Raw genomic sequence first — 57,671 nt, 5'->3', positions numbered from 1 at the left:
TTATATTTATCGGAACTTGAATGCGCTCATACTAGAGCACGCTGCACCGACATTTAGTGCTAATAGTGATAATGCGCTTGAGATTGCTTCTGCTCACCATGAAGTATTAAAAAGACTTGAGGGAATGAGCGCTGAGTTAATTGAAAAGCAAGTTAAGCAAGTTCAAGACTTAGAGCGAGATAAGCAGAAATTCCTTGATGACCGCGGAGCAGATTTTGCTGAGAAGGTTAATGCTCAAGATGATGCGTATTCTAAGAAAGTTTCTGAGTTAGAAGCAGAATACAACCAGCGTAGACAAGAGTTGGATGAACGTCAGAAGAAAATTGATGATGCAGATAACACTTCTACTCGTCGTAAAACTACTACTCGAACACTGGATGAAGCACAGATAAAAGCGAGAGGCTTTAATTTCTCAGCTAATGTTACTGAGCGTTCAAACAAAGCAGTTAAATTTGCGATGGCTTTAGTTGCTATTGGAGTTGTTGGTTTAGTCCTTTCTCTTTATGAACTGTGGTCAATGCACAACATAGAATTAAGTAACCAAGCTACTCTCATAAGTGCGATGATAGAGGGTAAGATAAAGGAAAATGCAACAATAGCGACGCCTACATCTCAGTTCACTTATTTCTTATACTTCAGAATCCTAGCAAGCTCTGCTTTGGCTATTTCATCAATTGTGTATTTGATTCGTTGGCATAACAGTTGGGCTGACCGTATTGCCCAACAAGAGCTTGATAACCAGATTTTTATACGTGACTTGAATCGAGCACAGCTTGCAGTCGAGATGTCTCTGGAATGGAACGAAAAGAAAGACGGAGATATCCCACCTCGATTGCTTGAAGCACTGACCGAAGGTCTGTTTAAGCCGAAAGATACTCCGAGTAAAGAGTTACTACACCCAGCCGAGCAGATTGCCGCAGCTTTGGTTAAGACCGCTGATAAAGTGACTTTACCTCTTGGTGGAAGCACTCTTGAAACAACAGGTAAGAAGCTGCGAAAAGCCAATCCGATATCTTCTGTTCCTGAGCAAAAGGTTGGCTAAGACACTTATGCTAGATAACCCCAAAACCCAACGTAAGTTGAAGTTCTTTAATACTGCACGTAAGCGTATGTGTAAGGAGCTGAAATATGGAGTAGTGTATTCACTGCTTCTCTATTTTGTTTCAATTTCTGTTAATCCAAGCTTAGCTGTTCCCAAAATGATAGAGGCAGGTAACTCCCTACATTTAGTCATCTATAGCCTTTATGTTGCATTCCTTTCACTGATACTAATGGGGGCTTACCCTTTCAGGAAGTTCGCGCGGGCTGTCACTAAGTTTTCTGCTGTTGGCTTTGGTATCAATCTGGCTTACCTCTTCTATGCGTGGGAGACCGGAGAGTTAGGAAACCAGTTTGGTTATCTGTCTATTGGGACTGTATTTATCTACTACTCCATATTTTTAGCTTATGAAGGTGTTATTGAACTAAACAAAGATAAGACCTATAAGGAGGGGTTTAAGATACTTTCCAAGGTGTGCTCTCTAGCTATAGTGGTGTTTGTTCTTACCCATTTCGGATTGATATCAATATGGTGGACATATCTTTTAGTAGGGGCTGCATTATTGGTAATTTCCATAGCACTTGTTAAGTACAACAAATCAGGTAAAGACCCACTGGAAAACAAACATATAGAACTGTTCATAGTAACAAGCATTCTAGTTTTGTGTCTTGCTTTCTTCATTTCTTACGTTCTTGGAAATCTGGGTAGTCTCGTACTGTCAATAAACTAAACTATTTGGAAATGGTGAGTGTGTTTGTACTGGTTTAGTATGAGCACTCTCGCCATATCATCACTGCAAGATTCTAATACTCTCTCTATATACCCTTCATATCTGGCACTCATGGCGCAAGTCACACTGCTTTGAGTGAGCTCGTCAGAATGGATTTCTCTAATATCAAGTCGTTTAGTTAGCTGTTGAGCAGCGTGTAAAGGACTGTTGGCTTCGACTAGCTGATAGTTGTACCAGTCTGTTACGCAATAAAGCATACATATTCTCCTTAATACTAAGGCTTTTATAGCCGCCTTGAATAAAGAAAGCCTGTATGGTTTTAATATTTGCGAGTTGCAGTTTAGGTCTTACTACTTAAGCAACATTCCTTACGTATTCGAATGTTATTAAGAACCTATTTTTTGCATTAGTGACATCAAGTTTAGATTTGAGGTTTTAGGGTATGTGCCCAATGCACTTTTTCTTTTTACCCAAAAGGGGGAAGAGGGGTAGCTAACCCTAAGAAGCTAATAAAAACACAAAGTTAAAAGGGTGGTGAGTAAATGAAAAGGTTGTATCTATTATTGGTACTGGTTCTAGTTGGCTGTCAATCAACAAGTGGTGATTCTCGTTTCAGCCCAACGGCTACTAACGTTCGTGTTGAAAAAGTCGGTGTTCTTGTTCCGAATGATACTCGCACTGAAAAGAATATTGTGGACGAGATAAATACCAAAGGAACACAAGCTATAGCTCTGAATCGAGTTCTTGAGTTTATTAAGGATGAATCCGAAATACCTAATGCACTTAGGGCGAATGGTGTCACTCATGTACTTGTAGTGTCTGGTCGAATTGGACAAGAAAACATTAGATACTCTGGTTCTATCACCAACAGCAATACTAATGTGAATGCTTGGAGCACTGGCTATGCGACAGCAAGTACGAGCACGTACAGCACTCCCGTATATTCCTCAAATAACTATGCCACTGTTAACGGTAAGCTTTATCAATCAGATGGTGAGTTGATTTGGGTCACTGATGTGGAACTTGAGGCTCAAGGTACTTTTTATACTGGAGCTAAAGCAATGTCAGAGGGTGTAGCCAAAGGCTTGGTTGCTGAAATGAAAAAGAGTGGTTTGCTAGCCAGCAAGTAAAAATCCAAGTTGTTTGATGCAGAAGCCTGTCAGGAAACTGATGGGCTTTTTTATGCGTGTAATTTGGGTAGTTAATCAAGATGCCATTTTGTTTTAAAACAGCCTGATTTAGCGCTGTCAGACCTTAAAACCTAGAACTTACATATCAATAGCTTACAGATGAATTTGGTGCTGATTATTTGAGCTTAGAGGCGGATTATATCTATTATGTTAAATTGTCATTACTCTGCTTTTATGGAAGCACACTAATTACAGCAAGTTCATTCAGATTTCACACAGAAGCGCCTAAAACCTACCTAATCGCTCAGCTATAGAGCACGTCTCGATATTCACCATTTATGCAGTTTCACTCAACGCCAGCTAGTTGAGAAGTCATTCCTAGTTGTTTACTTAGGAGTGACGTTTTCTGCTGCCTATCAAGCCTACTTCGCCTATTTGACCTACCCAATAGATACGTAATCCATTCATAGATTCTTACATCTAGGGGTTTTCGGCTTTGGTAATCATGCGTATATATCAGCCCTAACGGAGTGGCACAGGAAATTAGGAGGACTCATTTATCACAAAAACGTGCCTATCCCGTTATATATAAGTATGGATTTGATGTTCCTTGATGTCACAAAAAGAGTAGTTTTCCGTAATCTAAATACAGTAACACTGAAAAGTTACGTAGCTTGCCGAAGTGTAGCGAGGTGAACGAAGTGAGCGAGTAACAAGGATAGTAAGAGATATACCTCAGGTGCTTCCTGAGGAGTACTTCTTGAGAATTACGCATTTCAGCACTGTTAAACAGCAGTTCGGTTTCTTTGCTGAATGTACGTAAATGCGAGGTGACAACGACTTGAATATTAAGCAATGGCAGGAGGTTGGTTATCTAGTACTGACCAAACACTGCAAGAAGGAGAAGAAAGAGATGGCTAAAAAACATGGTGAAGACCGCAAAGCAGGCGGGGTCACCGATTTCATTAACGAACTATTGGAGAAGGAAAATGACAAGTAACGACAACATGCGCATACAGCTCAGGCACGGAATGGTTGCCAAAGCTAAGTGTGTCGCATCACACAACAACGTAAGCCCAACGAGGGCTGTATTAGATTTGATTGACCGTGCTTATGAGGAGCTACCAGACAATGCCAAACGAGACAGCAACACCCGATAATGCTCTGAAAAAAGCTAGAGCAATTAATAAATTTTCCCCTCTTCCACCAGCTTGGTGGCTTACCCAAGAAATCCCCCATACACCACTGATAGAAGGACTTTTGACTGAAGGTGAAAGCCTGATGGTTTATGGCAAGTCAGGAAGTGGTAAGAGTCTTTTTACTTACTCTCTCATTGAGGCTTTGAGTAGTCATCGAGGTGAGTTTATTGGGCGTGAGTGCGCAGTAGGTAAGAAGGTTTTATATCTAGACGGAGAGATGAGTAATCGGTCTATTCAAGCTCGAATGATGCAGCTTGGGGCTAACGAGAACATTACTTACTGTGCCGTTGTTAATAGCCCAGAACCTTGGAACCTATGCATTGAAGCAGATGTAGGGGAAGTTTTGAGAATGGCGAAAGATTATGACTTGGTTGTGCTCGATTCAGTGCGAACACTGTTCATGATGAGTGATGAAAACAGTATGGACTCTTGGCAGCCAGTGAATAGCTTAGTTACTTCGCTGAGAGGTGTTGGTTGCACTGTGATAGTGATTCACCATGCCAACAAAGGAGAGGATACGGTTTACGCAGGTAGCAGTAACGCAATTACTGTTTTTGATAGAACTCTTGGGGTTACTCAAAACCAACGAGGTGTTTGGCAGCTACAACCAGAGAAATGCCGAGATGGTGAGGGTTGGGGGCGCTGGGTAACTGAGCAAAGCTTGGTGGTTGGCGCTGATGGTTTTGAAGTTGAAGATGTGCACACCGTGAAAGAGGCTCAATTGAGAAGCGTGAAAGATGCTCTTGATGCTTTATCTGAGGGAGCTGGCTCACGAGAGCGAGTGAGTGCTGTGAATGGCATTTTAGACTTCGGTGTAGGGAATAAACCAACTTTCGCTGAGTTATGGAAGTCAGGGAAGGAGTGGTTCTTGTACTGGGAGGATGACCTAGGCATAGCTACACAGAAAGACATGGCAGCATGGATAAATAACCCAACATCGCCAGAAGAGAGCGTGACAACGGATGTAACGCCTTTAGACCTAGGCACTTCTGACCACCAAAGACCATTTTAAGGAGAGCACTGAATGAAAGAGCAAGAGTTCATGGATTGTACCGGCTTGATTAAACAAAACATCAAACTACCTTCGACCGATAACCTAGGGATAGAACACTTCACCATACCTGATGCGGTGATGATGGGGAGGAAGGCTACTCAAGAAGATGAGGAAGAAAGCCAAGTAGAGCTAATCCTTTTGGAATATAAGAATGGGGTTATGTTGAACACGAATGGTGCTAGAGGTGGTAGAGAAGCCGCTGAGAACCAGAAAGGTCGAGAGATTATCAAGCGATTACCACCAGCGATGCGAGATTCCTTTGACCCCAAAGTGGACGCTGATAGACGCAGAGCTTGGGGTTTTCTGACTGGTAGGCAACAACAGTACATTGCTTCTCGCTATGGCTGGAATCACTCGATATACAAAATGATAACCATGCTCCACCACAACCGAGAGCGAGCTATTAGTGAGACCCCAGAAGGGGAGGAGCCAATCCAAGTAAGAGTGATTGTGGTAGACCCGAAACTCAACCATCACCTAGCGGATGGGGATTACGTCAAGAAGACGCTCACCAAACTGTGGAAGAGTGGCGTTGAGACTATGACCCCAACTGAGTTAGAGCAGGAGCTTGAGGGTAGTTACTGGCAGGTATCGCCAGCGATGTTTGGGAAGGTTTAACCTCAGAAATTACGCAATTACGCACTGTTACACAGCAGCTTGGTATTTCTTGCTGAGTTTGCTGATATGACACGGTAAAAAACAACAAGGGAGTCGCTATTTGGCGGCTCTTTGGCGCATGGAGGCGCACTATTTATGGAAATGAAACAAGTAAAAGAACACTGGATTGAAGAGGATGTTTGGTTAAAGCAAGCAGACACAATGTTCAAGTTGAGTGTTATTGAAAGAGCAACAGATGATGAGTTGCTGATTATGTATGCCAACCCTGACCACATAGAGTTCAGAAAGCAGATGTGCTACACGGTGTGCAAGTATGGGGAAAGTGATAGCTGGACGAGGTTGTTTGAGCGCTACTGTGCTGGTGGTCGAAAGCCTACCGCTGATGAATACAATGCCATTGCAGATGACGCTGAAAGAGAGACCAATAGCCACTTAGTAGTTGAGTTTTTCAGGAAACAGGCAAGAGCAACAGCGGCTGAAGAAGCCCGCAATACGGAACAACAGGGAGGTTAATGCCAATGGAAGGTAGAGATAGCAAAGGGCGTTTTACTAAAGGTAACGACGCTGGAAAGAACAGTCCACGCAACAAGTTAGCAGCGAAGACTTACCAAGCACTTAATAAGGCGCTGGATAAAACAAACCACGACTGGGTTGAGAGTTTGGTGGGGATGGCTACGGGCAGTCACCCTGATTTTGAGCAGTTGGAGTATGTGAAAGACAAGCTAACGTTACAGCAAAAAGCGATGGATATGCTGGTCAAGATGGTGCTGAAAAACACACCAACAATGATAGAACTTGATGATGTGGCTGCGGAAGACAAGCCAGCAACATTAACACCAGAACAACGAAAGAAAGTTATCGCGCAGCTTGAAGCAGCATAGGGGGATATATGACAGAGCAAACTATTAGGGTTGATTATTTAGCACTGGCTAAGGGTATAGAAAACCTAGAAAAAGAACACGGATTACCAGAAGGTTATCTTTCAAAAGGCACTAAGCTTTTTGCCGCTGAAGAGTGGGAAGACCTCGAAGATGATGAAGGTACAATGTATCCTAACTATGAGCGCAGTAAGGTTTCAGGATTGATTCGAAATAAGAACAGTCGTCGTGTGTTGAAGCCTAACGCCAAAGGCAAGGTGAATGTTACCAACTACCACGGAGAGAGAACTCAGATGCGTGTTGTTTGGAAGCGCTAGGGTTTCAGTTGTCGGTGAAGCTAATTGGTAGACTTGTTTGTTGGTTAGCACCGTTAACAAGCGAATAAACCGAGTGCTTACGTGTCTCTGCATGCGATGGGATTCTCTGTTCTATTATGTGCCATGTGCGCTATGAAACCATGTTGAATCTGGTAATCTATCACCAATATCATGTAGTTGGATTCAGGGATAACAAATGAGAAAACCAAGAATATTCATTGCTTCTGCCGCTGAAAGTTTAGATGTAGCGAATGCCATTAATTCAAACTTAGACCACGAGGCAGAAGTCACTGTATGGAAAGATGGGTTTAATCTATCCCAGAATACAATTGATGACTTGGTTAAAAAGGCGGAGTCAGTGGATTTCGCTATTTTTGTATTTACACCAGATGACGTAAGTACCATTAGAGACCAAACAAAGCGTATTGTTAGGGATAACGTTGTGTTTGAGTTGGGGTTGTTTACAGGTACGCTGGGTAAAGAACGCTGCTTTATGGTGAAGCCAAGGGGCGAGAAGTTGCATCTTCCTTCTGACTTACTTGGATTGAACCCAGCCGAATATGAAGGCAATAGGTCTGACGGTAACTTAGAGGCAGCGGTAAACCATCCTTGCACTCAGATAAGAAACGAAGTTAAACGACTTGGGTTGTTGACTCCGAATATAGACACGCCAGCCCAAGAGAGAAGGCAAGTGAACTATAAGTACAAGATGGGAGAACCAGAGCACGCGTTGTTAGCGGAGCTTATGAAAAGCTACAACACTTCGACTGAGGGTGTTGGATTGTGGGGCGTGTTTAATGAGTTAAAGTACATAGACGATAGCTTACTAAACATTGCGACAGTCAAGCTTGAAAGAATGGGGCTAATCGACAAGCGTATTGCCATAGATGAACAGTACAACAACGAGGAGTATTTTGCTTTCTCGGTGACTGCTGATGGTGTTGACTATCTATTGGACAATGAGCATTTGCTACACCCGAAACCCCAACAAAAGCCGCAACAAAACCTAATGCCGCCTGTTCAACAATGGCAGTCACCAACACAAGAGTCTGTAAACACAGATGATGACATTCCCTTTTGAGGATAATTAGGAGCCGCGAGGGCTCCTTTTTTATGCCTGTAATCTTTCCAGAGGCAGCGCTTGTATTACGGCACAGCTTCTTAGCGATAGAGCTCGTTACACGAGAAATTCAGCATTTACGCACTGTAATACAGCATCTTGTAAGTCATGCTGAATGTGCTGAGTTTCTAAAACCAACTGTTAATCTCATCCTTGTCGTAGGTGTCGCTGTCAATTGCATGCTCACTCACTGGCGCGGTTGGTATGTGGTAAACGTGTACTTTCCCATTCTTGATTATGATGTTGTATGGCTCAGGGGTATCTCCAACGAACACGGCTATTGTGAGTTCACCTCGATTAACTTTGTATAGTTCTATTTTGCTGAAGGATGAGCGTATTAACTCCCGAAGTTGTAGGCGTTTATCGTCCTCGTGTACATCGAGAAAACTAATGTCTATCTTTGACCAATCTTCGCTGGTGGCTTGAGGGAGTGCTACTGCTTCCAATTTGGCTGCTGAGAGCTCATTGTTGAGTTGTTGGATGTCTCGTTCAAGTTGTTGTGTTTGAAGCAATGCAGCTTTACTGACGCCGTATTCAGCCATCAAATCAGAGGCTTCTTGGTGCTGAGTTTCTTTTTCGTATATGGCTTGCTCCAATTCGCTGAAATCAGGTGTTTGAGCTTTGGTGGCACTGTCCCAGATTATCCATTGAGCTAGCTGAATAAGCCCTTTTTCGAGATAGGTTGATTTAAGGTTCCAGCCTTCACAATCAGTGGTTTGTCGTTTTTTACCATTGCAGAAGTAAGTCATCGAACCACGGGATATAGCGTAGTTTGCGCCTACGGTTGCACCACAGTTAGAACAATAGGCAATGTCCATTCCTGTAACTACAGATATTCGTTGGCTTGCAGAGCGTGGTGTATGGCGTTTCTGTCTTAGTGCTCGTAACTGGTGAAGCTCATCCAAGGTTAGTAGCGCTGGAAAGTAGTTTGTTAATCTGTACTCAACACCTTCTAGGTTTACGGTTTTGATGCCAGCCAGCATATCAGTGCTTGTTATCTTTGATGGGATTTCAGTAGACCAAGTACGTTGGGGGTATGTTTCTCGGAGGTATACGAGAATGCGTCTAGTGCCTTTGCCTTGTTTGATTTGGGCAATGATGTCCTTCGCTGCCTGATAGAGTTTAGGGTGAGGCTTAACAACACCATTCTCAACCTTAACCCAGAATGGTTCGCTGCCAACTGATTTGATGGAGTAGGCGTATCCTTCAGAGGAGCGTTTACCTTCGTTGTGCTCTTTTATCATTTGCAGTGCATGCCCAGTTGTACGCTTTGATTTCTTTAAACTTTCCTCATGGGCTTGAGCCAATATGATGATGGATACAATCAAATCACCAGTTAGGTTGGGGCTATCAGGCTCGTATAGCTTTTCATCAATCGCAGTATAGATTTGGATGCCGCTGTTCAGGACGGAGAGGAAAAGCTCAAGGGCGTGATTGGTTCGTTGTCTGCTGATACGGTCAAGGCTAGTGATTGCAAGGATAGAGCCTTTAGCTATGTCTCCTGACTTGATGAGGCTTTGGAGCTTACCAAAGTCGTGGTCTAGGTGATCGCCCTTGTAGCCACTTCGACCTTCATCACTGAAAGAACGTTCATCAATAGGTAAGTTATACTTCTGGCTCAGGTGCTCTAATAGCTTGTTATCACGCTGCTGAGCGATGCCTGTACCTGCTAACTGCTTAGCGCTGGAAACTCTGCTGTAGCTGATTATTGATGGGTGTTTTTTCACATCTACTACCTCTAGGCTGCTGTCTACTTACAGTGGTAATCAAAAGCGTAATGGTCGTAATTTGTATCTACATACTTATATGAGATATGAAGATGGTTGATATTTTCTGCAGTCAAGAGGTTTTCTTTAAACCCATTGCATTGGTATTTGGCATGACTATTAAAGTAATCAATGAATTCAGGCTCTGTTTTGAAATCTGCTACGCTAAATTCGGGATTATCTACGATAAAGTTATATTTAACTAGAACAGCATCGTCATACATAGTGGCTAATATGTTTGCTAGGACAGTATGCTCATCAACTCTATTTCCAGACATAGAAGAGAAAGCACGGTTCATCTTATCCAAGTCAGACTGAGTGAATTGATTGGCTGACGCTGATGTTGATACAGCTATAGCAGCAAAAAGTAGAGCAGTAGTTTCAGCTTTCATTATCTCTACCTCGCAATCTCGTTCATACAGTGTTTGTAAGCATGTACGGCTTTTCTAGAGAAAACATTGCGACTGTATACCACGTCATGTATTTGAGCACCCTGATAGATGGACATCTTAAGACCATTATCTGAATCGATTAAATCAAGCCACTCTTCAATGGTTTTCATACTTCTGCTAGACAGTCCCTTAACATTTTTTGGAAGTGTTTTGCTGTAGCTGCGGAAGAAATTAAGTTCAACTTTTGTCTTCATTCCAAGTAGTGCTTTTGCACCTCTTGACCTACCTACCTCTGCGTATCCATTTGAATTGGAGAATTGATGGTTGTGAGCGCCAATCATCAGCCACCCACTGCCGTTTTGTGTGCCTCTTATACCGATAGTATTAAGGTCACCGAAGGTAAAATTCCTACCACCAATCCTTTCACGCATTCTGATTTTGTTGTGTCTCTCTATGTCACACCCTTGAGTACCGTCGGTGAACTCGATTTTCTTGACGACAGTAGAATCATTTTTGTTGTTCTCTGCGTAAATGGTCTGAGCTTGTAGGTTTGTAGCAAGAAGTGCTGATGCAAATGATATTGCCAAGGATATTTTTTTCATGTTGGTTTCCAATTTTAAGCCTAGTCCTTGGCAACCGATGAACGATCTCGTGCAAGATTTTACTTGATGTTCGAACTGGTTAAAAAGTAGCTTCTATTCGACTGCCAGATAGTAAGTATTTTTGTATTACTCATTGTGTTTTCAGTCCTCCTGGAACCGGAAAAACCATGTTGGCCTCACGGCTTTGCGACCTATTACCTGAAATGAGCGAACAAGAAGCGATGGAAACTGCCTCGGTCGCGTCGTTGACGCAGCAAGAAATCAATGAAGACAATTGGAAAACGCGGCCTTTTCGTGCCCCTCATCATTCGAGTTCTATGGCTGCATTAGTTGGCGGAGGTTCGATACCAAGACCAGGAGAAATTTCTCTGGCACATAATGGATTACTATTCCTCGACGAAATCCAGTTTATCCCAATGACTTTAATTTATCAAAGTAATAGTAATTCATTGAATTTAATTGGAATTAACACTCACTAATGTCCTTTATTTATTTTGACAACTATCACTCTGACTACTAACGTTATAGTTTGTTGTCAATGTATGAGGTTTGGTTGTGAATGTAAAAACACTAAATGAGCTTTCTTTATTAAAAACTGCATTGTCAGTCGAATACTCTAACTACCTAGCGCTTGCTGCTGAACCCTCAAGCCAAATACAGTCAATGTTGAATCTTTATGCAGCATACTGCTACTTGGTTAAACAAGGTAACTACAGTGCATTGGAAATACTGAATGATTCAAGCTCACTTAATGCACACTTCCAGTCGCTCATTGGCTTTTTATATAGCAATGATGATATCACTATCAAGCGCAGATATGACTTAGGCAATGAACTCAAAAGACTTTTCCGCTACATTGCGCAAGATAAACATTTAACTCTTGATGAAGTAAAGCTTACGAATCTAAAAATCACAGAAGACGTTTCGAGCTGTCTAGCTCAGTTCCGAAAGCTCAATATAGATAAAACAAAAGCCGACTACCTTGATGGTTGGCAGGTGATGTCAAAAGAAGGCAAAGAACATGAGGCTCATCTGGATACGCTTTATGTTAATTTTGGTGAAGCGTTTACCAACAAGGTTCATCTAGCTCTTAAAAACTATGCTTTTACACAAAAATCATCATCTTTGAGTTCTACATTAAAAGAACTCAAAACACTCTTTGTGGGCATCTCCACGGTTTATAACGACCGAGACGGACTAACAATAGAAACCCTTTTAAGCCGTAATCATGTGCAGCTACTTTTCCATAAGGTGTTTAAAGTGCTATTTGTGCGCTCTCAAGCAGCCCATAACTGCCCAAAAGGTTTTCATACTAAGTGGCGAAATACCATTACCTATTATACCGAGTGCTTTATCAGCACAGGTGTTTTTGCTGAACCTCACAAACCATTCATCGCTCCAGTCTGGAAAGACCCAAAAGATGCAGCACCCACCTTTTCAATTGGTGGCAATGCGACGCAGCCAGAAAACCTTCGATGGTTTGCTAACATTCCACTCAAAATTAAAGATGAAGAGGCTGTTTCAATTATTCAGCAACGTGTAGATCGAGACATGGCGCATGTCAGGCATGTGTGTCTCTTGAAATTTGAGGAGCTTTTAGAGCGAGAGGATAGAAATATAGCCTTTCAGAGCACTGGCTCTGTCAAGCCACTGAGTAGTAATAATAGCAACAACCCTCAATATAAAAACTTTGTCGGTGAAGATAAGTTAGATAATACAGTAGCAACCTTTTATGCGCACGGCATCGCTGCAAAAGATACTAACTATGCATCATTTTTGGGGTTTCACGGAAATGCTGACCAACTCAACACAGAGTTAAATTTACCAACCAAATCAACACTGAATGTTCTTTTGACGCTTCTTGTGCTGGAGCATCCTCTGATAACACCTTCTTGGTTAGCAAAATGGGACTTATTTGATGTAAATGGCAATATGGTGGGCTATAAGCAAGTTGGTAATCAGCACATTGCGGTCAGTTACAAATCACGCAAAGGGCCTACCAATGCGCAGCAAGAAGTAGTGCTCAATGAGTTTTCTAAACCTATAGTTGAGTTCTTGATTCGCCATACTCGCATGAGCCGTGAACACCTGCAGCAGAAAGGGGATGTGAATTGGCGAAAGATGATTTTGACCGCAACCGCTACCGTTGCGATACGCCCAAGCGCTCTCAATTCAACTCTTCTCTCAGCAAATGATTTTTATGATTGGCTTCAAGATGAAACACTCTTTGATAAGAGCAGCGACATAACCTTGGAAGATATCCAAGCCATCTCCTGTATCCATTCGTTACGTTCCATTAGACGACACAAAGGCTTTCAAATTTACTTGAAAACACGCTCAATGGATGCTGTTGCCGAGGCGCTTGGTCATGAAAAGAAGGATGCAAAACTACTGACATCTTACCTTCCTAAACCACTTATGGACTTTTTTAACGCACGTTGGATACGTCAATTCCAGAACGCTATTTTACTTGAAGCCATGAAAGATTCAGTGTATCGACTTGATGCGGTGAGCATGAGCGCCCAAGACATTGAAGAGTTCTTAAATAACCACGGCATAAGCAACATTCCAGAGCATCTCGATCATGGTTTTACTCAGCAGACGACTACTGACAGTGAAGTTTCAGAATCATTAGGGTTTGACCAGTTAACATACACTATATCGACATCACTTTTGCAGTTGTTGATGGCGATACGCTTTGTTGTTGAGAGTAGTGATGATGAGGAATCTTTTTTAGATATTGTTGCTCACTGGTATCAATCAGCAGTGTTTGTTTTAGATACCCTGAGTTCAGGCAAGCATAGTGCGGATGATGATTTAATGGGAATGCTTGATATTGCAACCAATAACATGCTAGATACTGACTCGATTAAGGGAGCGCTGCTATGTTAAGTGTTGCTATCGACAATTCCTCTATTGCTAACCTCATTGAAAACATCGTGGAAGACCATTCGCTTTTGAATGGCTTAAGTGCCGAGACTCTTGAAGATATTATCAATTTCTCAGTAGCTAATGATGACTATCGAGCATTAGATATCATCACGAATTTTCACACAGGCATCTACGGTTACGATGACAGACAACCAGAATGGTTAGAGTCCAGCTTTCCTGAAAACAAGTGGGTACTAACATTTGGCAAAACTCCAAAAACGATACATTGGGATACAGTGTACTTGGATGATGGTAAGAAGCTCACGGATAAAAAACACCAAAAGCTGTTAAACAGCTTTAAATACTGGATCACAGCAACAGATAATCCACTTGAAAACGGTGGAAAGATTATCAGTCCAACAGTGGCTTCTATAAAAGTTAACAAAGTTATCGCTCTCATCAATGCGGTCTTGCTGCACTCGAAAGAATTGAAGCTATCAAAATACCACCTTCTGAATGTAAATGACGACTTTTGGCTGAACATCTTGACGAAGTACGCCGAGCTCGGAAATTATCAAGGTGTGTATGAGATTGATAAACATACCAAGGCATTACTGAATAACGCTTCTCAGAGTGTTTCTGATACAGACGCACAAGCGTTTAAAGAGAAGTTCCCCTACGTTGCACAAGACATTGCGGAAGATGAAAGTTTCTTATTTCTAGCAGAGAGAGAGAAGGCGTGTGCTTGGCTTTTTGAGCAAGGCTATTATCACGCTGGAGAATCCACAAATTACACTGGCAGCAGTGCTGTACTAGGTAAACTGTTGTTTGATAGCAAGATGCTTTATCACGACATTAATCTCCCCAGATATCCAGAGCTTCATCTCAAAGCGCCAAAGCGAAACTTAGAGTATCGAGCGGTTGAGAATCAAGACACCTCAACAGGCACGAATCAACTGACTATCTCGCAATACATTGAAGCCATTCGATTGATTCAAACCAATTTTGAGCGTGAAGATGCGGCAAGTCCTTCAATCTTGTCCGAGCGTGTCAGTTCGGGGCATATTAGTCAGTTAGTTAGCTTAAAAAAAGTAGGACGTACCCGCACCTTACCGCCTACTTTTGTGTTTAATTTAATTCGTCAGTGCTATGAGTTTGCTAAAGAGCATCTACCAACAGAGGAAGGCTCTACTACTTTACTCGATGAAACATTAAGTCTGCTGTCTACAGCAAGAAGCAAATCTACTGCAACAAACTCCAATATACTCCGCCCAAATGAAAACGTTCTAGCTTGGAATGAAGAGTTGCATCGAGAGATGTCTGGTTCGGAGCAAGGGTACTGGTTTCAAACGGAGGCAATCAACTGTCTGAGTAGTGAATATCTGAAAAAAGGAGTAAAGCAGGTTCAAGCCTTTGCTGATAGCGTTGAAAATCGCTTTGAGCGGATTCGAGCTAATGAGAGCTTGTTTGATTTGTTCTCTGTACTGCAAGGCGCAATACAAGTCTTAGTGGGTGCAATCATGGCTCGAAGACAAGATGAATTAATCAAGTTGAAGTCACATGGCAACCTTTCACCTGATGTAAGCCCTTTTTCAGAAGCGGGTGCAAAAACAGAGTACAACCTGATATTTAAGGTAAAAAAAACTGGCTCAAAAGGGTTGAACGCAACAATAGAAAGACCAATTCCCTTATCTATCGCAAGGTTCATTTGGCAACTGGAGCAATTTAACATCAAAGCGTGTGAGTTGAGGCTATGCAAAGGAAAGTTATCTTTGTTTAACAAACTCAATTCAAAGCGCTCGCAGTTAAGCCAGGTTTCTAGCTCAACATATAATGCGCACCTTGATGCTTTATGCGATTACGTAGAAACGGATTTGGTAGATTACGGCAACGGTGAGTACCGCCGTAATTATGTCCGTCAGCATCAACTGAGACGTTTCTTTGCTATGGCGTTCTTTTGGTCTAAAGGTACTGATGGGATGGACGCCCTGCGTTGGATGTTAGTTCACTCAGATTTGGAGCATCTATACCACTATATCTCTGAGTCGGAAACTGGGGCGGTACTAAACGGAGCTAAAGCTAGTGTAATTGTTCGTGGTGTGGTCGATTCCACTTCTGAACTTGCGAAGCTAGAAGGAATCGAAGAGGTTCGCAAAATCATTGCAGAACGCCTGACAGGTGATAGTTCAACACCCATCACGATAGAGTCAGTGAGTGAAGCCGCAGAAGATTACGATGATGAGTCTTATCTAACCGTCCCTCATATAAGCCAACTTCAAAAAGAGCAGGATATTGAAACAGAGGTTATTCAGCTTTTAGAAGAAGGTCGAATCACGCTTGAACCAGAGTTCTTCACCACCGAAGATGGTGATGGAAATACAACTCATACCTTTAATCTAATTTTAAAAATCAAAGACCTTGATTGAGGATTGGGATAATGAAAGTTTTAGAGAAAAACCAAACGAAAATACTTGAGACAGAAAAGCTGTTGAGGGAAATCATCACAGCCCCAGCTGAGTTTAAAAATGATGAAGAACTATTAAAGGCGCTCAAGTCTCAATCGGGTATCGCTAAATATCAGAATCAAGAGCGTAATATCACGCCGTGCTCGCTAAACACAGTAAAAAGCATTTCAGAAGCACTTCTAGAGAGAGGCTTCTTATCATTAGATGAGCTTCGTATTAATGCAAAGCTGGCGGTAGAGGCTGTACATCACAATGAGAAAGCTTCTAAAGGCAACAAACAAACTGTAGTAGGTTTAAATCACAAAGTCTCTGAGCTTGAATTAGAGTTAGATGCAACACAGCGCTCTAATTCTTTACTGACCGTTATGGTTTCAGAGCTGCGTTCTAGGCTAAAGCAACTAGCGAATCACGAAGGAACAGTAGAAGAACGACAGGAACTTTATCGAGAGCACAATAGGAAGATTGAAGCGCAGATGAACTTCACTTTGAATGGAGAGTTATGATGGCGGTTCGTAAGCTTAAAAACTTTGAGCAATGGAGTCATCTTGGGTTTGATGGCAAGCTTGTCTTTCGTAAGCCACTGGATATTCCTTTCGTAACCTACAGTAATCATACCCCTTGCTATGAAGCCAATGCCTACATCCATAGTTTGATTGTGAGAAACTTAAAAAGTGACACTATTCGAGGGTATGCCCACGATATCATCCACTTGGTTCACTTTATTGAAAAACAGCCGCTATTGAGCCGATTTAGCCAACTTACAGACGCAACATTCACCCTTTTCATTCAGTCACTACAGGCAGAGAGAACGCCACTTGGCGAACTAAAACGCAAGAATAACTCCGTTATAAAGATTGCGCATACCTGTCTGGACTTTTTGCAGTTTATCCAAGCGTTTCATGATTTGAGTGCTTTTATTGGTAAAGATAAAGGCAACTCAATTCAGATACTTGAAAAACATTACAAACGCAAACAGGAAGGTAACAAGGGGTTTATTGAAGGCACTAAAATTACGCATTCTGCTGTGCCAACTAAAGATGAGATCAAGAAACGTCACCCTGTTTCAGAAGAAGATGCCTTGCGTGTATGGGAGTTTATTAAGACTCAGAAAAACAAAGACAAACGCAGAAGGGACATGGCGTTATATACTGCAATGGAGCAACTAGGCGCTCGTGTATCTGAGCTTCATTTAATTAACATGACCGATTATGAGGAAGCTAGGCGCACAGGTATGCTTACTCTTACCACTTTAAAACGCAAAGACGATAACACCACTCGAAAGATACCTGTCCCACACATTTTATTATCAGTGATTGCGGATTACATCAAAGTTCGCAAGAAAGTAACAAGAAAGAAGAAAGTTCAGCATGACTACCTCTTTATCAGCTTAAAAACAGGTCTACGCCTATCCGCCGATTCATGGACAACGTACATGAACGCATGGAAAAAAGAGCTTGGTATCGAAGGAGAACTGCACCCGCACTTGTGGAGACACGCTTTCATTACAGACAAGCTTAAAGAGCTTATTCTTGCAACTAAAGAAGTGAATGATAAAGATGATTTTCGAAAACATTTGCTTCATACACAAACGTTTAAGATGCAGCTTCAGCAGTGGACGGGCCATAAAATGCTTAGCTCTTTAGATACTTACATTGACCTAGCATTTGCAGATATTCACGGTTACACAGAGGTTTATAATGCAGTATCTCTAAAGTCGAGTGTTGGCCTAGCAAAGCGTCAGATTGAGTTGTTAGAAGAACAGATAGCAAGGAAGGAGTTAACGTCTATCGCAGCACTCGGTGAGATGAAGAAACTATTGGCAGCTTTTCAATCTGATATAGATAAAAGCATTGTATCTTCGTCAGAGTAAAAGCCATCACCAAGCGGTCATGTAACTCGTTTTTGGACAGAAACGAGTTATAGAGGCTGGAAGTAACTCCGCGCTCTGCGGAAAATTTGTAGCGCAGCTGAAAATTTATCCGACAGCAGCGCTTTGTTAGGCATGTTGCTCATTGTCGCTGTCTAAGTCCAATTTCATAATTTCTTCGAAAAGAAAGTGCATTCCCAATAAAAGTTGATCAAACTCAGAAGCGTAATCCCCTTCATCAATATTTAGCTTTGACATAGTCTTTTCGTATTCCGTACCTTTTCTATGTGCTACACCAGTTGATCTAACGGACTGAACCCCTTTCAATAGTCTGGATAGAGCCGAAAAGTGCGCGGACTCTAACTTTTCAAGAAGAGCTTCCATCAATGATATTGATTTAGTCGATTTGTCAGTTACTCCGAGGTGATTTCTAAGCGACTTTACGTTTATTGAGTCTATCGTGATTTTTGTAAGAGCAAGCACTTGAGCGTCAAATTCCGACTGTTCATTACTTAGCATTGACCGCAACGATTCATAGAAATGCTCATCCTTAGTAGAAAGAGGCAAGAAAAGATACCAGCCGTATTTTTCGTACCAATATTCTTGTATGTCTCTAAACTTCTGTTTAAATCTGTGCTCTGGATTTTCAGCATCGTAGAAATTGCCCAAAAAGCTCCGTTCAAAGTTTGTTCTACTAATTTTTCTTCCGTCGGGTATCAAATTAAAGCTTTTCCAATAAACCTGTTCTTTACTTGGCAAGTCCCTGCCTAAATCCCCCAAAAATACTGACACATGATTTGGTGAATTATTGTCAAACCTCAAACTCCACGAACCAGTCCTGTATAAATGCCCATCTGTGATTTCATAATCAGAGGAACTATAGTATTTCTGCATAACTTCTTTACGAAAAAATACTGGAGTTAGGTAATGAGGAGCATCAGGATTAGCGCCGAAATAATTAGCCAACAGATCAGGGTTACACGAAAACATTTCGGGGTCATCAATATCGCCATCAATAATGAAATCCTGATACACCTTCTCTTGCTCAAATGGCCATACACCACACTTTTCCACGGATTCACATCGAATCAGCTTTTTTCCTAAGATCCTCGAAAAAGATGTGTACCCATCTGAATATGAATCTCCGGAATAGATTGAGTAGGTAAGCAATTCACCATTTACGTCGTCAGAAAAACCTGTTCTCTGCTCGTAATGCCGAGTCAGTTCAAAATATAGAAGCAGGTTCATCTGGCGTGCGGCCATAAAGGAACGTAAGTATCGCTTTCGGATTTTTACTTCATTTCGTTCCACTTTTATCACTTCAACTTCATCACCAGCTTCATCGAAGCTGAGAAAAGAGCCAGTTTTGTTGTCATGATATAGGTTGTGAAACAGGCGAAACTCTTCAAGAATCTCTATGTAGTCTTCCTTTCTTCCATGAAAATCTCGAACTAGAATTGGTCTCAAAAAATCATCATCTGAACTGGTGTAGTAAGTCGTAATTTCTTCACCATCTTGATATGACGTACAAAAACCTGGCCCCCCACTGCCTATCATCAAGTCCCAGCCAGATCGCTTCATTGCATGTTCCGTTTTTTCTTGACTAACAAGGGCGCAATACATTCCACCATCATGATCAGTATTGTTAATTGGCTCGCGTTTATAGACTGTAACCCAAAGCTCTTCGCCGTGCTTGTTGGATAAAAAGTCGATAAAGTCTTCAAAAGGACTATTTGACATACTTAAAAATTATTTCCTTTTTCGCCGACAGCGGCGCTGTTGTTAGGAGTTTTCTGGTTTCTTTGCCCAGGATGCGTTTTCGAAGTAACCGAGTTCTTTTTGTATTCCAATTACTTGTTCTTCGAAATCATCATTCCATTCTGGGATATCTACATAAACAATATCGTGAGAGTACCCAACCTCTGACGGCCCCAACTTATCTCTTGATATTCCAACTACAATTTGGACATCGGGAAGGCGACCTCTTACAACCAAGCACCTTAAACCTAGCTCTTGAACCCTGGCTTCTCGATCACTGCTTGGCCCTAGATGGAATACAAATGCCGTGTTTTTGTGTGCCAAAACTACTCTTGCAGCAATGTTTAACTCAGGCTTCTGTAAAAACTCAGAAAAGGCATCGACTAGATTTGCTCTGTGACCACGCGGCTGGAGGGCCATTTGAACAAGAGCCTGCTGATTATCAGTGACTTGATTTGTGCCATATTCAAACATTCCATCAGTAAGGAGATCACCCACAAAATGCTCGATCAACTTGTCCCAAAAATATGAATCCTTATAAGACTCTTGGATCGCTTTGTAGTCATCAGAGTCTATGAACCCTCCAAAAACCGTATCATCAATTATTAGTAAATCAGCTTCTTCGTAAGGGAACGAATGATTGTTTAATAAATAGATAGCCAATAAGTCTTCAATGCCACCGCCGCTGAAAACTATATTGGCCCTGTTTATTAGAGCCTCAACTTCGGAAAGAAAACCAACGAAGTCCGTGATCGTATCTAGAAGGCCAAAAATTGCTCCAAGGCTAAACTCATCGCAAACATGTACGATTCCATAACCTAGGTCTCCCGACTTTGTGGGTATTCTTCGTTGAGCCCCAAGTGATACAGATACACGATGTACGATTCGCTCCTCTTTTGGTGGCAATTCTACCTTTCGGCAATCGTGCCTGGTGAACTCAACAGAAGAATCTAGCCATCGTTCTGCGCCCCATATTTGAGAAGCCGACTTATCTATTGCTGCTTTAGTCCACCTCTTCCAGCCAGCTTCATCACCTGTATCTTTGTACTTAATATCCTTTACAGAAATAATAACGATATGGTTTCCGCAGACAATTAAGCAATCACAAAGCTCTTTTCCTTTCTTCCCAATTGGATTTGGATGAGTCCAAAGATTAAGAAAAGCTCTCTCACTAATAGAGTTCACAAATTTTTCTGATTCAGTCAATCCCTCGGACATGCAATCCTCTCTGTGTGATGCCTAACCCATATATCCTTGAATGACTCTAAAGTTAACATCGACAATAGTGACGTTCAATCAGACAGTTAACAGATCCAGCACTTCGACTGTCTGCGTGAAAGATGGAAAGGTCATGCGAATACATGGAAACGGCAAGGTTTGAGTATCTACACAGGAGTATAGTAAGCCTCTCCAACTCGCTTTGGGGCAAAAATAAGCTAGCCTCGTCACTTAGTTTGCGGAGTGGACCATATGATTCAGCGGGGGCTGTCAGTAGATTCCTGCCTTCGCAGGAATGACCGGATTTGGATTTAGGTTATTGACACGGAAAGGGGCAAAGGTGATTTAGGCAACCGAGAAGGATTTCTTCCTAGTTGCCAGCACGGAATGGGGCAACGATTGGTTAGAAATCATTGACGGTGAAGGCTCTGAGTCAAACCTTTCCTTGTTTTCGGAACAACCAACTCGGTTTGTCTCGCTTCTGTGCAGGGTTAGTCACTAGTATGTATGTGAAGTGGCATCGTAGATTGATAAAAGCGAGCTCTCTGGTCACAAAAAACCTCCCGATAAACCTCTTGAGAATCAGCAACAAAAACCACTCTCAGGTTTTTGGTGGCTCTCACGGCTAACTTAGAACGTAACCAACTTGAAAAACGGGAGTTTCTTAAGGCATCCACACCGTAAATCCATAAGAACTTAGGATATTCATTTTCCTCAATCAATTTATTGAGAGTCTCTGATGTCGTAAAGTCATGTTTGTAGTCATCTAAATCAATGCTCTGTACTGTGACTCCCAAAGTCTCATTTACTCTGTTGATCTTTTGAACAAGTGAATCTGAAAGCTTTGCACGAAATACATGTTGCATATACATATGTAGGGCCCATGTGCACCTAACAGAACGTTCTATGCCAGGATCAAAGCTATTATAATCCGCCCCCAACTTATCGAGCTTTTTCAAATTCACTGAAGTTTGAATCCTTATCATTTGATTTAGAAAGTGCTTCTGCATGTTAATGATCACATACCATGGTGGATTAATAAATTTATGGCGCACTGAGTTACTAGCCATAACGTAAGGTTTGCTCTAGAAACCGAGTCAACAATGAGAAAACCTGTTCTACACCGGACATCTTATATCAACCTAACCACATTGTTCTTTCCGTCAAAATCAGCATTGTTATCAAGAAAGTGCTTTGGCTGACCATCAAAAAGCAAGACATAAAGCTTGCGTTCAAGAAAAACTCCAACCAAGTAATGATTTTTCGGTATCTGATAACTTGGTATTAGTGCCTGTTCGTCGTCGCAGAGGTAGCGGATATGGAGTAGCTTTACCCTTTTCAGACCAACTAAATTACTACCTTCAATAAAGCCACCAAAGGGTACGGCAAACGTTTTGCCGTTCTTGAGCAAAGCTTCTACCGTTCCGTCATTATGTCGACTGTGCCCAATCGGTCCATATTCGTTTATCCTGTCGACGCGATAGGATCTAACTATGTGAATTGACTTATACACATACTTGGTACTGGTTGTATATACAGTTAAATTATAATCCAATAGTCACGAAAGAGCCATGCTGAGCGGAGCAGTTTACTAATCTTGGCCGACGTCAAACAAGGTCATACTTTTTCCAAACTAATTTTGTTAGATAGTCTGATAGATTGGTTCTCATGTATACGAAACTATTACTACTGTCGCTGGTTAATATGGCGGAGTTGGTCACGAACCAGCAACTCCCCCAGCTTTTTACCCTTTTGCGAAAAGCTATCAAAAAGTACGAATCGGATGAAATAGATTGGCACTTGGTCAATGGGCTCTCTGATCTCGATATTCTGTTTTTGATTGCAATGGCTGACACGGATCTGTCGGTGAACTTTGATACTACAGTCTTGGAGGAAGCTGTGCGTTTCATCGGGTGGGTGCATAAGATGGAGCAGGTTTATCATTAGAGTTGGTGTGCTGACTGTTGGTTGAGGTATATTGTGTACAACTGCGAATCAGCAACACTTTAACTACGCCCAAAGGTGGAAGAAAACTACTATCACGTGATGTGATATCTTTTCGGACACTGTATTAACAAGACGATTAACGGGTTGCATTTGAGTCTCAACGATAAAACGCAAACTAAATAGCTCACATTTATCCATTATTAAGCTGTTTGAAACGCTGAAATGATGCGCTGTTTGAACCCACTAAACTGAACCTCATAAGCAAGACTAGTAACACCATTTACCATACTACCGAGGTCAGCAGCACCATTCCATCTCAAGTCAGCATTGCCGCTTACGAGACCAATATTGAGGTCTTTAGCAACTTCCTTTCGTCCTGATTCACTTGCTGCGAAAGTTCCAGGAGTGCCTGCCTTAGTGAGCATACAAGATTCTGGAATATCTTGTTCTATCCTCTCGGCAAACTCTATCAAGCTTTGCTCTGCGAACGTGAATAACCAAGCCTGTTGGTGCGAGGCATGACTCACTCGTAGAATCCGCCCCAGCACTTGCCTAAAGTAGAGCTCTGTCTTAACCGAGCTGATATGGCAACAAACTTGAAGCCTTGGTATATCCGTACCCTCACTAATCATCCCAACACTGACTATCCACTGAGTACTATTCTTCCGAAAACGTTCAATCTCAGCTAAAGGGGCTTCATGACGATAGGTCGCGATAGAAACAGTTTGCTGATACTTATGCAAAAGTATCTTTTTAATCTCTTGGGCATGTTGAACAGAAGAAGCAACGACTAACCCTCCAGCATTCTGATTTTGAGTACGTATCTCCGCTAGCTTTCTACAACCAAGTCCAAGCAGATATTCCATAGCTTCTTCATTTTGAATTACGCTCCGATAAGAAGCTTTAGTCTGCTTTAACATCTCTAGAATCGATGAAAACGATTCTGCTTTTCCGTCGCTAGTTATCGACAAGTGTTCATTGTCTACGAGTACAATTCGTGGTGCTCTACATACATGGTCAGCGACGGCTTGTTTGAGAGTGTATTGATAGTCGACCAAGATTTGCCCATCGGGGTCGCTATACCGCGCTATCACTATCGGTAATGCATCTGAACGCCAAGGTGTACCTGAAAGCGCTAATGTATAGGTAGCCAGTCCCTGAATCTTGGCAAGGATCTGTTGTCCCCAAACGTTCGCTTTCTCATACTCGGAGCCAGAGCAATGGTGTATCTCATCAAACACAACAAATACTCGATAGTTACGTAGTGTCTGCCAAAACTCTTCGCTGAGAAATTGAATAGATTGGTAAGTAAGCGACTGCCCAATCGAACCCAACCCACCATTAAAAGTGCAATTGAGGACTGCTGAAAAGGTTCTTTTTATCCCATCTGATACCGTTAGCGAAGGTGAGAAACACAAAACAAGATCAACCATGTCACCCTTCAACAACCTGGAAGCAATATGTGCCGCCAATACTGTTTTCCCTGCTCCTGGAGTGGCTTGGCAAAAAAAGTGGGGGTGCATGTTTTTGTAGTTTTGTAACGCTCTTTCAGAGCATTCTTGCTGCCATTTCCTCAACATTCGGCAACATCCGAAAAGATGGTGTTAATCACGTTGGTTAGTACGTTAACTCTACCAAATAGATGTGCTGAGCGCTCTCTCGCTTGTTGCAACATTGGATTGAGCCTCTGTTCCAGTTCAGGGAAACGACGATTGAGCGATTGGTACTCGTCGATCTCACCCAGAACAATCTCTAACTCAGCTTTGTACTGGTTTCGCTCATGGCGCAATACCGAATAATCTGAAGTGGGTTTAGCTGGAGAGTGGGCATTCTTCCGTTCGACTTTGGGTTTCACATTAAGAGAGCGAAACAAATCCGTTTGAAAGTATCTTTTATCTCGTCCTTCTCCCTCACTTTCAAGCCAACCGTTACTCACAAAACGAAGGATCTGTCTGTAGAGTATTTTTCTTGCCTCATCAGGCACTTTTCTAAGATCACAAACAGAAAGAGAGGCGTCGCGTAGTTCAATAACCGAAAAACCATCCATACCTTTTTCAATCAATAACTTGTGCATAATCGCACTGATTTTCGTCGAACGTTTCATTTACAACTCTTGTAGAATCAAAAAACTAAGGATTGCTTAGTATACAGAAATCGATAAAACTAAGAAAATCTTAGTTACTGTAGGTTTTTACACATGAACCGAAAATGTCATTTACTAACCCAATCCCAGCGCGACTCAAAGAAGCGCGTAAAAAAGCCAAACTCTCCCAGAAATCCTTGGGAGTGCGAATAGGTATGGATGAGGGTTCGGCAAGTGCCAGAATGAATCAGTATGAGAAAGGCAAACACGCTCCTGACATACAGACTCTAAAGCTCATTGCTGACGAGCTTGGCGTCCCTTTGAATTATTTCTTTTGTGAAGAAGAAAGCTCTGCCAAGTTAGCTTGCTTGATTGCAAAATTGAGTGAAGAGGAGAGGCAAGAGCTTATCAATAAGTTGAGCGGTTCCGAAGAAAATTAGGTCGGCAGCTCATATTCGATCTTATGCCCGCTGGTCGGTCGCGACTAGAATGTGCCAAGCGACCAGTGATCAACACGACCAGTGATTAAATTAACTCGCTATTGGACAATAATGAGGTGGTGAATTTACTAATTTAGCAACTAATGAATTAAGACTGGTATCGCAAAGATGCATTCATAGAAGGACATCTGGATAACGTCGCCTACAATATCGTTGCTAATTTCACCCTGCCACCATGCTGGTCGACAGGCGTTGTTTTTCAAGGTAGCTGTCATCATTCGCTTATTTACTACCTAAGCGGCGTCTCTTTCTGGATTTACGTGCACGTCACCAACAGGCTCACAGTTGGTCGTTTCACGAGAACAACATTCAGGGTTCTTAATCTTTGCTGCTCGCAATACTTCTGCTTAATACGCCAAGATCTCTCCATCTTTTCCATTGTGACGCTGCGAAGGCATGACGTAATTGAGTTGCTCTCGAAACTAGGGCGGCAGGTAGGTGATATCCCATGAGTACAACCACGAAAAAATAACGCGTTGATTTACATTTTCCTGTTAGTTTGTAACTCACCTTTAGCATAAGTCAATAAGGTGTGATGGGTATAGCTGCTCAGATCGTAGGTCTCTGGTTTAGTTCGCTAGAACTACGCAACGCAAGCCCTATTTCTTCTCATATTAAATAAAAATACGCATCTATATGCTGATCTATAGAACTGCGCGGGGTAAGATTGTCGAAATAAAGATAGATTAGATGTCAGAAAGGACTAGGTTGTTATGGCAAAGCATACAAGATTCTCAGGAGTTATTAAAGAAGCCTTGAGGTCAGGTAATGGCAAGAAAACAAAGAAGTATCACCTTGAAAAGTTGCGACATAAGATTTTCGGTTTACCTAGTAAGTCAATAGTAAACATTGCACTAGCATCGGGAAATGTTCCTCAGTTTGATAAGCTCATCACACCAGAGAACAAGAAAGTCTTTACCAATGGGTCCAATAACTTCGTTAACCTTGGTGCAGAGTTTGTTTTGTTTTCATTGGTGGCATATTTTGAAAAAAATAAAGACATTATTTATGGATTTGAAGCAAAAAAATCAGAAATAGAAAACTGTCTCATCAGAGGTGACCATGATAAGTGCATAGAACTTATCGATATAGTTAATGCTAAATATGGGATTACATTTTGGTCGGTAGACGCAAGAATTTCATTAAAATATGACTTAAAAAACCCAGAAGACATACTTAATTATATAAACTCTATCAGCATATCAGAAAATGAAATAAAACTACTAACTTACCTGTTCTATAAACATTCTTCATCTAGTATCGATGCATTTTTAAAAAACTATTTCTCAGATATCCAAAGGGAATATAGAAACAATAACATGTCTGGATATGTTGACATGTTATCAACACTTATTATGCCTAGAATATACGATGTTGATAGAGAAATAGATGAAGCGATAGAAATCGCTGAGATTCTAAATCCATTAGACAAGTATATTCTATTCAAAAAGATATTTTTTGATTATGCAATCAAAAGAGAAAAATCAGAAAAGCATGACCTTTATTTAAGATTCATCAATGATATTTATACTGCAACTAATGATGACTATTGGTTAAGAGTTGAAGATATCATTAATAAAAAAATAAATAGTGAAGTGGAATCTAATGGAGATAAATTTCACCTGATAGATTTGTATAGCCAAGGTAAATATCAACAAGTAATTGAAGAGACATCAAGTAGTATTGGCAGAGATCTAAGCTATCTTGATATAAAGGCTAAATCTATTTTGCACTTATATGGTGATGATGTTGATATTGACCCAAATATATTCTCCGGTAAGCTGGAAGAGAATATAGTGACTCAAATATGTGTATTACATAGTACTCCTTCTCGATATGATTCAATTTTGAAGTTTATTGAAGAAATTAATTTTAGGTATTATACACTAGATCTATTTAAATCGTTAAGACCATCTATATACTCTTCATACCCATTTATTAATAAAGAATCGTATATAGAATCATGCAGTGAAGCATATGCTCTAGGTTTTTCTGTTACTCCTAGACACAAAGATGTGATTTTTGAATCTGATGCTAGGTTTAATTTCTCAATTAATGATAAGTCTGATGTTTTATCTGATAGCAGAAAAGCAAGGTGTAAGGCACAATCATTAATTGAGAGAGGTGACATAAAGGAAGATGAAATAGAGAAAATATTAAAAAGCCTAGATAGGTTTGATGATATAACTTCTTCAGAAGTTAATTTCTTGAAATGTGAAATGTATCTTGAGTCTGGAATGGCAGAAAAGGTTATAGATTTAATATCTAGAGAGTGTATAAAAGATACATATAATGTAATTCTTTACCCATTAAAAGAAGTTGTTAATAGAATTGAATCTTCTCCCAGATTAGCCAGCTCAATTTCCTCCTTAATATGTGTGTATTTATACTCAATTGTTAGAAACTCTAACTATAAAGTTAATGTCTCAGAGATGCTCGAAGACTATCTTGTTGATAACTGCTCAAGTAAACCAAGTGAGTTATTTTCTTCAGTTAGCCTTGATGATGAGAGGTATTTTTACTTCTTTTCTGAAGTTTGCAGCACTGAAATAATGAGTAATTTATTGAGCTTTACTAGTGGTAAAGAGTTAATTTTAGAAAGGTTGAAGATAGTAAGAAACCTAATTAATGCTAAAGGTGAAAATTATTTACTACTAGAAGAAGAGAAGCGTATCTTAGCAGAAATCCTCTCTAGCTCATTAACGCTTCAGCATGACAAGAACAAAATTTATATAGATGTCGATGGAATCATTAAAAGTAATTTAAACGAATACCGAGTTAAGTTTGAAAACATTGTTATGATCAAAGATATCGATGAGTCAATTGTTGAGTCTTTGTTTGATGATATTACTAATGAAGAAGACTCTAAAAACAAGCAGAAGAACTTAAGAACATACATTTATGAAAATCTTTATGAAAAGGTAGTCAAGGATTTTATAACAGATAGTAACTTTGGGTTAGCGCGCTCACTTAGCTCTGAAATCCGCCATGGTGTACTACCAAACAAACTTAGGAGTGTATTCGAAGGACTTAACTTAGTAACAATAGTAGGTTTAGAAGGGGAATACGAACCAAATGTATATTGGCGTAATTACCTAGAAAACATCGCTAATGATGACTTTGTTAATTATGTCGATGACTGTCTGAAGTCATTCTCAAAAGATATTGATAATTTAATAGAAGAAGCGAACTCTTGGCCTACGGTTTCAGAGGTTAGAGGTAATGAAAATGCTATATTTAATTTTGCACTTAGCCAAGATAATCTAGATAGGTTTGCTGACTTTATTGGCTCTAAATTAGATGAAATTAGTTTTTCAGATCCTGATAACATTACTGACTTAGAGACCAGAGATTTGATTCTGGTTTTAGAAGAGTATATTTGGTCAGAGCTTGATAAGAACTTTTCTGATATTTGCAATAAGTTTAATGAAGTTCTCAAAATTAAATTTGTAGCTATTATAGATGAGCTTAAGAAAAAATTGAACTCTACTGGTTTGGTGTTAACCAAATTGACTGAGCAACTATCTAATGCGAAGGTTCATATAGTAGAAGAAATATCACAAGTAGAATCTTGGTTCGTTAGACCAAATGTTTTGATTGAAGGTGAGTTTCTTATGACTGATATTTTATCCTCATCTATTGAATCAATATCAGCGATTTACAACCCTCAAGTTCTTAACATCGATAGAAGTCAGATTAATATTGGTCCAGATAATACTTCTCTGTCTTCCATTGAAGCCTTAGGTGTTGTAAGGGCATTGATTTCAATCTATCAGAATTGTTTATCTCATGGCAACAACTCAAGTCAAACAACAATTAGCATTACATTGCAAGATAAAACTAATATCGTCATAAGCAATGAGATAGATGATAGAAAGAAAGATTATATTTTAAGTAACGACTACGTTGACAAAGTTAAAAATTTTAGTCCAGATTCTGACTATGAAAAGTTAGTTAGCGAAGGTGGTACAGGTTTATATAAGATATATAGATATTTGGTAGATAGTTCTCCAAGATTTAATTTTGAAATTGATTTAGATAATAATATTTTTTATCAGAAGGTTATGTTATGAATGGTAGGAAAATACTACTAGTTGAAGATGGCGATTACAAAAGTAAAAGTGTTTTGAATTATTTAGAATCAGATCTTTTTTGTAATAATGTAGATGTAGTTGTTTCATACTCTTCTGCTGTTAGATCTTTGGTGTCAGGTGCATATGAACTGGCTATTATAGATATGAGCTTGCCAACTTTTGATAAGAATAAAGACGAGTTAAATAATGATTTTCGAGCATTGGCTGGCCTAGATATCGCTAGGCAAATATCGAGAAGAGATATAGAGGTAAACTTTGTTTTTTTGACTCAATATGAATCCCTGTCCACGGCAGATAACAGCATGAGCTTGCATGAAATTAATGAGTTTGCTAAAGAAAAATACCCTGATAGCTTTAAGGGGGCTATTTTTTATGAGCATTCTGGCTCACAGTGGAAGGAAAAGCTAAAGGAGTTTGTTGCAAATGCCTAAGCTGCTCATTGTTGATGATGATAAGTCTAGACTGACTTTGATAAAAAGAACTCTCGTAGAAATTTTCGACTTGGACGATGAACAAATTGACGAATCCTTATCGATAAATCATGCTCGAACTCTGCTTCGAAAGATTACATATAGTGTGGTCTTTTTAGATATGGCTCTTCCTAATTTCGATAAAGGAATAGAAATAGATGATTGGGGTGGGGTTAAGATACTTAGTGATATTTCACGAGGAAGGGTTGAGCCTCCTGAGAAAATAATAGGGTATACAGCGCTAAAAGATAATCTAGAGGAAAAAGAAAGAGAGTTCAGTGATATCGGATTTTCACTAGATTATGCTAAGCCCAGTGATATATCATGGTTGAACAATAAGAAAGAAGCAATTAGATATGCTATTAATCGTAGTAATATAACAAGAAAAGTTGAAAAAGACTATGCCGTTGTTACTGTTCATGGAATAAGAACTTTTGGTTCATGGCAAGAGTTTCTATTTTCTGAGGTGAAGAAGGATAATAATGGAAAGGATATCGAACATCTTGGGTTTAAGTTTGTAGGTATTGATTTTTTTACTTTTTTGTTCCCCTCACTAAGAAAGAAAATAGTATCTAGGTTAGAAAGTGACCTTGTTGATTGGTTGAAGAACAATAAAGCAAAACAGATTATTTTCTTCTCACACAGCTTCGGTACCTATTTAACAGTAAAGGCATTGGAAAATATTAAAAGCAATGTGGACCTAAGCTGCATTAAGTGTATTGTCTTAAGTGGAAGTGTATTAGATCAAGATTACGATTTTTCAAAGTTAGATCATTTGAAAAATATAACCATTGTGAATGATTGTGCAGTTAATGACGTTCCTTTGCTAATTAGCGAAGCTGCCGTACTAGGAACTGGTATGGCTGGTTTAACTGGCTTTAGAGGTCTCAGCTCAAGCAAGGTGACAAACCGTTTCTTTCGTGGTGGTCATAGTATGTTTTTTAATCGAGATGGGGCGTTTTTAAAGAAATACTGGCTGCCAATCTTTAATGGTGAAGTTGTGGCCAATAATGAAGAAATAAAGATAGGCTTCCTCCAAGAGTTTTTCACTCTTATTGCGAGAATATCCTCTCATGTGAAGATGCTCTATCCTCTATTACTCATTGCTGTTGCAGTGTATTTTTTGGTATAGCGCTATTGTAGCACTAACATATAGTTTTAAATGAACTAATTGGAGGCCAGCCCTTGCAGGGCTGAAAGTAAACCAGTATCGCGTACATTCGAGCTATGCCGTTGACACTGTTTCTAGAAAGGTACAAATTACAAACTTTGTTGTTTCTCAAAGTCTCCAATTAGTTCTGATGCTCTCACTATTGCCGTTAGCTTACTATAGTAGCGTTGTATCATTTCAATGCTGGTACCGCTGTGAATTGCTGCGGACTGAGCGTTGCTTTACGGATTAGGTCAGGTATGGGAAAAGGCAGGTTATCAATGCTCGTAGAGTTGCTGCTCTAACAGATTTCGGGGCATTACTGTTTTAGTTGGTAGTTTCGCTCTCCATCTGAAACCTGTGATTGAATCAGTTGTTGCACCTGACGATTAAGTGAATATTCATTCATGGGAGGGGCTAAGTGAAGACGTCAGATTGAACGGATAACATAGCTACTTACTCGACTAAATAGAAAAATAAATGGCTTATCGTTCTGCTAGCATCTGAAGCGATGCGCTCCACTAACTCAGATATCAATCACAACATTCAATGCCTCAAATTGACAATATTTATTACTCAAACTCGATATTAGGAAAATGCCCGAATTTGAAAGAAAAGTCTTGGACTCACTTCGAGAGCCGCTTGAGTCAGGCGAAATTATTATTTCCCGAGCCCAAGGGAAAACCCGTTTTCCAGCTCGATTCCAACTCGTCGGCGCATTGAACCCGAGTCCTACTGGGTACTATGAAGGCAATCAGTCACGTACCAACCCTCAGCTAATTCTACGCTACCTCAGTCGATTATCGGGGCCTTTGCTCGACCGATTTGATATGTCGATTGAAATACCTTCATTACCCAAAGGAACATTGTCTGAAGGGGGAGAGCGAGGGGAGTCAACTCAAGTCGTGCGTCAGCGTGTTCATCGAGCGCGTGATGTGATGTTAAGTCGCAATGGTAAGGTGAATGCACTTCTTCACAGCGGTGAAATCGAGGACTATTGTCGCTTAAAGAAAACAGATGCAGAGTTTCTTGAGAATGCTCTACACCGTTTAGGGCTCTCTGTTCGCGCCTATCATCGAATTATCAAAGTAGCACGTACTATTGCTGATCTTGGCGGTGAGGATGATATTCAAAGAGAACATTTAGCTGAAGCGTTAGGATATCGCGCTATGGATAGGTTGCTAAAACAATTGACTGCGCAAGCGGTTTAGAAGGCGAAGTTCATACCGACGGAGGTTATCCAATCGGCGGACTCATAAAAGGCGATGGAAGAATCTGTCGCGTTGTATCCTGATAGGGATATTAAAGATAATGCATCAATATTCCATAAAGAGAGGTATTCATAAGCCAGAAATGCACTGTATTTTTCATCGATACGATGATTCTGATCGAAAATGACATTCTCGCCACGATATTCATGATTCATATAGCTCATGGTCGCGGCAATGCTGTGTTGCTGGTAGGTGAATAGGGCAGTAAGTTCACTGCCAACCCCTTGGTTTCTGACGGCTTGACCTTTAGCATCATCAACCACATAAATCACCGATGGAAACAACAGCCAGTGATTATTAACCGCTAACGTGTAGGAGCCTTTCGCATAGTAGAGATGGCTATTCCTATCATAATCTGAGTCAAGATTAAGGTTTTTTGCCGAAAACTCTTCATCAACAACTCGGGTACCGTATGCCAAATCTAGGGTAAACAGTGAGCCTGCGATGTTCTCCATTTGAAAACGATAAGCATCGCCTGTTGCTTCCGCTGCTTGCAGTTGTTCGGCGCCGACGTATGGATTGTTCCAAATCGGTTCTCCGAGGACGGTCGGTAAGTAAGAAATACTCCATATAGAACCATCGTTTTGTTGTTGTCTATAACCGCCTTCTAATACAAAGGTTCCGACTGCAATATCGTTACGGGAAGTTCCAATGAACCATTGTTTATTGCTTTGCGATCCAAAAGTGTAATTGACTACACCTAATGGCATCCAAAACTCATCGTATGTTTCTTGAGAGGCGCTGATTTTGGGATCGGTACTGGCGACCAAATTGGATTTTTCTCCTACCAGTGTATTGCTGATTGATATTTCACCACTAAAGCCTTTACTCTGAGCTAGTGAAGCGACAGATAGAGAGCTGTAGGTCGCAGTAAATGCTATAAGCGAAAGCAAGAAGTATCGAATAGCCATGACATATCCATAAATCAGTAGGTTGTGGGTAAAGAGGTTATTTCCTTATAAACTTGGCGGGTACTGTAGCGATAAAAAATGGCTTAGCAAAATGCTTCGCTAAGCCACGTATAATGGAAGGTAATGGGTGTGCCTATGACCTATTAGAATTTCCAGTTTAGGCCAACTGCGGTGATCCAGTCTTTTTCATCGTAGAAGTCGATGTTGGAATCGCTATTAGTCGCACCGGCAAAGGCAACAAGCGATAAGTTATCGGAGTAGAAAATTCCCGGATACTCATATGCTAGGAAAGCCTTCCATTCATCATCGCCACGAGTTTTGTCATAGATTGGATTTGCTGCATCGTAATCACGTTTTAAATAGCCTAACGTCAGTGCTAATTTGTGATTTCCAAACGACATGAAAGAGGATAACTCTGCACCATAAGTATTGTGCTTCATTGCATTGCCATCCGCATCCTGCTGGGTGTAAATCAGAGCGGGATAGAGTAATACTTGTTGGCTCACTGGTAGCATCATTTTGAACTTACCATAGAGGATATCAGCGTTACGACTTAGGAGTTGAGCTTCCTGTGGAGATAAGGCAGGTACTCCTGTACCAGAGCGCTCCTCATCCAGTTCACGTTTGCCATAGGCAAGGTCCAAGCTGAATAACGATCCGGCAATATTGTCTAGTTGTAGACGATACGCGTTGCCTTTTTCTTTGGTAGTATTGCGAGTATCTGTCGTATAGGGATCTTGCCAGACTTCACCCTCTAGAATGGTTGGCAAGAAAGAAACACTCACTTTGGTTTTATCGCGAAATAGGTATTTGTAACCCGCCTCAAGTGCTACCGTACCAACGGCAATATCGGCTCGTGATGTACCTAAAAACAATTGATGGTTTGATTGCGCTCCAAAGGTATATTGAAGACTACCGAGGGGAAGTACTAATGCGCCGCTGTCTTCTTGTTGACTACCAGTGTAGTTGCGAAATTCATCGTCGGTGTTAGTAAGATTCGATGTTTTGCTTGCGTAAGCCGCGTTTAATGCAATTTCACCGCTAAAACCATTGCTTTCTCCCAACTTAGCCACTGCTACCTGCGAGACAAGACCAAGGGACACTGCCAAGACACTCCATGCCTGTTTCATAACTGATCCTTATCATGTTCTGATTATTTTGGTAACGATTGTAATTATATGTTTATGCTATGTTATTAGTTCAGAATAAGCTCGTTTTTTTTGAGTTACAACACAAATCAGACCAATGATAAAATCATTGCACAAGGCAGTACGCCTTGTACAATTAACCGCCATAAAATTGTCACAAACGAATCATAGATAGTTGGTTATGCTTGGATACCTACTTTTTATTATTAGTGCCTCTCTGGTCATCATTAATACGGCATTTTGTTCGATTCCTATACTTGGGTTTGGATTGATCAAATTTCTAATTCCGATCAAGTCTCTACAGCGATTGTGTACGTCTTTAGCTAATCGCTTTATGTGGTTATGGGCGACGGTGAATCACGGTATTCTTCATTTGGTCAATCCCAAGGTGGTATGGGACATTGAAGGGCTAGAATCACTGCGAAAAGATGGTTGGTATTTGATGATCAGTAACCACCTAAGCTGGACTGACATTGTTGTGCTCTGCAGCGTGTTTAAAGATCGCATTCCAATGCCTAAGTTTTTTCTGAAACAACAGCTTTTGTATGTCCCTTTTGTCGGCATGGCTTGTTGGGCGCTAGATATGCCGTTTATGAAGCGTTATTCACGTGAGTATTTGCTTCGTCACCCAGAAAAGCGAGGACAAGATCTCGCGACGACTCGCCGTTCATGTGCAAAGTTTAAAGATACCCCAACGACAGTGGTGAATTATGTAGAAGGAACGCGCTTTACTGCCGATAAGCAGAAGAAAAGTAGCGCGGGTTACAACTATCTATTACAACCTAAATCCGGTGGCATTGCTTATACATTGGCTGCGATGGGTGACCAGTTTGAAAATATTATTGATGTCACTCTGGCGTATCCGGAAAATACGGATGAGCCTTTTAAAGCGGTATTAAAGGGTGATATGAAAAAAATCGTTGTAAAGGTTCGTATTTTGCCTGTAGATGAGAAAATTCTGGGTGATTACTTCAACGATAAGCCTTACAAGCGAGAGTTCCAAAAGTGGTTAGGTGAGGTTTGGAAGGACAAGGACCAAGTACTCGATGATATCCACACCAAATAAAAAAACCGAGCTCATATGGGCTCGGTTTTTACATTTTAGAGCGGCTTATTTCTTCAATAGGAAGTTTACCAGCTCAAAGTACTCATCCAATGACTGAATGCCACCAGCTTCGACTAGGTACTTGTTATTGACGATGACAGCAGGGACACCAGAAAGTCCGCTGTCTTTAAACTGCTTATCAAAACGACGCACCATAGAGTCAACAGCAAAGCCGTTAAATGCGGCATCAAATTTCTTCGCGTCCACACCTTCATCTAAGAAGATTTGACGTAGTTCTTCGTCATTGCGAGGCGGTTTGTTCATGTTATGGATACGGTTAAACATCACAGGAACCATCTTGTCTTCAATCTTTAACGCCACCATAGTCGCGTAGGCTTTGCTCATTGAAAGGCCCATGTTGCCACCCATAAAAGAAACGTGGTTCTTCTGGAACTTAGCGTCTGCTGGAATCTTTTTCTTAAGCTGTGCAATTATAGGCTCGAAACTGTTGCAGTGTGGGCAGTAGAACGAGAAGAACTCTGTTACCACAGGCTTAGAGGATTTTTCTAAGTCTAGAACTTTATAGTGAGTACCTTCTTGAAATTGTGCTGCACTTACTCCCAGGCTGACTAGAAGCGTCGCAAATAATGCGATGATTTTTTTCATTATTTTCTCCATGTGTAAAACCAAATCCTTATCAGGAATGGGGATAGTTTGTCACCACTGCGGTTGTAATGAAAGTGGCTTTTCATTCAGCGCGGCAATCTGTTCTTTAAAACCGAGCACTTGTCCTTCCCAGTATTTGGCATCATTGAACCAAGGAAAGGCTTGTGGGAATGCAGGATCATGCCAGCGTTTTGCCAACCAGGCCATGTAGTGCACCATACGTAGACCACGTAAAGGCTCAATTAGTTTCAATTGATCGTTAGGCAGGTCACCAAATTCTTGATATCCCTCCAACAGAACATCAAGTTGCATCATTTTGTCTTGTCGATCGCCATTGAGCAACATCCATAAATCCTGAATAGCAGGCCCATTACGAGCATCGTCTAGGTCCACAAACATCGGACCGTCACGCCAAAGAATGTTGCCCGGGTGGCAGTCGCCATGCAGACGAATGGTTTCACTCGGTTGCCAATGCGCTTCAATTTGCGAGATCAGTAAATCTAAGTCGCTGAAAAATGCATTTTCTAAGTGCGCAGGGATGAATGTAGATGACTGCAGCAGCTTTCTTGGCTGATATACGTACTCTTCCAGACCAATTGTCGGACGATGGATGAAGTTCTTTTGAGCTCCTACCTGATGGATACGGCCCATAAATCGACCCACCCATTCTAGTTGCTCTAGATTATCAACCTCGAACTGGCGACCACCTTCACTATTAAACAGAGTGAACAGATAACCTTGATACTCATGAATAGTCTCTCCGTTAATCGATAGAGGCGCTGCAATAGGTACTTCGTTTTCCACCAATTCATTGGAAAAGTCGTGCTCTTCTTGGATTTGCTCACGGCTCCAACGTTGCGGTCTATAGAACTTGACCACAAAGCGTTTTCTATCTTCATCAGTAAATTGATAGACGCGGTTTTCGTAACTGTTAAGAGCAAGCAAGCCGGATTCTGCTCGAACACCGATGCTTTCTAAGGCATACCACATGAAATCAGGAGTGAGGGCATCAAAGTTAAAGGCTTTATCTGTCATGTATAAAATAAAAGGGCTCATTGCTGAGCCCTTTTCCTATAATAGGTAGCTAACACGTCGGTTAGAGCTTCTTAATAAATCGACTTTCTACTTCTGTTGAGAAGTCATTACTGTCGCTCAGTATAAACTGAATTGTCGATACAGGTGAACTGAGTTGCTCTGGATCAGCACCTAAACTGATCGGCAAGTTATAGACTTCACCTGGTTCAACGGAAATGGTTTGTCGTCCATACCAAGTTGCATTTTCTAGTCCAGAAACACTGAGCGTATATTGTTGCTCTTGTTGTGTTTTATTGATGACCTTCAAGGTGTAGGTATTCTCCACCAGACCATCACTGTTAACTCGGAACAGTTGGTTACGATCCCTAAGAACACTCAGCCCCGCGGGGTCGACGGCCGAAATCTGCACAAAGAACAGGGCAATCATCACCAGTAATACCGAGCCATAACCTAGCAGCTTTGGTCGCATGACTTTGGTGTGTTTACCTGAGAGACGGTGCTCCGTGGTGTAGCTGATGAGACCTTTCTCATAGCCCATTCTGTCCATAGTCTTGTCACACGCATCAATACAAGCGCCGCAGTTGATGCATTCGTACTGCAAGCCATCTCGGATATCAATGCCTGTCGGGCATACTTGTACACAAAGGTCACAGTCAATGCAGTCACCTAAGCCCAGTTTTTTCGGGTCTGCTTTACGAGAGCGAGGGCCGCGAGTTTCACCTCGTTGACTGTTGTAACCAACAATAAAGGTGTCCTTATCAAACATGGCTGACTGGAAGCGAGCGTAAGGGCACATATGGATACACATGATGGAGCGCATCCACCCTGCATTTGCGTATGTACAACCGGCAAAAAACAACACCCAGAATACGGGCCAGAAACTGGCATTAAAGGTGAAAAAATCACTAACGAGCGCTCCAATTGGTACAAAATAACCGGTAAAGGTAAAGCCAGTCGCTAACGCGATAGCTAACCAAGCGACATGTTTGAGACCTTTACGCATAATGAGGTTTGGACTGAGTTTTCCACTGTCTTGCTTGCGTCGTTTGTTGGCGCTGCCTTCTAGTTTTTCTTCAAACCAAATGTACATAAAGGTCCAGACGGTTTGTGGGCATAAGTAGCCACACCATACTCGACCTAAAAACGTGGTGATAAAAAACAGGCCAAATGCGGCCACCATAAATAGTAACGCGAGTAGGGTGAGATCTTGCGGATAAAGTGTGGTGCCAAAAAAGTTAAATTGCTGATTACCAATATCAAGCAATACCGCTTGTCTCTCGCCATAAGGTATCCAAGGTACCAGTGCGAACAATAGGAGTAAAAACCAGCCGCCGTAGCGTCTAAGCTTTTGAAAGGTTCCTTTACTTTCACGAACGTAGATGCGATTGCTTGGGTTAAATCGATCTCCGTTGCCTTTGTGGGTTTTGGGGTTGAACGTTTTGGGTGTTACATCCTTTACGTCAATTTTATCCTGACTCATGCTGAGGCTGTCCTTCTTGGGCTGACGGTGCGTTTTGACGCACTCTATCTATTCCGACATTGCTGCGACTGGTAAGTCACTTACTAATCAGTACGCAGTATTAAAACCCAGCGATTATAACCTTGATAACAATTTCATTTCTTTAAGGCTATCAACCTTTAACAACAAAATTAGCGTCGGCTCATATAAAAAACGACCCTTAGAGGGTCGTTTTTATAACATTTGGTTATTTGATGATGCCGCGAGCCTTTAAGAGTGCGGTTTTGAAGTCATCCTCTTGGTCTTTCGCCAATCCTGGAATCATTTCGTCTTTCTGGCTATTACGCATTTTTAGATGGTAGATAAGAACATCATCAGTGAGATCTTCAAGCTTACCTTCGTATCCAGCTTCATTGGACAGTTTTATAATAAATTCCAGTAAGTTAAGGTCAGGTTCTTTCTGCCATTCTGGATGTATCAACTCAATGAGTTCGTTAACGCGGTGACACTTCATAACTTTCTCCACAATTTTTATAAGTATTTTTGAGTAAAAGTACCAAAAATCGAGGCTAATACCAATAAGTGAAGGAATTGGACACAAAAAAAAGCGCAGGATAACTGCGCTTTTTATTATGCCGCTTTAACAACTCTGGTTGGAGCTGGTGCCATACGAACACTTTGTTCAACGAGCGTCATTGAAGGAGCGACTTTTTTTGCGACAGGCGCAGAAACGAAACCACTGCGACGACGCGACGCACCACGATTTGAGTACGAAAACCTGACGGGTGTTGGGCGCATTGTTTTACCTAACAAGTCAGGCAATTCCATTGCCAATCTAATGGCCTGATTACTTATGAGAACACCGAAATAACTCTCAATGTCACTCTTTTTTGACTTATGCCACTCCAAATAAGTAATCAGGAATAATGATATGCATGCATATCACGCATAGAATACCACCAAGTTTGTGTGGATACGATAGTTTGCAGTGAATTATTGGTCATTTTTTCCACAATAGATTTGTGCGTTGGATATTTGTTTTCTCGATCATTTTGCGATAAAACGGTAGCACTATCTTGGGATATAAATGGATGTGCGTATGTCTTTTTTTAAGAAAACCTTAGCAAGTTTTGGTATCGGCGCCGCGCGAGTGGATTCTGTTCTTCACCAAGAATATCTCTATCCCGGCGAGACAGCGAAAGTTACGATTCACGTCTACGGTGGTAACACTGCCCAGACGGTGGATAACATCAATATGAGGCTTTGTTGTCGCTATATTGATGAGGTAGCACGTAGTAACCACGACAATAGCAATCAACCGGGCGCACCGAAAAAAAGAGTATCGAAAACCTTTGAGCTGCAAACATGGAAGCTGCCTTACGCATTTACCATTGAGCCAGGAGAAACACGAGACTTTGAGGTTGAGCTTGACGTGCCTTGGAATACTCCAGTGACAATTGGTGATTCTAAAGTATGGTTGGAAACTGGATTGGATATCGCGCTAGCAGCTGATCCAACAGATAAAGATATGCTGACAGTGAGGCCAGACCCATTAGTGGACGGCATATTCTCTGCTTTGGAAGAGCAAGGGTTACGTATTCGTCAGGTTGAGTGCGAAGCGGCAAAGGGCTTTGTTATGCCGTTTGTTCAAGAGTTTGAGTTTGTTCCAACCACAGGGCCTTACCATGGTCGCTGGCGTGAGCTTGAGATCATTGCTTACCGTAGTGAAGATGAACTCAAGTTATGGTTTGAAATCGATAGAAATAAAGAGGGAGTAAAAGGCATGCTCTCAAGTCTCATTGGTTTAGGGCAACTGAAACGAGAAATGCAGATCCCAAGTTCACTGTCTGGTGAAGAAGCGGGTCAGCAAGTTCTGGCTTACTTAGAGCAAACAACCTAATTTCAGCTAACGCATGTTAGCTGAATATGGCATACTCTTTAATCACTATCCTTTTAGAGTATGCCTTAATGTCCTCAGCAACTACTTCCAATTACAGCGCTCGTGAAGAGTGGGCGAACAGCATCTCTCATGGTATTGGAGTGCTGCTGTCCATTGTAGGCTTGATACTACTGCTGCAAAAAGCGCTTGGTGCGCATGCCGATGTTCTCACGATTACTAGTATGAGTCTTTATGGCGCTAGCATGATCACGCTATTTCTGGCCTCAACCTTGTATCACTCTATTGCTAACCCTAACAGTAAACGCTGGCTGAAAACTTTCGATCATTGCGCTATTTTCTTGTTAATAGCGGGTAGCTATACACCGTTTATGCTGGTGAGCCTGAGAACACCACTAGCAATTGGCTTAATGGTTGTTATTTGGGCGCTGGCTGTTATTGGCATCATTATGAAGTTGTTCTTCGTTTATCGCTTTAAACGTGCTTCATTGATTACCTATCTTGTCATGGGGTGGTTATCGGTGATAGTCATCTATCAATTGGCTAAGCATTTAGAGCCTTCAGGCTTAATACTATTGGCATTGGGTGGTGCGATTTACACCTTGGGTGTTGTGTTCTATGCCAATAAGCGGATACCCTATAACCATGCTATTTGGCATCTTTTTGTGCTTGCAGGAGCAGCTTGTCACTTTTTTGCCGTGTACTGGTATGTAGCGCCGGTTTAGCGGCGCCAAAATGCAGGGAAGAAGAGTACTAACAGGGTCAGGATTTCCAAACGGCCCATTAACATACCAAAGCTAAGCAGCCACTTAGCGGCGTCGGGAAGTGGCGCAAAGTTACCTGTTGGGCCAATGATATCGCCCATCCCAGGCCCTACGTTCGCGACTGCGGTGATAGAGCCGGAGATACTGGTAACGGGGTCCAACCCCATAGCACTCAATCCTGCGGCGATAACGATAATAGTCACGAAGAACATCAATACAAATGCGACAACTGAGCGCACGATATCATCATTGACCGGACGGTTATTGTAGCGTTGAACAAAAACGCCTGACGGATGAATAAGCTTCATCATTTGCTTATTAAGCAAGGTAACAGCTATCTGAAAGCGGAATATTTTGATGCCGCCCGAGGTTGAACCTGAACACGCTCCTACCATCATCATAAACGCAAAAATAACCGAAGGTAGCGGCCCCCAAGCCGTAAAGTCTTCCAGTCCAAAGCCCGTTGTTGTTACAACAGATACGATGTTGAACATGGATACTCGGAATGCATCATTTAGTGCATAGCCATCTTCCCAAAATAGCCACAACGCCACAACGGTGCTCGATACTAAAAACAGATACCCAAAGCCTCGAACCTGAGCATCCCTAAGCAATATTCTCGGATCGCGTTTTGTTAACGCAGCAACAAACAATAGGAAAGGTAGCCCGCCTAAGAACATAAAGATGGTACCGACCCAGTGTGCGCCTTCCGAGAAATGGTTCATAGAGCCATCGGAAGTGGAATAGCCGCCCGTTGAAAGTGTAGTGAATGAGTGATTAATTGCATCGAACAGATCCATTCCTGTCACTGTATAGCCCAGTAGACAAAGCCCAGTTAATACTAGATAAACCAGTACAATGTTTTTGGCGACCGTTTTGGCTCTCGGGCTGCTTTTATCTGACCAATCTGAAGATTCAGTCTGGAATAGACGCATACCACCGACATTAAGCATTGGCAGAACGGCAACCGCCATAACAATAAATCCGATACCACCTAACCATTGCAAAATAGAACGCCACAGTAAAATACTGGGAGCCATGTTGTCTAATCCGCTAAGTACCGTCGACCCTGTTGTCGTAATGCCAGACATGGTCTCGAAGTAAGCATCGGTGAAGCTGATATGGTTGATAAAAACAAAAGGGAGCGCGGCAAAGGCACTGGCAATAGTCCAAACCAAGCTAGTGATTAGGAACATATCACGCACACTGAGTTTGAAGTTTTTTGTGCGTCCAAGTGAGAGGCAAACAAAGGCGGCAAAATGGGTAATGACAACCGCTAAGCCAAAATCAAGGAAACCATCGGTACCAGTAAAGAAAGCAACCAATGTTGGGACGTACATAAATAGGGCTAGTTTAGAGAGCACTAACCCTATAACAAAGGAAACAGGACGGGCGTTAACCATTGGAGTGCCTTACAGGAAGAATGCACTTGGTTGGAACAATGCCTCAACGTCAGGCACGTATTTTTTGTCCACGAGGAACATCACTACGTGATCATCTTGCTCAATCACGGTGCGATCATGGGCAATAAGTACTTCTTCACCACGTACAATAGCGCCAATTGTGGTACCTGGTGGTAGTTTTATGTCACCAATGGCTTTGCCAACCACTTTAGATGTGGTTTCGTCACCATGAGCAACTGCTTCGATCGCCTCTGCGGCTCCGCGGCGCAGTGATGAGACGTTTACAATATCGGCACGACGAACGTGGGTAAGTAGAGCGGAAATAGTCGCTTGCTGAGGTGAAATCGCCACGTCTATGGTGCCACCCTGCACAAGATCAACATAAGCCCCACGCTGAATCAGTACCATGACCTTTTTTGCGCCCATTTTCTTCGCCAGCATCGCTGACATGATGTTGGTTTCATCTTCATTGGTGAGTGCAATAAATACGTCTACTTGGTCGATGTTCTCTTCGGTTAACAGCTCTTGATCCGCAGCATCACCACAAAAGACGATGGTGTTCTCTAGCTCTTCCGACAGCTTTTCGGCGCGCTTATAACTGCGCTCGATAAGCTTCACGCTGTAAGTTTGCTCTAGACGCTTAGCAAGACTAGCACCGATGTTACCACCACCAACAATCATGATGCGGCGGTATGGTTTTTCGAGTCGTTGCAATTCACTCATTACAGAGCGAATGTGATTACTTGCTGCTACGAAGAAGACTTCGTCATCCGCTTCGATAATAGTGGTACCTTGTGGTCGAATCGGACGCCCTTGACGGAAAATAGCCGCTACTCGAGTATCAATGTGAGGCATATGCTCACGCAGAGTCGACAGTGCATTCCCTACGAGCGGACCACCATAATAGGCTTTGACCGCGACTAAACTTACGCGTTCATCCGCAAAGCTGACGACTTGCAATGCCCCGGGGTATTGGATCAATCGTTCGATATAGCTGGTCACCAACTCTTCTGGAGCGATCAGGTGGTCAACAGGGATGGCACCTGAGTTGAACAGACTTTCTTTTTCAATCAGGTATTCACGAGAACGAATTCGAGCGACACGGTTTGGCGTATTGAATAAAGAGAACGCAACTTGGCATGCAGCCATGTTGGTTTCGTCCATATTGGTCACCGCCACTAGCATGTCAGCATCTTGTGCGCCAGCTTCACGCAATACATCAGGATGGCTAGCGTAGCCATTGACGACTCGCAAATCGTATTTATCTTGCAGCTCCCTTAGACGGTCACCGTTGCGATCGACGATGGTGATATCGTTGTTTTCACCCACAAGGTTCTCTGCGAGTGTGCCACCAACTTGACCTGCTCCAAGAATGATGATTTTCATAACATTGCGCTCTTTTGATAAATTCGACTTAACGAGTCACTAGCATAGCTATCAATAAGTTAGCATTCTACGCCTTTTTTAGCACAGCGTAATAGAAACCATCCATATCTTCTTCTCCAGGAAGAATCTGACGTCCTGGGTTATCGATGTCTGAATCAATAAGCTGTGCGTTGTCTGTGCGAGCAAGGAATGCTTTTACCTGCTCTTTGTTTTCTTGTGGTGTGATTGAACAAGTGGCGTACACCAATGTTCCACCTACTTTTAATTGCTGCCACATAGCGTCGAAGATCTCACGTTGTAGCTCTGCGAGTGCTTCAATGTCATCGGCGCGGCGCAACCATTTGATATCAGGGTGTCTACGAATCACCCCGGTTGCAGAACATGGCGCATCTAATAGAATGCGGTCAAATTGTTCACCTTGCCACCACTCACTTGGTGTTCTTGCATCGCCACATACTACTTTAGCCTGTAGCTGTAGGCGCTTAAGGTTGTCATGAACACGCTTCAATCTGGTCTCATCACAATCAATAGCTACCACTTGGCTGTCTTTAGTACGCTCCAGGATATGTGCAGTCTTGCCTCCGGGAGCGGCGCAACAATCCAAAATCAACTCTCCATCTTTAGGCTCTAAGTAGTTGATAGAAAGTTGTGCTGCGGCATCTTGTACCGATACCCAACCTTTATCGAAACCGGGAAGGTTGTTGACATCGCAAGGGGCGGCCAATTTTAGAGCATCCAAGGCTTCAGAGTGAGCGGTGGAATCTATGCCTTCATTTTTGAGTAGTGCTTGATAATCGTCACGATTGAGGTGCTGGTGGTTCACGCGCAGCCACATAGGTGCTTTGGTGTTATTAGCCTCTACAATCGTTTCCCATTGTTGTGGGTAGCTTTCTTGCAGTAGCTTCAGTAACCAACTAGGGTGGCCGTATTTTCCAGCATTGTGGCTGACGGAAATCTCATCTAGCTGCTCTTGGTTGCGTTGGTAGTTGCGTAGTACTGCATTGATAAGGCCGCGCAGTCTCGGACCTTTTAGCGTTTTGGTTGCTTCTACAGTCTCCCCCACCGCTGCATGAGCAGGAATTCGCATGTGGCCAATTTGATAGATGCCGACCAAAATCAGGTGATGAAATACACGTTGTTTGCCTTTTAATGGCTTATCCATTAGCTCGGATGCAACGGACTCCAAACGAGGCAATATGCGCAGCGCACCAAAGCAAATCTCTTGTAATAAGGCTTGATCTCTAGGTTTTACTTGTTGCTGGCCTAATGGAAGGGCGCTCGATAGAGATTGACCTTTATCAACCACTTGGAAAAGGATATTGGCCGCAGCAGCGCGAACATTCATGTTGGTTACCTAAATTTTTATCGACATTAAAAATAAAATAAGGCCCGCACTCAACGTGCTGGCCCTAACTATCATTGAGCATTTGCGTCTTTAGCTCAGAACGCTACTCACTTCAAACCAGCTGGCTTTAGAATTCAATACATCGCTCACTGGCATGGCTTTTTTGCCCGGTATTTGAATTTGTTCTAACACCAAAGTACCTTGACCGGTTGCGACGTAAATTCCTGTTTTATCAGCCTTAAGAATAGTCCCAGCTACTGATTCTGTCGCTTTGTCTTCTACCCGCGATTGCCAAACTTTGATGTTGTTCTCTTCTACAGAGAAGAAGCTCATAGGCCATGGGTTGAAAGCACGCACGCAGCGTTCAATGAATTCTGCTGGCTGATTCCAATCGATCTTCGCTTCATCTTTGCTTAGCTTGCTGGCGTAGTTTGCTTCATCGTCATTTTGCTTTTCTGGCGTAGCATTGCCTGAGGCAATATCAGCAAGACATTCGACTAAAGCTTGTGGGCCAAGCTCTGCCAGCTTATCGTACATGGTCGCACTGGTATCTGTTGCTTCAATAGGTAGTGTGGCAATTTTCAGCATATCACCGGTATCTAGGCCAATATCCATCTGCATAATTGTCACACCGGTTTGTGCATCCCCAGCCCAAATAGAGCGTTGAATAGGTGCAGCACCACGCCAGCGAGGCAGGATTGAACCATGAACATTGATACAACCTAGCTTTGGTGTATCAAGAACTGCTTGTGGCAACAACAGGCCATAAGCGACAACCACCATGATATCGGCATTGAGGTCTTTGAGCTCTTGCTTAGCTTCGTCAGACTTGAAATTGACGGGTTGATAAACCGGAATATCATGCTCAAGGGCAATATTTTTGACCGGACTAGCCGTTAGCTTTTTGCCTCGGCCTGCTGGTCTGTCAGGCTGGGTGTAAACAGCGATAACCTCGTGCTCCGAAGACAATAACGCCGCCAAGTGACGGGCGGCGAAGTCTGGAGTACCGGCAAACACAATACGTAATGATTGGCTCACGGAAACCTCACTTAATATTATTGTTTAGCGTTGAAGCGCTTAATTTTCTCGAGTTTGTCTTTGATGCGTTTACGCTTTAGAGGAGAAAGGTAATCAACAAACAGTTTACCCTCTAAGTGGTCAAGCTCATGCTGTACACAGATAGCCAATAGGTCATCTGCATCAAACGTAAACTCTTCACCATCGCGGTTCAGCGCTTTGACACTCACTTCAGCGGCGCGTGGCACTAGTGCGCGAGCACCAGGGACCGAAAGGCAGCCTTCTTCAATACCATCTTCACCGCGCTTTTCGGTAATTTCTGGGTTGATAAGTACCATCGGTTGGTCGCGAGTATCTGAAATATCAATCACAACAATTCGCTGATGAAAGTCAACTTGCGTTGCTGCAAGGCCAATTCCTTCTTCGTCGTACATGGTTTCAATCATGTCATCGACGACTTTTTGGATTTCCGGCGTTACGGCTTCAACGGGCTTAGCTACCGTTCTTAGGCGATCATCCGGGAAAGTTAATACTTGTAATACAGACATATACACTCAAAATGTTGAACTGTGCCGAATAGGCATGGACTTCGTTGGTTCAATTCTAGACATTTTCGCACCTAAATGACAGCATCCCTTGAAACAAAGCGAAGGATTGCGGTGTATGAAACAGGGAATATGTCTGTTATTGACTCTTTCATCTCTTTTTTCTATCACCTTATGGGCGTTTCAATCTCACGCTAGCGTAAGCGACTTCCTCAAACCAGATGCGCCTCGACATTATGTTGTTAAGTCTGGCGATACTTTATGGGCAGTTTCAGGGCGATACTTATCCTCTCCTTGGCGCTGGCCAGAGCTTTGGCTACACAACTCTCATATAGCTAATCCTCATAAAATTTACCCGGGAGATACGCTGTTATTAGTCTGGGTAGCAGGGCAACCGCAATTGATAAAGAAAGCGCTAAGGCGCCTTTCTCCAGTGACGGACGTTACGCCAAAACAGCCGTCAAGTTGGTTAAATCCTCGTGCCATTGCTCGTTATAGAGAACAAGAGAGATTGATACTTGCGAGTGAGTTAGCCACTTATCCTAAGATAGTAGGCTCTAGTCGTGGCTTGGATTACATTTCCAATCAAGATGAGGTTTACATTGATTATCAAGGCCATGAGCAAAACTGGGTCATTTATCGAGTGGGGAAGCTCTATCGCAACGATGATGAGCTCTTTACTATGAGAGAAATTAAACGACTGGCGACAGCCCGTTTGATGAAACAGGTAAATGATATTGCTGTTTTGCAGTTGACGGATTTTAATCATGAGCTCAAGCGAGGAGACATTGCTATTCCTATCTCCGAGCTAGCTCGAGATGAATCATCAACGCTTATTGAACCCAAAGCAGGGCCTAATGTAGAAGATCTTCGTATCGTAGGAATGCTCAATTCTCTGCATTTTGCGGTTCAAGGACATACGGTAGTGTTGAATGCAGGGCAAGACGCTTCTGTTGTTGAAGGCAGCAGCTACATACTAAAAAGGCCCAGTGAAACATTTGTTTATTCCGATGGTCAGCATGGCTTAAGTGGTCGTGACGAGTCTCATGTAGCTATGTCTCAGTTTCCATTAGTAGAAATAGGGCGCTTGATGGTGATTCACAGTTATCATCGTTTCAGTGTCGCACTGGTTACTGAGTCTCCAGAGCCCATCACCAAGCAAACCATTATTGTGCCACCAAGCAGCGATAGGGTGTATCGTGAGTGACGCTCGCACTCTAGCGTGGTTGCGGCTTTCTCTGTGCCCCGGCATCGGTGCTGTCACGTTTGAAAAGTTACGAGCGATAGATAATCCGCTCAACATTGTTAGCTATACACCACAGGAACTGGCCTCTATTGGTTTGAAGTCGCATCAAGTGGCGTTTATCCATCACCAATCGATAGCGCTTGCTGAACAGGCTCTCGCTTGGGCGTCGGTAGAGCGTCGCTACATTGTGACCAGTGGCGATAAGGCGTATCCGCCGCTATTGAGCGAAACCAAGGGAGCGCCGCCGGTTTTATTTGTTGAGGGGCAGTTATCGTTACTTGCGGCCCCTCAAATTGCCATGGTGGGAAGTCGCAATGCTACTTTGGAAGGACTAGAGATTGCTCGCAGCTATGCCAGTACATTTGCAAAGCATGATTACTGCGTGACGAGTGGCTTAGCTTTGGGCATTGACGGTCATGCTCATCAAGGAGCGCTGGATGCAAAAGGCCCTACTATTGCCGTATTGGGTTCTGGTTTATCGCAAATATATCCGGCACGTCATAAGTCCTTGGCCTCTCGAATTGCAGAGCATGGTGCGTTAGTCAGTGAACATTTACCTTCGGTAAAACCTAGGGCTGAGCACTTCCCGCGTCGTAACCGAATCGTAAGTGGACTGTCTTTAGCTGTATTGGTGGTTGAAGCGACAGAGAAAAGTGGTTCGTTGATTACTGCTAAATACGCGGCTGAGCAAGGGCGAGATGTTTTTGCCATTCCCGGTTCAATTCGCCACCCTTTTCATAGTGGTTGTCACTCGCTGATCAAATTGGGAGCTTGTTTGGTGCAGTCTCCTAATGATCTTCTTAGTGAAATAGAATCTCTCACCAACTGGTCTAAAAAAGTACAACCGACACTTTTTGACCAAGTTATTGATAAAGAAGAATTGCCATTTCCCGATCTGTTGGCTAACGTAGGAATAGAGGCAACACCAGTTGATATTTTAGCGCAAAAGACCCATATTCCTGTGCAAGAGGTCATGCAACAGCTACTAGAGCTCGAGTTATTAGGGCATGTTGTTGCAGTTAACGGTGGTTATATTCTTAAGGGGAGAGGCTAGCTATGATGATGGACATACTGATGTACCTGTTCGAAACCTACGTGCATAGTGATGCAGATCTGCAGGTAGACCAAGACGAACTTGAGGATGAACTGCTGCGAGTAGGCTTTAAGCAAAAAGATATTTATAAAGCGTTAGAATGGCTAGAGGATTTAGCCGAACTGCAAAATGCGGATAATCAATCGGCCATTGCAACCAGCGCCGCGACATCGACACGCATTTATACGGCGCAAGAAATGTCACGCATGGATGTGAAAAGCCGTGGCTTGCTGTTGTTCTTGGAGCAGATTGGTGTTTTGACAGCTGAAACTCGTGAAATGGTTATTGATCGTGTTATGGGACTGGAAACCAATGATTTTGAATTGGACGACCTAAAATGGATCATTTTGATGGTTTTGTTCAATGTTCCTGGCAACGAAAACGCGTACACTCTCATGGAAGAACTGATCTACACCGCAGAGAGGGGTGTAGTCCACTAAGCTAAGCCAAATTTGGCGATAAGTTAAGAGACACCCATGAGTGGTAAAATCGATAACCAACTTTTCTCGGCTCATGAACATGCGTTGGATCATGAGCCCTGTCCACAGTGTCATTCAGGCAAGTTGCTACTTAAGAATGGCAAACACGGTCCGTTTCTAGGCTGCGACCAATATCCAAGCTGCGATTATATTAAACCTCTGCATCAAAATGATGGGCATATTATCAAAGAGCTTGGTGTTGCTTGTCCCGATTGCGGTTCAGAATTGCTGTTACGTCAAGGACGCTTCGGTATGTTTATTGGGTGTAGCAATTACCCAGACTGCCATTTCATTCAGTCGCCAAATAAACAAGATGAGCCAGAGCAAGAAGCAAAAGACTCCGTTAGCTGTCCAGAGTGCAGCAAAGGGGCGCTAAAAGAGCGTAAATCACGTTTTGGAAAAGTGTTTTTTGCGTGCGATAGTTATCCTAAGTGCAAGTTTGCCGTGAATCATGTTCCGGTTCCCGGAGTGTGTCAGTATTGTGGCTACACGTTGCTGGTTGAGAAAAAACGCGCAGCAGGAACGGTGTTGGAATGTGCATCGAGACGATGCCAGAAAGTACAAGAATAAAAAACGGCTCCTAATTGGAGCCGTTTTTTTGTATTTAGGCTAGCTAATACTTACAGCGCAAGCGCTGCGGGTTTGAGAGCAGGGTAGGCTGACTCATCCAGTAAGTCTGCAAGCTGAACGAGTGTTGCTTTTAGCTCGCGTTGACTCGTTGCCGACACATTAATATGCCCCATTTTGCGTCCAGCACGTTTTTCTTTGCCATACCAATGAACATGACATCCAGCTAGAGCGTAAACAGCATCTGGAACGGAGTCTTCACCAAGGATATTAACCATAGAGGTGGCTCTAACGGCTTCCGTGGAACCAAGAGGCATGTCGCAAACTGCACGTAGGTGGTTTTCGAACTGACACGTATCGGCACCTTGCTGAGTCCAGTGTCCTGAGTTGTGTACGCGCGGCGCAATTTCATTGACGAGAAGTTGGCCGTTTACATCGAAAAACTCCAGTGCCAATACACCGACATATTCGAGAGACTCGGCGACAGCGGTAAACATTTGCACAGCTTGTGCCTGTAGCTCAGGCTCATTGATAGCAGTAGACAGAGTAAGTACTCCGTCAGTGTGTACATTTTCTGCCAGTGGATAAATCGCAATATCACCGTGTTGGTTGCGAGCACCCACAAGCGATACTTCACGTTGGAACGGCACAAATTCTTCAGCCACGATGGCTTGATTATCTGAATCCGCAATGCACTGAGCCATTTCAGTCCAGATTTGCTCTATATTTTCTAATGTTTTGAGTCGCCATTGTCCTTTGCCGTCATAGCCGCCTAGCGCACTCTTAAGTACCATAGGCAAACCTACGGTGGCGATAGCGGTATCAAGATCGCTACGTTCGGTAATAACCGCATAGGTCGCGTTCTTAACCCCAGCATTATCAAGCAGCGCTTTTTCAATTCGTCTATCACCACCGGCTTTAATCGCTTCTGTCGATGGCAAAAACTTCCCACTTGCTTCACAGGTAGCTAGGACATCGAGGGGAATATGTTCAAATTCTGCAGTAATAACGTCAGCTTGCGATATGGCTTGCTGTAGACCTTGCCCAAGCACTTCCAGAGTTAAGGGGTGCACAATGTTTTCGCTGCGCACATCAAAGGCAGAGATCTTGATATTGAGAGGGGCGCCAGCCAGCGACATCATTCGTGCTAACTGACCTGCACCAAGTACCAATACGTGTTTCATTATTAGTCCTCAGACGGATCTGGGTTAGCAAGAACGGTTTCGGTCTGTTGGCTGCGGAATGCTTCGACTTTCTCCATCACGGCATCATTATGAACACCAATGATTTGCGCTGCTAAGATTCCCGCATTTGCTGCGCCGGCTTCACCAATAGCGAGTGTGCCAACAGCAATGCCTTTTGGCATTTGCACAATAGACAGCAAAGAATCCATGCCTTTTAGTGCTCGGCTCTGTACAGGAACTCCGAGGACAGGAACACTGGTAAATGCTGCCGCCATGCCCGGAAGGTGCGCCGCACCGCCTGCTCCCGCAATAATAACTTTGATGCCACGCTCTTTTGCAGTCGTTGCATAGTCTGCTAATAGTTGAGGCGTGCGGTGCGCAGAAACAACCTTGGTTTCATAATCTACACCAAACTGATCAAGCATCTCTGCTGCTAGTTTCATGGTTGGCCAATCTGATTTTGAACCCATAATAATGCCGACTTTCATCCGAAGCTCCTTCAAGGCGTGTGCAAATGGACTAATTTGCGCGCATTATACGAGGATTTTTTTCTAAGGAAAACGTTTGCGTGAGTGATTTTTGTGTTTTTTTCTGGATTCTCATGTCGCTTTTCCGCATAGTGCCGTTGAAATGTAAATTAATTGTTTAGGTTTTAATAAAAGGAAGGCTCGGTGGATAATTTTCAAAGTACAGTTGCCGCACTTAAATCTGGTGAAGTGATTGCTTATCCGACTGAAGGAGTATTTGGTGTCGGTTGTGACCCTGATGATATCAGTGCCATTGAAAAACTACTGGCAGTGAAACAACGTCCAGTAGAGAAAGGACTGATCCTAATCGCTGCCAACTATGAACAGCTTCGACCTTATGTTGACGAGGCTAAGTTGACAGCGACGCAGCTCGAAAGTGTACAAAATACTTGGCCAGGACCTTATACCTGGATTATGCCAGCGAGTGACAGAGTCTCATCATGGCTTAGTGGTGCATTCGATACGATTGCGGTTCGAGTTACCGATCACGAGTTAGTACAGCAGCTTTGCCTTTCTTATGGTAAGCCGATTACCTCGACCAGTGCCAACTTGTCAGGAATGCCTTCTTGCATGACAACCGAAGAAGTCAAATCGCAGCTAGGTGATCGATTGGCGGAAATTCTTGATGGTGAAACTGGCGGTCGTAATAAACCGAGTGAAATTCGAGATGCAAGAACGTTAAAAGTATTGAGACAAGGCTGAGGGTAATTAGATGCAACAAGTGGATAAACATCAGGTCAAAGCTTTTTTATTACAGCTCCAGGATGATATTTGCCAAAAGCTTGAACATGAAGATGGTGGTGCAACATTTCAGCAGGATGAATGGCTGCGCGAGCAAGGTGGCGGTGGTCGTAGTCGAGTATTAAAAGATGGTGTGGTCTTCGAGCAAGGTGGTGTTAACTTTTCTCATGTTTTTGGAGACAAAATGCCAGCTTCCGCGACAGCTCACCGACCTGAATTAGCGGGTCGAAAATTTGAAGCGATGGGCGTGTCTTTAGTTATTCATCCTAAAAACCCTTACATTCCAACATCCCATGCCAACGTACGTTTCTTTATTGCTGAAAAAGAGGGTGAGGCACCTATCTGGTGGTTTGGTGGTGGCTTTGACCTTACGCCGTTTTATCCATTTGAAGAAGATTGTCAACACTGGCACCAAGTGGCCAAGGATATTTGTGCGCCATTTGGAGAGCAGGTCTATAACGAACATAAGAAATGGTGTGACGAGTACTTCTTCCTTCCTCATCGTAACGAAACTCGTGGTGTGGGTGGTTTGTTTTTTGACGACCTCAACCAATGGGGTTTCGAGCGCAGCTTTGCCTATATGAAAGCCGTTGGTTCTAGTTATACCGATGCGTATTTACCGATAGTACAGAAACGAAAGCATACAGAATTCGGAGAGAGAGAGCGTCAGTTCCAACTTTATCGACGTGGTCGCTATGTCGAATTTAACTTGGTCTATGACCGAGGTACATTATTTGGTTTGCAAAGTGGTGGTCGCACGGAGTCTATTTTAATGTCGATGCCACCACTAGCTCGCTGGGAATATAGTTATCAACCAGAAGAAGGCTCACCAGAAAACGAGCTTTACGCGCACTACCTTCAGCCGCGAGACTGGTAAAGCGACAGGCATAGCTTGGCGAATGAGTGTCGAAGTGATAGTGTCGAACTATTCACTTTGGCACGCAGCAGGCAAGGACATGAGCAAGCCCGATCAGTACGTCGTTTTTGGAAACCCCATTTCACAAAGCAAGTCTCCTTACATACATACACTCTTCGCACGTCAAACTTCTCAACATATTGAATATGGGCGCTTGCAGCCAGAGGAGGGAGAGTTCACTCAAGCTGCTAGTCAGTTTTTTGCTGATGGTGGTCGAGGCTGCAATATTACTGCGCCATTTAAAGAAGATGCCTTCCAGTTCGCTAGTCGATTAACCGAGCGTGCTGAACTAGCCGGAGCGGTCAACACACTCAAGAAACTGGATGATGGTGAAATCATTGGTGATAACACTGACGGAGAAGGGTTGGTTCAAGACTTGTTGCAGCATCAAGTGCAATTAGCGGGCGCTTCAATTTTAGTTATAGGGGCTGGCGGCGCAGCTCGAGGTGTACTTAAGCCGTTACTTGATCAACAGCCAAGCTCCATAACCATTACTAATCGTACTTATGAAAAAGCTCAACAACTGGCCGAATTGTTTTCGCCTTTTGGAACTATACAAGCAGCGGAAATAAACAGTGTTGGCTGTGCCTATGATGTGGTAATCAATTCGACATCTGCTAGTTTATATAAGCAAGTACCAGATATTAGTGATGCGATCTTCGGTGCCAATACTGTCAGCTATGATATGGCTTATGGTCAGGGACTGACGACATTTAACCAGTGGGCCAAAACGTCCGGTGCTCGATGTGTTTATGATGGATTAGGTATGTTGGTGGGACAGGCTGCAGAAAGCTTTTTGTTGTGGCGTGGACTAAGACCTGGGACGAAACAAATTCTTAGAGAGCTAAGAAAGAACCTCGAGGCTTAAGTAATGAATCAATCTATTCTATTCTCCGACCAAGTGACGTGGGATGAAGCAACTGGAATGGTTGAGTTTCATGCACACCAGTCGGGTATGCTTATTGTTTGTTTGGTGAGTTTAGAAAAGCTAGCTCAACTCGCCTACCAGAAAGAGGTCTCTAAACAAGAGGCTATACCAATGTTTGACTCTGTTCGCTTTGATATAGAAGAAATAGCAGAAGCTCTCATAGAAGATGAGAGCTTTGATGAGCAAGGTAAGATAGTCATTCGTTAACGAATGGAATGCACCTTGTGCATATAGTCGTTCTTATTCTGAACATAGTTATCAGCTGATTTCTGTAAAAAAGCACGTTCCTTATCCGTAAGAGGTCGTGCTTGTTTTACCGGGCTCCCTACATATAGATAACCACTTTCGAGTCTCTTATTTGGTGGTACCAAACTTCCGGCACCAATCATTACCTCAGACTCAACAATTGCACCATCGAGAATAATGGACCCCATACCGACCAAAACTCGATCTGCAATAATACAGCCATGAAGCATTACTTTATGACCAATGGTTACATCATTACCTATAAGTAACGGATAACCCTCTGGGTTATCGCTGTTCTTGTGAGTAACATGAAGAACACTGTTATCTTGGATATTGGTGCGCTCGCCAATAACGATATGATTCACGTCACCCCTAGCAGAAACTAAAGGCCAGATACTGGCGTCTTTTCCTAAACGTACATCTCCAACAATCACGCTCGTCTTATCTATATAGACCGAGCCATCAAGTTGAGGAGAGATGCCTTTATAGCTGCGTATTGAAGTCATAGTGTTCCCTAAGTCGATATTTGTTAGTTAGTTTGGCGCTAATTTAAGGCTATTTATAGGGCTAAAGAGCAAAATATAATCATCCAAACAAAAAAACAGAAAAAAATGCATTTTGGGTATTGCCAAGAAGATTTCGATCTCTATAATGCCCCCTCGCTGACACGGGAACGCAGACGAAAGTTCGCATCCAGTCAGAAGGCCTCAAGCTTCTAAGAAGCTTAGCAAAATAAGTTGAAAAAAGTGGTTGACACGACAACTTATCTCGCTAAAATGGCCGTCCGTTTTGAGCAAAGCTCAAAACAAGCTCTTTAACAATATAAACCTATCAATCTGTGTGGGCACTCGTTGATGATAATCAAATTAGAAACTTCGGTTTCAAATTAGGTTTTCAATGAACTGAGTGACCAATCAAGTCGAAAGACTTGGCACAGTCAATTCATTATCGTTCTGTTGGAACGATAATAGCTTTAGATTACTAAGGTAGTTTAAAGTCAGTATTCATTGAGCCGACAAAATCTTAAATTGAAGAGTTTGATCATGGCTCAGATTGAACGCTGGCGGCAGGCCTAACACATGCAAGTCGAGCGGAAACGAGTTAACTGACCCTTCGGGTGACGTTAACGGCGTCGAGCGGCGGACGGGTGAGTAATGCCTGGGAAATTGCCCTGATGTGGGGGATAACCATTGGAAACGATGGCTAATACCGCATAATACCTTCGGGCCAAAGAGGGGGACCTTCGGGCCTCTCGCGTCAGGATATGCCCAGGTGGGATTAGCTAGTTGGTGAGGTAATGGCTCACCAAGGCGACGATCCCTAGCTGGTCTGAGAGGATGATCAGCCACACTGGAACTGAGACACGGTCCAGACTCCTACGGGAGGCAGCAGTGGGGAATATTGCACAATGGGCGCAAGCGAGATGCAGCCATGCCGCGTGTGTGAAGAAGGCCTTCGGGTTGTAAAGCACTTTCAGCAGTGAGGAAGGCGGGTACGTTAATAGCGTGCTCGTTTGACGTTAGCTGCAGAAGAAGCACCGGCTAACTCCGTGCCAGCAGCCGCGGTAATACGGAGGGTGCGAGCGTTAATCGGAATTACTGGGCGTAAAGCGCATGCAGGTGGTTCGTTAAGTCAGATGTGAAAGCCCGGGGCTCAACCTCGGAACTGCATTTGAAACTGGCGGACTAGAGTACTGTAGAGGGGGGTAGAATTTCAGGTGTAGCGGTGAAATGCGTAGAGATCTGAAGGAATACCGGTGGCGAAGGCGGCCCCCTGGACAGATACTGACACTCAGATGCGAAAGCGTGGGGAGCAAACAGGATTAGATACCCTGGTAGTCCACGCCGTAAACGATGTCTACTTGGAGGTTGTGGCCTTGAGCCGTGGCTTTCGGAGCTAACGCGTTAAGTAGACCGCCTGGGGAGTACGGTCGCAAGATTAAAACTCAAATGAATTGACGGGGGCCCGCACAAGCGGTGGAGCATGTGGTTTAATTCGATGCAACGCGAAGAACCTTACCTACTCTTGACATCCAGAGAAGCCAGCGGAGACGCAGGTGTGCCTTCGGGAGCTCTGAGACAGGTGCTGCATGGCTGTCGTCAGCTCGTGTTGTGAAATGTTGGGTTAAGTCCCGCAACGAGCGCAACCCTTATCCTTGTTTGCCAGCGAGTAATGTCGGGAACTCCAGGGAGACTGCCGGTGATAAACCGGAGGAAGGTGGGGACGACGTCAAGTCATCATGGCCCTTACGAGTAGGGCTACACACGTGCTACAATGGCGCATACAGAGGGCAGCCAACTTGCGAAAGTGAGCGAATCCCAAAAAGTGCGTCGTAGTCCGGATTGGAGTCTGCAACTCGACTCCATGAAGTCGGAATCGCTAGTAATCGTAGATCAGAATGCTACGGTGAATACGTTCCCGGGCCTTGTACACACCGCCCGTCACACCATGGGAGTGGGCTGCAAAAGAAGTGGGTAGTTTAACCTTCGGGAGGACGCTCACCACTTTGTGGTTCATGACTGGGGTGAAGTCGTAACAAGGTAGCCCTAGGGGAACCTGGGGCTGGATCACCTCCTTATACGAA

General features: G+C 42.8%; 56 protein-coding genes, 1 rRNA gene and 2 pseudogenes (1 of these 59 running past the window's edge). 34 read left to right on the top strand and 25 right to left on the bottom strand.

Translation table 11 applies throughout. The features are described from left to right. Window positions 1–1,042 carry the 3' portion of a hypothetical protein gene (locus tag HOP38_RS16200; RefSeq protein ID WP_198558506.1) on the top strand. 344 nt of this gene lie to the left of the window's left edge, so only the last 1,042 of its 1,386 coding nucleotides appear in the window; its start codon lies beyond the left edge, outside the window; its stop codon occupies window positions 1,040–1,042. A 7-nt stretch (window positions 1,043–1,049) separates the two neighbouring features. Beyond that, window positions 1,050–1,769, top strand: a complete 720-nt coding sequence (locus HOP38_RS16195; RefSeq protein WP_198558505.1) for a hypothetical protein — start codon at window positions 1,050–1,052, stop codon at window positions 1,767–1,769. Here the strand turns inward: HOP38_RS16195 and HOP38_RS16190 are convergent. Then, window positions 1,766–2,026 (bottom strand): hypothetical protein, encoded by a 261-nt coding sequence (locus HOP38_RS16190; protein ID WP_198558504.1) that lies wholly within the window; start codon window positions 2,024–2,026, stop codon window positions 1,766–1,768. The genes HOP38_RS16195 and HOP38_RS16190 overlap by 4 nt on opposite strands. A gap of 285 nt (window positions 2,027–2,311) precedes the next feature. On the opposite strand from HOP38_RS16190, the gene HOP38_RS16185 reads away from it, so the two are divergent. The 9 genes from HOP38_RS16185 (at window position 2,312) to HOP38_RS16145 (ending at window position 8,046) form a co-directional block, all read left to right on the top strand. After that, window positions 2,312–2,899 (top strand): hypothetical protein, encoded by a 588-nt coding sequence (locus HOP38_RS16185; RefSeq protein WP_198558503.1) that lies wholly within the window; start codon window positions 2,312–2,314, stop codon window positions 2,897–2,899. Between the two features lie 841 nt (window positions 2,900–3,740). After that, complete coding sequence (locus tag HOP38_RS16180) at window positions 3,741–3,899, top strand: hypothetical protein (RefSeq protein ID WP_198558502.1); 159 nt, start codon at window positions 3,741–3,743, stop codon at window positions 3,897–3,899. After that, window positions 3,889–4,059, top strand: coding sequence for a hypothetical protein (locus HOP38_RS16175; RefSeq protein WP_198558501.1), 171 nt, complete (start codon window positions 3,889–3,891; stop codon window positions 4,057–4,059). Before HOP38_RS16180 ends, HOP38_RS16175 begins: the two co-directional genes overlap by 11 nt. After that, window positions 4,031–5,110: an AAA family ATPase gene (locus HOP38_RS16170; RefSeq protein ID WP_198558500.1), complete on the top strand. Its 1,080-nt coding sequence runs from the start codon at window positions 4,031–4,033 to the stop codon at window positions 5,108–5,110. The genes HOP38_RS16175 and HOP38_RS16170 overlap by 29 nt, the downstream gene beginning before the upstream one ends. A gap of 12 nt (window positions 5,111–5,122) precedes the next feature. Further along, entirely contained in the window at window positions 5,123–5,770 is a 648-nt protein-coding gene (locus HOP38_RS16165) for a hypothetical protein (RefSeq protein WP_198558499.1), read from the top strand. Window positions 5,771–5,905: 135 nt separating this feature from the next. Next, window positions 5,906–6,283 carry a hypothetical protein gene (locus HOP38_RS16160; RefSeq protein ID WP_198558498.1) on the top strand — a complete coding sequence of 126 codons (378 nt, stop codon included), beginning with the start codon at window positions 5,906–5,908 and terminating at the stop codon, window positions 6,281–6,283. 5 nt (window positions 6,284–6,288) lie between these two features. Continuing rightward, complete coding sequence (locus tag HOP38_RS16155) at window positions 6,289–6,651, top strand: hypothetical protein (RefSeq protein WP_198558497.1); 363 nt, start codon at window positions 6,289–6,291, stop codon at window positions 6,649–6,651. A gap of 8 nt (window positions 6,652–6,659) precedes the next feature. Then, window positions 6,660–6,965, top strand: a complete 306-nt coding sequence (locus HOP38_RS16150) for a hypothetical protein (RefSeq protein ID WP_198558496.1) — start codon at window positions 6,660–6,662, stop codon at window positions 6,963–6,965. A gap of 196 nt (window positions 6,966–7,161) precedes the next feature. Further along, window positions 7,162–8,046, top strand: a complete 885-nt coding sequence (locus HOP38_RS16145) for a TIR domain-containing protein (protein WP_198558495.1) — start codon at window positions 7,162–7,164, stop codon at window positions 8,044–8,046. A gap of 167 nt (window positions 8,047–8,213) precedes the next feature. Here the strand turns inward: HOP38_RS16145 and HOP38_RS16140 are convergent, their stop codons facing one another. From HOP38_RS16140 to HOP38_RS16130, 3 genes are read right to left on the bottom strand one after another with little or no spacing between them, the layout of a single operon-like run. Further along, complete coding sequence (locus HOP38_RS16140) at window positions 8,214–9,812, bottom strand: recombinase family protein (RefSeq protein ID WP_198558494.1); 1,599 nt, start codon at window positions 9,810–9,812, stop codon at window positions 8,214–8,216. A 23-nt stretch (window positions 9,813–9,835) separates the two neighbouring features. Beyond that, window positions 9,836–10,243, bottom strand: coding sequence for a hypothetical protein (locus HOP38_RS16135; protein ID WP_198558493.1), 408 nt, complete (start codon window positions 10,241–10,243; stop codon window positions 9,836–9,838). Between the two features lie 5 nt (window positions 10,244–10,248). After that, the gene (locus HOP38_RS16130; RefSeq protein ID WP_198558492.1) at window positions 10,249–10,845 is read right to left on the bottom strand and encodes a hypothetical protein; all 597 of its coding nucleotides are present in this window, start codon (window positions 10,843–10,845) and stop codon (window positions 10,249–10,251) included. A gap of 146 nt (window positions 10,846–10,991) precedes the next feature. Here HOP38_RS16130 and HOP38_RS16125 point away from each other — a divergent pair. The 5 genes and pseudogenes from HOP38_RS16125 to HOP38_RS16105 form a co-directional block, all read left to right on the top strand. Further along, window positions 10,992–11,249 (top strand): annotated as a pseudogene (locus tag HOP38_RS16125) (ATP-binding protein); the annotation flags it as partial. A gap of 151 nt (window positions 11,250–11,400) precedes the next feature. Continuing rightward, the gene (locus tag HOP38_RS16120) at window positions 11,401–13,737 is read left to right on the top strand and encodes a hypothetical protein (RefSeq protein WP_198558491.1); all 2,337 of its coding nucleotides are present in this window, start codon (window positions 11,401–11,403) and stop codon (window positions 13,735–13,737) included. Then, window positions 13,731–16,142, top strand: coding sequence for an integrase (locus HOP38_RS16115; RefSeq protein WP_198558490.1), 2,412 nt, complete (start codon window positions 13,731–13,733; stop codon window positions 16,140–16,142). The genes HOP38_RS16120 and HOP38_RS16115 overlap by 7 nt, the downstream gene beginning before the upstream one ends. Window positions 16,143–16,153: 11 nt before the next feature. Beyond that, window positions 16,154–16,684, top strand: coding sequence for a hypothetical protein (locus tag HOP38_RS16110; protein ID WP_198558489.1), 531 nt, complete (start codon window positions 16,154–16,156; stop codon window positions 16,682–16,684). Then, a complete protein-coding gene (locus HOP38_RS16105) occupies window positions 16,684–18,051 on the top strand; it encodes a tyrosine-type recombinase/integrase (RefSeq protein ID WP_198558519.1) in 1,368 nt (455 codons plus the stop codon). The genes HOP38_RS16110 and HOP38_RS16105 overlap by 1 nt, the downstream gene beginning before the upstream one ends. A gap of 126 nt (window positions 18,052–18,177) precedes the next feature. Here the strand turns inward: HOP38_RS16105 and HOP38_RS16100 are convergent, their stop codons facing one another. The 4 genes from HOP38_RS16100 to HOP38_RS16085 all read right to left on the bottom strand — a co-directional run bounded on the left by HOP38_RS16100 (window position 18,178) and on the right by HOP38_RS16085 (window position 22,435). Beyond that, window positions 18,178–19,788 (bottom strand): hypothetical protein, encoded by a 1,611-nt coding sequence (locus HOP38_RS16100; RefSeq protein WP_198558488.1) that lies wholly within the window; start codon window positions 19,786–19,788, stop codon window positions 18,178–18,180. Between the two features lie 42 nt (window positions 19,789–19,830). Beyond that, on the bottom strand, window positions 19,831–21,024 hold the full coding sequence (locus tag HOP38_RS16095; RefSeq protein WP_198558487.1) for a hypothetical protein: 1,194 nt from the start codon (window positions 21,022–21,024) through the stop codon (window positions 19,831–19,833). 491 nt (window positions 21,025–21,515) lie between these two features. Then, the gene (locus HOP38_RS16090) at window positions 21,516–21,989 is read right to left on the bottom strand and encodes a hypothetical protein (RefSeq protein WP_198558486.1); all 474 of its coding nucleotides are present in this window, start codon (window positions 21,987–21,989) and stop codon (window positions 21,516–21,518) included. Between the two features lie 167 nt (window positions 21,990–22,156). Next, complete coding sequence (locus HOP38_RS16085; protein WP_242456550.1) at window positions 22,157–22,435, bottom strand: hypothetical protein; 279 nt, start codon at window positions 22,433–22,435, stop codon at window positions 22,157–22,159. 257 nt (window positions 22,436–22,692) lie between these two features. Here HOP38_RS16085 and HOP38_RS16080 point away from each other — a divergent pair, with 257 nt between their 5' ends. Continuing rightward, window positions 22,693–22,971, top strand: a complete 279-nt coding sequence (locus HOP38_RS16080; RefSeq protein WP_198558484.1) for a hypothetical protein — start codon at window positions 22,693–22,695, stop codon at window positions 22,969–22,971. Window positions 22,972–23,171: 200 nt separating this feature from the next. Here HOP38_RS16080 and HOP38_RS16075 read toward each other — a convergent pair whose 3' ends face one another. Then, window positions 23,172–24,551 carry a DEAD/DEAH box helicase gene (locus HOP38_RS16075; protein ID WP_198558483.1) on the bottom strand — a complete coding sequence of 460 codons (1,380 nt, stop codon included), beginning with the start codon at window positions 24,549–24,551 and terminating at the stop codon, window positions 23,172–23,174. Continuing rightward, the gene (locus HOP38_RS16070) at window positions 24,545–25,075 is read right to left on the bottom strand and encodes a hypothetical protein (RefSeq protein WP_198558482.1); all 531 of its coding nucleotides are present in this window, start codon (window positions 25,073–25,075) and stop codon (window positions 24,545–24,547) included. Before HOP38_RS16070 ends, HOP38_RS16075 begins: the two co-directional genes overlap by 7 nt. A gap of 104 nt (window positions 25,076–25,179) precedes the next feature. Between HOP38_RS16070 and HOP38_RS16065 the strand changes: the two genes are divergently transcribed. The 5 genes and pseudogenes from HOP38_RS16065 to HOP38_RS16045 form a co-directional block, all read left to right on the top strand. Next, window positions 25,180–25,494 carry a helix-turn-helix domain-containing protein gene (locus HOP38_RS16065; protein WP_198558481.1) on the top strand — a complete coding sequence of 105 codons (315 nt, stop codon included), beginning with the start codon at window positions 25,180–25,182 and terminating at the stop codon, window positions 25,492–25,494. Window positions 25,495–26,267: 773 nt separating this feature from the next. After that, complete coding sequence (locus HOP38_RS16060; RefSeq protein WP_198558480.1) at window positions 26,268–29,627, top strand: hypothetical protein; 3,360 nt, start codon at window positions 26,268–26,270, stop codon at window positions 29,625–29,627. Then, window positions 29,624–30,079 (top strand): response regulator, encoded by a 456-nt coding sequence (locus HOP38_RS16055; protein ID WP_198558479.1) that lies wholly within the window; start codon window positions 29,624–29,626, stop codon window positions 30,077–30,079. Before HOP38_RS16060 ends, HOP38_RS16055 begins: the two co-directional genes overlap by 4 nt. Further along, window positions 30,072–31,250 carry a DNA-binding transcriptional response regulator gene (locus tag HOP38_RS16050; RefSeq protein WP_198558478.1) on the top strand — a complete coding sequence of 393 codons (1,179 nt, stop codon included), beginning with the start codon at window positions 30,072–30,074 and terminating at the stop codon, window positions 31,248–31,250. The genes HOP38_RS16055 and HOP38_RS16050 overlap by 8 nt, the downstream gene beginning before the upstream one ends. Before the next feature lie 590 nt (window positions 31,251–31,840). Further along, window positions 31,841–32,479: pseudogene (locus HOP38_RS16045) on the top strand (magnesium chelatase subunit ChlI family protein); the annotation flags it as partial. Here HOP38_RS16045 and HOP38_RS16040 read toward each other — a convergent pair. Then, window positions 32,476–33,450 carry a DUF2860 family protein gene (locus HOP38_RS16040; RefSeq protein ID WP_124940462.1) on the bottom strand — a complete coding sequence of 325 codons (975 nt, stop codon included), beginning with the start codon at window positions 33,448–33,450 and terminating at the stop codon, window positions 32,476–32,478. The pseudogene HOP38_RS16045 and the gene HOP38_RS16040 overlap by 4 nt on opposite strands. A 143-nt stretch (window positions 33,451–33,593) precedes the next feature. Further along, the gene (locus tag HOP38_RS16035; RefSeq protein ID WP_031493304.1) at window positions 33,594–34,580 is read right to left on the bottom strand and encodes a DUF2860 domain-containing protein; all 987 of its coding nucleotides are present in this window, start codon (window positions 34,578–34,580) and stop codon (window positions 33,594–33,596) included. A 199-nt stretch (window positions 34,581–34,779) separates the two neighbouring features. Here HOP38_RS16035 and HOP38_RS16030 point away from each other — a divergent pair, with 199 nt between their 5' ends. Then, complete coding sequence (locus HOP38_RS16030; protein ID WP_006073014.1) at window positions 34,780–35,664, top strand: acyltransferase; 885 nt, start codon at window positions 34,780–34,782, stop codon at window positions 35,662–35,664. A 45-nt stretch (window positions 35,665–35,709) separates the two neighbouring features. On the opposite strand, the gene HOP38_RS16025 is transcribed toward HOP38_RS16030, so the two are convergent. From HOP38_RS16025 to HOP38_RS16005, 5 genes are all read right to left on the bottom strand, one after another. Beyond that, window positions 35,710–36,309: a thiol:disulfide interchange protein DsbA/DsbL gene (locus tag HOP38_RS16025; RefSeq protein WP_031493306.1), complete on the bottom strand. Its 600-nt coding sequence runs from the start codon at window positions 36,307–36,309 to the stop codon at window positions 35,710–35,712. A gap of 51 nt (window positions 36,310–36,360) precedes the next feature. Next, window positions 36,361–37,344 carry a serine/threonine protein kinase gene (locus HOP38_RS16020; protein WP_198558518.1) on the bottom strand — a complete coding sequence of 328 codons (984 nt, stop codon included), beginning with the start codon at window positions 37,342–37,344 and terminating at the stop codon, window positions 36,361–36,363. Between the two features lie 61 nt (window positions 37,345–37,405). Further along, a complete protein-coding gene (gene ccoG / locus HOP38_RS16015) occupies window positions 37,406–38,824 on the bottom strand; it encodes a cytochrome c oxidase accessory protein CcoG (protein WP_006073011.1) in 1,419 nt (472 codons plus the stop codon). 226 nt (window positions 38,825–39,050) lie between these two features. Next, the gene (locus tag HOP38_RS16010; protein WP_006073010.1) at window positions 39,051–39,317 is read right to left on the bottom strand and encodes a YihD family protein; all 267 of its coding nucleotides are present in this window, start codon (window positions 39,315–39,317) and stop codon (window positions 39,051–39,053) included. Between the two features lie 116 nt (window positions 39,318–39,433). After that, entirely contained in the window at window positions 39,434–39,631 is a 198-nt protein-coding gene (locus HOP38_RS16005) for a hypothetical protein (protein WP_006073009.1), read from the bottom strand. Window positions 39,632–39,902: 271 nt separating this feature from the next. Between HOP38_RS16005 and HOP38_RS16000 the strand changes: the two genes are divergently transcribed. After that, a complete protein-coding gene (locus tag HOP38_RS16000; RefSeq protein ID WP_031495732.1) occupies window positions 39,903–40,703 on the top strand; it encodes a sporulation protein in 801 nt (266 codons plus the stop codon). A gap of 68 nt (window positions 40,704–40,771) precedes the next feature. Continuing rightward, the gene (trhA, locus tag HOP38_RS15995; RefSeq protein ID WP_062463682.1) at window positions 40,772–41,425 is read left to right on the top strand and encodes a PAQR family membrane homeostasis protein TrhA; all 654 of its coding nucleotides are present in this window, start codon (window positions 40,772–40,774) and stop codon (window positions 41,423–41,425) included. On the opposite strand, the gene HOP38_RS15990 is transcribed toward trhA, so the two are convergent. The 5 genes from HOP38_RS15990 to def all read right to left on the bottom strand — a co-directional run bounded on the left by HOP38_RS15990 (window position 41,422) and on the right by def (window position 47,163). Beyond that, on the bottom strand, window positions 41,422–42,867 hold the full coding sequence (locus HOP38_RS15990; RefSeq protein ID WP_006073006.1) for a TrkH family potassium uptake protein: 1,446 nt from the start codon (window positions 42,865–42,867) through the stop codon (window positions 41,422–41,424). The genes trhA and HOP38_RS15990 overlap by 4 nt on opposite strands. A 9-nt stretch (window positions 42,868–42,876) precedes the next feature. Beyond that, the gene (gene trkA / locus HOP38_RS15985) at window positions 42,877–44,253 is read right to left on the bottom strand and encodes a Trk system potassium transporter TrkA (protein WP_006073005.1); all 1,377 of its coding nucleotides are present in this window, start codon (window positions 44,251–44,253) and stop codon (window positions 42,877–42,879) included. 67 nt (window positions 44,254–44,320) lie between these two features. Then, entirely contained in the window at window positions 44,321–45,598 is a 1,278-nt protein-coding gene (gene rsmB, locus HOP38_RS15980) for a 16S rRNA (cytosine(967)-C(5))-methyltransferase RsmB (protein ID WP_062463686.1), read from the bottom strand. 90 nt (window positions 45,599–45,688) lie between these two features. Next, a complete protein-coding gene (fmt, locus tag HOP38_RS15975; protein ID WP_198558477.1) occupies window positions 45,689–46,636 on the bottom strand; it encodes a methionyl-tRNA formyltransferase in 948 nt (315 codons plus the stop codon). A 17-nt stretch (window positions 46,637–46,653) separates the two neighbouring features. Beyond that, on the bottom strand, window positions 46,654–47,163 hold the full coding sequence (def, locus tag HOP38_RS15970; protein ID WP_006073002.1) for a peptide deformylase: 510 nt from the start codon (window positions 47,161–47,163) through the stop codon (window positions 46,654–46,656). 115 nt (window positions 47,164–47,278) lie between these two features. Between def and HOP38_RS15965 the strand changes: the two genes are divergently transcribed. Genes HOP38_RS15965 through HOP38_RS15950 form a run of 4 tightly spaced genes read left to right on the top strand, consistent with a single transcriptional unit; the run spans window position 47,279 to window position 50,548 of the window. Further along, the gene (locus HOP38_RS15965) at window positions 47,279–48,367 is read left to right on the top strand and encodes a LysM peptidoglycan-binding domain-containing protein (RefSeq protein ID WP_198558476.1); all 1,089 of its coding nucleotides are present in this window, start codon (window positions 47,279–47,281) and stop codon (window positions 48,365–48,367) included. Further along, entirely contained in the window at window positions 48,360–49,460 is a 1,101-nt protein-coding gene (gene dprA / locus HOP38_RS15960) for a DNA-processing protein DprA (RefSeq protein WP_198558475.1), read from the top strand. Before HOP38_RS15965 ends, dprA begins: the two co-directional genes overlap by 8 nt. 2 nt (window positions 49,461–49,462) lie before the next feature. Next, a complete protein-coding gene (locus HOP38_RS15955) occupies window positions 49,463–49,939 on the top strand; it encodes a DUF494 family protein (RefSeq protein ID WP_198558474.1) in 477 nt (158 codons plus the stop codon). Window positions 49,940–49,975: 36 nt separating this feature from the next. Then, window positions 49,976–50,548, top strand: a complete 573-nt coding sequence (locus tag HOP38_RS15950) for a DNA topoisomerase family protein (RefSeq protein ID WP_063604586.1) — start codon at window positions 49,976–49,978, stop codon at window positions 50,546–50,548. A gap of 50 nt (window positions 50,549–50,598) precedes the next feature. Here the strand turns inward: HOP38_RS15950 and HOP38_RS15945 are convergent, their stop codons facing one another. Then, window positions 50,599–51,729: a 5-(carboxyamino)imidazole ribonucleotide synthase gene (locus HOP38_RS15945; protein ID WP_198558473.1), complete on the bottom strand. Its 1,131-nt coding sequence runs from the start codon at window positions 51,727–51,729 to the stop codon at window positions 50,599–50,601. A 2-nt stretch (window positions 51,730–51,731) separates the two neighbouring features. Then, on the bottom strand, window positions 51,732–52,217 hold the full coding sequence (gene purE, locus HOP38_RS15940) for a 5-(carboxyamino)imidazole ribonucleotide mutase (protein WP_006072996.1): 486 nt from the start codon (window positions 52,215–52,217) through the stop codon (window positions 51,732–51,734). 183 nt (window positions 52,218–52,400) lie between these two features. Here purE and tsaC point away from each other — a divergent pair, with 183 nt between their 5' ends. The 4 genes from tsaC (at window position 52,401) to HOP38_RS15920 (ending at window position 55,048) form a co-directional block, all read left to right on the top strand. Next, entirely contained in the window at window positions 52,401–52,958 is a 558-nt protein-coding gene (gene tsaC, locus HOP38_RS15935) for an L-threonylcarbamoyladenylate synthase type 1 TsaC (RefSeq protein ID WP_198558472.1), read from the top strand. A 10-nt stretch (window positions 52,959–52,968) separates the two neighbouring features. Further along, on the top strand, window positions 52,969–53,874 hold the full coding sequence (gene hemF / locus HOP38_RS15930; protein ID WP_088876447.1) for an oxygen-dependent coproporphyrinogen oxidase: 906 nt from the start codon (window positions 52,969–52,971) through the stop codon (window positions 53,872–53,874). A 79-nt stretch (window positions 53,875–53,953) separates the two neighbouring features. Further along, window positions 53,954–54,781: a shikimate dehydrogenase gene (gene aroE / locus HOP38_RS15925; protein ID WP_038222701.1), complete on the top strand. Its 828-nt coding sequence runs from the start codon at window positions 53,954–53,956 to the stop codon at window positions 54,779–54,781. Between the two features lie 3 nt (window positions 54,782–54,784). Then, window positions 54,785–55,048 carry a DUF1488 family protein gene (locus HOP38_RS15920; RefSeq protein ID WP_038224116.1) on the top strand — a complete coding sequence of 88 codons (264 nt, stop codon included), beginning with the start codon at window positions 54,785–54,787 and terminating at the stop codon, window positions 55,046–55,048. On the opposite strand, the gene HOP38_RS15915 is transcribed toward HOP38_RS15920, so the two are convergent. Beyond that, on the bottom strand, window positions 55,045–55,593 hold the full coding sequence (locus HOP38_RS15915; RefSeq protein WP_198558471.1) for a gamma carbonic anhydrase family protein: 549 nt from the start codon (window positions 55,591–55,593) through the stop codon (window positions 55,045–55,047). The two genes, HOP38_RS15920 and HOP38_RS15915, sit on opposite strands and share 4 nt — an antisense overlap. Before the next feature lie 519 nt (window positions 55,594–56,112). Between HOP38_RS15915 and HOP38_RS15910 the strand changes: the two genes are divergently transcribed. Continuing rightward, window positions 56,113–57,665 (top strand): 16S ribosomal RNA (locus tag HOP38_RS15910). Window positions 57,666–57,671 lie beyond the last annotated feature (6 nt).

Origin of the sequence: Vibrio mediterranei (assembly GCF_013364395.1) — a bacterium.
Lineage (GTDB): Bacteria > Pseudomonadota > Gammaproteobacteria > Enterobacterales > Vibrionaceae > Vibrio > Vibrio mediterranei.
Note: the sequence above shows the minus strand (reverse complement) of the source record. Positions and strands in the feature narration are given on the sequence as shown.

What these genes read in the sequence shown, in the direction of transcription:
- HOP38_RS16115 (WP_198558490.1), top strand. Translation starts at nt 13,731, where the DNA reads ATGTTAAGTGTTGCTATCGACAATTCCTCTATTGCTAACCTCATTGAA.
- HOP38_RS16175 (WP_198558501.1), top strand. Translation starts at nt 3,889, where the DNA reads ATGACAAGTAACGACAACATGCGCATACAGCTCAGGCACGGAATGGTT.
- HOP38_RS16065 (WP_198558481.1), top strand. Translation starts at nt 25,180, where the DNA reads ATGTCATTTACTAACCCAATCCCAGCGCGACTCAAAGAAGCGCGTAAA.
- HOP38_RS16135 (WP_198558493.1), bottom strand. Translation starts at nt 10,243, where the DNA reads ATGAAAGCTGAAACTACTGCTCTACTTTTTGCTGCTATAGCTGTATCA.
- HOP38_RS16020 (WP_198558518.1), bottom strand. Translation starts at nt 37,344, where the DNA reads ATGACAGATAAAGCCTTTAACTTTGATGCCCTCACTCCTGATTTCATG.
- HOP38_RS16040 (WP_124940462.1), bottom strand. Translation starts at nt 33,450, where the DNA reads ATGGCTATTCGATACTTCTTGCTTTCGCTTATAGCATTTACTGCGACC.
- HOP38_RS15945 (WP_198558473.1), bottom strand. Translation starts at nt 51,729, where the DNA reads ATGAAACACGTATTGGTACTTGGTGCAGGTCAGTTAGCACGAATGATG.
- hemF (WP_088876447.1), top strand. Translation starts at nt 52,969, where the DNA reads ATGCAACAAGTGGATAAACATCAGGTCAAAGCTTTTTTATTACAGCTC.
- HOP38_RS15965 (WP_198558476.1), top strand. Translation starts at nt 47,279, where the DNA reads ATGAAACAGGGAATATGTCTGTTATTGACTCTTTCATCTCTTTTTTCT.
- HOP38_RS16035 (WP_031493304.1), bottom strand. Translation starts at nt 34,580, where the DNA reads ATGAAACAGGCATGGAGTGTCTTGGCAGTGTCCCTTGGTCTTGTCTCG.
- HOP38_RS16070 (WP_198558482.1), bottom strand. Translation starts at nt 25,075, where the DNA reads ATGAAACGTTCGACGAAAATCAGTGCGATTATGCACAAGTTATTGATT.
- HOP38_RS16080 (WP_198558484.1), top strand. Translation starts at nt 22,693, where the DNA reads ATGTATACGAAACTATTACTACTGTCGCTGGTTAATATGGCGGAGTTG.
- HOP38_RS16185 (WP_198558503.1), top strand. Translation starts at nt 2,312, where the DNA reads ATGAAAAGGTTGTATCTATTATTGGTACTGGTTCTAGTTGGCTGTCAA.
- HOP38_RS16150 (WP_198558496.1), top strand. Translation starts at nt 6,660, where the DNA reads ATGACAGAGCAAACTATTAGGGTTGATTATTTAGCACTGGCTAAGGGT.
- HOP38_RS16025 (WP_031493306.1), bottom strand. Translation starts at nt 36,309, where the DNA reads ATGAAAAAAATCATCGCATTATTTGCGACGCTTCTAGTCAGCCTGGGA.
- purE (WP_006072996.1), bottom strand. Translation starts at nt 52,217, where the DNA reads ATGAAAGTCGGCATTATTATGGGTTCAAAATCAGATTGGCCAACCATG.
- HOP38_RS16195 (WP_198558505.1), top strand. Translation starts at nt 1,050, where the DNA reads ATGCTAGATAACCCCAAAACCCAACGTAAGTTGAAGTTCTTTAATACT.
- HOP38_RS16110 (WP_198558489.1), top strand. Translation starts at nt 16,154, where the DNA reads ATGAAAGTTTTAGAGAAAAACCAAACGAAAATACTTGAGACAGAAAAG.
- HOP38_RS16145 (WP_198558495.1), top strand. Translation starts at nt 7,162, where the DNA reads ATGAGAAAACCAAGAATATTCATTGCTTCTGCCGCTGAAAGTTTAGAT.
- HOP38_RS15950 (WP_063604586.1), top strand. Translation starts at nt 49,976, where the DNA reads ATGAGTGGTAAAATCGATAACCAACTTTTCTCGGCTCATGAACATGCG.
- HOP38_RS15915 (WP_198558471.1), bottom strand. Translation starts at nt 55,593, where the DNA reads ATGACTTCAATACGCAGCTATAAAGGCATCTCTCCTCAACTTGATGGC.
- HOP38_RS16190 (WP_198558504.1), bottom strand. Translation starts at nt 2,026, where the DNA reads ATGCTTTATTGCGTAACAGACTGGTACAACTATCAGCTAGTCGAAGCC.
- HOP38_RS16100 (WP_198558488.1), bottom strand. Translation starts at nt 19,788, where the DNA reads ATGTCAAATAGTCCTTTTGAAGACTTTATCGACTTTTTATCCAACAAG.
- def (WP_006073002.1), bottom strand. Translation starts at nt 47,163, where the DNA reads ATGTCTGTATTACAAGTATTAACTTTCCCGGATGATCGCCTAAGAACG.
- HOP38_RS16160 (WP_198558498.1), top strand. Translation starts at nt 5,906, where the DNA reads ATGGAAATGAAACAAGTAAAAGAACACTGGATTGAAGAGGATGTTTGG.
- HOP38_RS16055 (WP_198558479.1), top strand. Translation starts at nt 29,624, where the DNA reads ATGAATGGTAGGAAAATACTACTAGTTGAAGATGGCGATTACAAAAGT.
- HOP38_RS16005 (WP_006073009.1), bottom strand. Translation starts at nt 39,631, where the DNA reads ATGGAATTGCCTGACTTGTTAGGTAAAACAATGCGCCCAACACCCGTC.
- rsmB (WP_062463686.1), bottom strand. Translation starts at nt 45,598, where the DNA reads ATGAATGTTCGCGCTGCTGCGGCCAATATCCTTTTCCAAGTGGTTGAT.
- HOP38_RS16010 (WP_006073010.1), bottom strand. Translation starts at nt 39,317, where the DNA reads ATGAAGTGTCACCGCGTTAACGAACTCATTGAGTTGATACATCCAGAA.
- HOP38_RS16060 (WP_198558480.1), top strand. Translation starts at nt 26,268, where the DNA reads ATGGCAAAGCATACAAGATTCTCAGGAGTTATTAAAGAAGCCTTGAGG.
- trkA (WP_006073005.1), bottom strand. Translation starts at nt 44,253, where the DNA reads ATGAAAATCATCATTCTTGGAGCAGGTCAAGTTGGTGGCACACTCGCA.
- HOP38_RS16105 (WP_198558519.1), top strand. Translation starts at nt 16,684, where the DNA reads ATGGCGGTTCGTAAGCTTAAAAACTTTGAGCAATGGAGTCATCTTGGG.
- ccoG (WP_006073011.1), bottom strand. Translation starts at nt 38,824, where the DNA reads ATGAGTCAGGATAAAATTGACGTAAAGGATGTAACACCCAAAACGTTC.
- HOP38_RS15955 (WP_198558474.1), top strand. Translation starts at nt 49,463, where the DNA reads ATGATGATGGACATACTGATGTACCTGTTCGAAACCTACGTGCATAGT.
- HOP38_RS16030 (WP_006073014.1), top strand. Translation starts at nt 34,780, where the DNA reads ATGCTTGGATACCTACTTTTTATTATTAGTGCCTCTCTGGTCATCATT.
- HOP38_RS16170 (WP_198558500.1), top strand. Translation starts at nt 4,031, where the DNA reads ATGCCAAACGAGACAGCAACACCCGATAATGCTCTGAAAAAAGCTAGA.
- HOP38_RS16165 (WP_198558499.1), top strand. Translation starts at nt 5,123, where the DNA reads ATGAAAGAGCAAGAGTTCATGGATTGTACCGGCTTGATTAAACAAAAC.
- aroE (WP_038222701.1), top strand. Translation starts at nt 53,954, where the DNA reads ATGAGCAAGCCCGATCAGTACGTCGTTTTTGGAAACCCCATTTCACAA.
- HOP38_RS16000 (WP_031495732.1), top strand. Translation starts at nt 39,903, where the DNA reads ATGTCTTTTTTTAAGAAAACCTTAGCAAGTTTTGGTATCGGCGCCGCG.
- HOP38_RS16075 (WP_198558483.1), bottom strand. Translation starts at nt 24,551, where the DNA reads ATGTTGAGGAAATGGCAGCAAGAATGCTCTGAAAGAGCGTTACAAAAC.
- HOP38_RS16155 (WP_198558497.1), top strand. Translation starts at nt 6,289, where the DNA reads ATGGAAGGTAGAGATAGCAAAGGGCGTTTTACTAAAGGTAACGACGCT.
- HOP38_RS15920 (WP_038224116.1), top strand. Translation starts at nt 54,785, where the DNA reads ATGAATCAATCTATTCTATTCTCCGACCAAGTGACGTGGGATGAAGCA.
- HOP38_RS15990 (WP_006073006.1), bottom strand. Translation starts at nt 42,867, where the DNA reads ATGGTTAACGCCCGTCCTGTTTCCTTTGTTATAGGGTTAGTGCTCTCT.
- HOP38_RS16050 (WP_198558478.1), top strand. Translation starts at nt 30,072, where the DNA reads ATGCCTAAGCTGCTCATTGTTGATGATGATAAGTCTAGACTGACTTTG.
- trhA (WP_062463682.1), top strand. Translation starts at nt 40,772, where the DNA reads ATGTCCTCAGCAACTACTTCCAATTACAGCGCTCGTGAAGAGTGGGCG.
- HOP38_RS16130 (WP_198558492.1), bottom strand. Translation starts at nt 10,845, where the DNA reads ATGAAAAAAATATCCTTGGCAATATCATTTGCATCAGCACTTCTTGCT.
- HOP38_RS16095 (WP_198558487.1), bottom strand. Translation starts at nt 21,024, where the DNA reads ATGTCCGAGGGATTGACTGAATCAGAAAAATTTGTGAACTCTATTAGT.